General features: G+C 41.1%; 41 protein-coding genes and 1 tRNA gene (1 of these 42 cut by a window edge). 15 read left to right on the top strand and 27 right to left on the bottom strand.

Translation table 11 applies throughout. From position 1 onward, the window contains the following. Positions 1–11 precede the first annotated feature (11 nt). On the top strand, positions 12–1,916 hold the full coding sequence (locus LH29_RS18950; protein ID WP_449389516.1) for a T9SS type B sorting domain-containing protein: 1,905 nt from the start codon (positions 12–14) through the stop codon (positions 1,914–1,916). 39 nt (positions 1,917–1,955) lie between these two features. Beyond that, positions 1,956–2,906, top strand: coding sequence for a PorP/SprF family type IX secretion system membrane protein (locus LH29_RS18945; protein WP_198152504.1), 951 nt, complete (start codon positions 1,956–1,958; stop codon positions 2,904–2,906). 403 nt (positions 2,907–3,309) lie between these two features. Here LH29_RS18945 and LH29_RS18940 read toward each other — a convergent pair whose 3' ends face one another. The 3 genes from LH29_RS18940 to LH29_RS18930 are packed head-to-tail and all read right to left on the bottom strand — an operon-like array spanning position 3,310 to position 4,717. After that, positions 3,310–3,504 (bottom strand): (2Fe-2S)-binding protein, encoded by a 195-nt coding sequence (locus tag LH29_RS18940; protein ID WP_198152503.1) that lies wholly within the window; start codon positions 3,502–3,504, stop codon positions 3,310–3,312. A gap of 20 nt (positions 3,505–3,524) precedes the next feature. Continuing rightward, positions 3,525–3,935 (bottom strand): secondary thiamine-phosphate synthase enzyme YjbQ, encoded by a 411-nt coding sequence (locus tag LH29_RS18935; protein WP_045032740.1) that lies wholly within the window; start codon positions 3,933–3,935, stop codon positions 3,525–3,527. Continuing rightward, positions 3,935–4,717, bottom strand: a complete 783-nt coding sequence (locus tag LH29_RS18930; RefSeq protein WP_045032739.1) for an HD domain-containing protein — start codon at positions 4,715–4,717, stop codon at positions 3,935–3,937. Before LH29_RS18930 ends, LH29_RS18935 begins: the two co-directional genes overlap by 1 nt. Before the next feature lie 261 nt (positions 4,718–4,978). Here LH29_RS18930 and LH29_RS18925 point away from each other — a divergent pair. Continuing rightward, positions 4,979–5,053, top strand: a tRNA-Arg gene (locus tag LH29_RS18925). A gap of 112 nt (positions 5,054–5,165) precedes the next feature. Here the strand turns inward: LH29_RS18925 and LH29_RS18920 are convergent. The 5 genes from LH29_RS18920 to LH29_RS18900 form a co-directional block, all read right to left on the bottom strand. Further along, entirely contained in the window at positions 5,166–5,498 is a 333-nt protein-coding gene (locus tag LH29_RS18920; RefSeq protein ID WP_045032736.1) for a hypothetical protein, read from the bottom strand. Continuing rightward, positions 5,495–5,755 (bottom strand): hypothetical protein, encoded by a 261-nt coding sequence (locus LH29_RS18915; RefSeq protein WP_045032734.1) that lies wholly within the window; start codon positions 5,753–5,755, stop codon positions 5,495–5,497. The genes LH29_RS18920 and LH29_RS18915 overlap by 4 nt, the downstream gene beginning before the upstream one ends. Before the next feature lie 721 nt (positions 5,756–6,476). Continuing rightward, positions 6,477–8,063, bottom strand: a complete 1,587-nt coding sequence (lnt, locus tag LH29_RS18910; RefSeq protein WP_157493759.1) for an apolipoprotein N-acyltransferase — start codon at positions 8,061–8,063, stop codon at positions 6,477–6,479. Between the two features lie 13 nt (positions 8,064–8,076). Then, positions 8,077–8,985 carry a bifunctional metallophosphatase/5'-nucleotidase gene (locus LH29_RS18905; protein ID WP_045032732.1) on the bottom strand — a complete coding sequence of 303 codons (909 nt, stop codon included), beginning with the start codon at positions 8,983–8,985 and terminating at the stop codon, positions 8,077–8,079. Next, complete coding sequence (locus tag LH29_RS18900) at positions 8,985–9,743, bottom strand: 5'-nucleotidase C-terminal domain-containing protein (RefSeq protein ID WP_052671084.1); 759 nt, start codon at positions 9,741–9,743, stop codon at positions 8,985–8,987. The genes LH29_RS18905 and LH29_RS18900 overlap by 1 nt, the downstream gene beginning before the upstream one ends. A 75-nt stretch (positions 9,744–9,818) precedes the next feature. Between LH29_RS18900 and LH29_RS18895 the strand changes: the two genes are divergently transcribed. The 3 genes from LH29_RS18895 (at position 9,819) to LH29_RS18885 (ending at position 12,928) form a co-directional block, all read left to right on the top strand. After that, entirely contained in the window at positions 9,819–10,871 is a 1,053-nt protein-coding gene (locus LH29_RS18895; protein WP_045032835.1) for an N-acetylmuramoyl-L-alanine amidase family protein, read from the top strand. 129 nt (positions 10,872–11,000) lie between these two features. Beyond that, entirely contained in the window at positions 11,001–12,437 is a 1,437-nt protein-coding gene (locus tag LH29_RS18890; RefSeq protein ID WP_045032730.1) for a sulfatase-like hydrolase/transferase, read from the top strand. Between the two features lie 119 nt (positions 12,438–12,556). Then, entirely contained in the window at positions 12,557–12,928 is a 372-nt protein-coding gene (locus LH29_RS18885; protein ID WP_045032728.1) for a thiol-disulfide oxidoreductase DCC family protein, read from the top strand. 340 nt (positions 12,929–13,268) lie between these two features. Here the strand turns inward: LH29_RS18885 and LH29_RS18880 are convergent, their stop codons facing one another. The 8 genes from LH29_RS18880 to LH29_RS18845 all read right to left on the bottom strand — a co-directional run bounded on the left by LH29_RS18880 (position 13,269) and on the right by LH29_RS18845 (position 18,752). Continuing rightward, positions 13,269–13,808 carry a DUF4924 family protein gene (locus tag LH29_RS18880; protein WP_045032726.1) on the bottom strand — a complete coding sequence of 180 codons (540 nt, stop codon included), beginning with the start codon at positions 13,806–13,808 and terminating at the stop codon, positions 13,269–13,271. Between the two features lie 83 nt (positions 13,809–13,891). After that, on the bottom strand, positions 13,892–14,269 hold the full coding sequence (locus LH29_RS18875) for an RNA-binding S4 domain-containing protein (protein ID WP_045032724.1): 378 nt from the start codon (positions 14,267–14,269) through the stop codon (positions 13,892–13,894). Next, a complete protein-coding gene (gene pth, locus LH29_RS18870) occupies positions 14,270–14,833 on the bottom strand; it encodes an aminoacyl-tRNA hydrolase (RefSeq protein WP_045032722.1) in 564 nt (187 codons plus the stop codon). Positions 14,834–14,899: 66 nt separating this feature from the next. After that, on the bottom strand, positions 14,900–15,535 hold the full coding sequence (locus LH29_RS18865) for a 50S ribosomal protein L25/general stress protein Ctc (protein ID WP_045032720.1): 636 nt from the start codon (positions 15,533–15,535) through the stop codon (positions 14,900–14,902). A 117-nt stretch (positions 15,536–15,652) separates the two neighbouring features. Then, the gene (locus tag LH29_RS18860; RefSeq protein ID WP_232302863.1) at positions 15,653–16,588 is read right to left on the bottom strand and encodes a ribose-phosphate pyrophosphokinase; all 936 of its coding nucleotides are present in this window, start codon (positions 16,586–16,588) and stop codon (positions 15,653–15,655) included. Between the two features lie 201 nt (positions 16,589–16,789). Further along, the gene (yihA, locus tag LH29_RS18855) at positions 16,790–17,386 is read right to left on the bottom strand and encodes a ribosome biogenesis GTP-binding protein YihA/YsxC (RefSeq protein ID WP_045032716.1); all 597 of its coding nucleotides are present in this window, start codon (positions 17,384–17,386) and stop codon (positions 16,790–16,792) included. A 46-nt stretch (positions 17,387–17,432) separates the two neighbouring features. Then, on the bottom strand, positions 17,433–18,416 hold the full coding sequence (locus LH29_RS18850; protein ID WP_045032714.1) for a type I phosphomannose isomerase catalytic subunit: 984 nt from the start codon (positions 18,414–18,416) through the stop codon (positions 17,433–17,435). A gap of 36 nt (positions 18,417–18,452) precedes the next feature. Next, positions 18,453–18,752, bottom strand: a complete 300-nt coding sequence (locus LH29_RS18845) for a Dabb family protein (protein ID WP_045032712.1) — start codon at positions 18,750–18,752, stop codon at positions 18,453–18,455. Positions 18,753–18,857: 105 nt separating this feature from the next. Between LH29_RS18845 and udk the strand changes: the two genes are divergently transcribed. Both udk and LH29_RS18835 read left to right on the top strand, forming a co-directional pair. Beyond that, positions 18,858–19,472 (top strand): uridine kinase, encoded by a 615-nt coding sequence (gene udk, locus LH29_RS18840; RefSeq protein WP_045032711.1) that lies wholly within the window; start codon positions 18,858–18,860, stop codon positions 19,470–19,472. Next, positions 19,472–20,194 carry a 3'-5' exonuclease gene (locus LH29_RS18835; protein WP_045032708.1) on the top strand — a complete coding sequence of 241 codons (723 nt, stop codon included), beginning with the start codon at positions 19,472–19,474 and terminating at the stop codon, positions 20,192–20,194. Before udk ends, LH29_RS18835 begins: the two co-directional genes overlap by 1 nt. A 410-nt stretch (positions 20,195–20,604) precedes the next feature. Here the strand turns inward: LH29_RS18835 and smpB are convergent, their stop codons facing one another. From smpB to LH29_RS18815, 4 genes are all read right to left on the bottom strand, one after another. Further along, positions 20,605–21,066 carry an SsrA-binding protein SmpB gene (gene smpB / locus LH29_RS18830; RefSeq protein WP_045032706.1) on the bottom strand — a complete coding sequence of 154 codons (462 nt, stop codon included), beginning with the start codon at positions 21,064–21,066 and terminating at the stop codon, positions 20,605–20,607. Positions 21,067–21,082: 16 nt separating this feature from the next. Then, complete coding sequence (locus LH29_RS24065) at positions 21,083–21,646, bottom strand: Yip1 family protein (RefSeq protein ID WP_052671083.1); 564 nt, start codon at positions 21,644–21,646, stop codon at positions 21,083–21,085. 123 nt (positions 21,647–21,769) lie between these two features. After that, complete coding sequence (uvrB, locus tag LH29_RS18820) at positions 21,770–23,800, bottom strand: excinuclease ABC subunit UvrB (RefSeq protein ID WP_045032704.1); 2,031 nt, start codon at positions 23,798–23,800, stop codon at positions 21,770–21,772. 127 nt (positions 23,801–23,927) lie between these two features. Continuing rightward, the gene (locus LH29_RS18815) at positions 23,928–24,527 is read right to left on the bottom strand and encodes an HAD family hydrolase (RefSeq protein ID WP_045032702.1); all 600 of its coding nucleotides are present in this window, start codon (positions 24,525–24,527) and stop codon (positions 23,928–23,930) included. A gap of 109 nt (positions 24,528–24,636) precedes the next feature. Between LH29_RS18815 and LH29_RS18810 the strand changes: the two genes are divergently transcribed. Together LH29_RS18810 and LH29_RS18805 are read left to right on the top strand one after the other, a co-directional pair. Further along, on the top strand, positions 24,637–25,056 hold the full coding sequence (locus LH29_RS18810) for a hypothetical protein (RefSeq protein ID WP_045032700.1): 420 nt from the start codon (positions 24,637–24,639) through the stop codon (positions 25,054–25,056). A 163-nt stretch (positions 25,057–25,219) separates the two neighbouring features. Next, positions 25,220–26,512 carry an aminotransferase class I/II-fold pyridoxal phosphate-dependent enzyme gene (locus LH29_RS18805; RefSeq protein WP_045032698.1) on the top strand — a complete coding sequence of 431 codons (1,293 nt, stop codon included), beginning with the start codon at positions 25,220–25,222 and terminating at the stop codon, positions 26,510–26,512. A 214-nt stretch (positions 26,513–26,726) separates the two neighbouring features. Here LH29_RS18805 and LH29_RS24060 read toward each other — a convergent pair whose 3' ends face one another. Both LH29_RS24060 and LH29_RS25040 read right to left on the bottom strand, forming a co-directional pair. After that, positions 26,727–27,350: a cysteine hydrolase family protein gene (locus LH29_RS24060; RefSeq protein WP_198152501.1), complete on the bottom strand. Its 624-nt coding sequence runs from the start codon at positions 27,348–27,350 to the stop codon at positions 26,727–26,729. 11 nt (positions 27,351–27,361) lie between these two features. Then, a complete protein-coding gene (locus LH29_RS25040) occupies positions 27,362–27,484 on the bottom strand; it encodes a hypothetical protein (RefSeq protein ID WP_262485567.1) in 123 nt (40 codons plus the stop codon). Positions 27,485–27,538: 54 nt separating this feature from the next. Here LH29_RS25040 and LH29_RS18795 point away from each other — a divergent pair, with 54 nt between their 5' ends. Beyond that, positions 27,539–30,352 carry a M16 family metallopeptidase gene (locus LH29_RS18795; protein ID WP_045032696.1) on the top strand — a complete coding sequence of 938 codons (2,814 nt, stop codon included), beginning with the start codon at positions 27,539–27,541 and terminating at the stop codon, positions 30,350–30,352. 970 nt (positions 30,353–31,322) lie between these two features. Here the strand turns inward: LH29_RS18795 and LH29_RS18790 are convergent. From LH29_RS18790 to LH29_RS18770, 5 genes are all read right to left on the bottom strand, one after another. Then, positions 31,323–31,775, bottom strand: a complete 453-nt coding sequence (locus LH29_RS18790; RefSeq protein ID WP_157493758.1) for a protein-disulfide reductase DsbD domain-containing protein — start codon at positions 31,773–31,775, stop codon at positions 31,323–31,325. 5 nt (positions 31,776–31,780) lie between these two features. Beyond that, entirely contained in the window at positions 31,781–33,709 is a 1,929-nt protein-coding gene (locus tag LH29_RS18785; protein ID WP_045032831.1) for a protein-disulfide reductase DsbD family protein, read from the bottom strand. Between the two features lie 182 nt (positions 33,710–33,891). Continuing rightward, a complete protein-coding gene (locus LH29_RS24970; RefSeq protein ID WP_052671081.1) occupies positions 33,892–34,977 on the bottom strand; it encodes a helix-turn-helix domain-containing protein in 1,086 nt (361 codons plus the stop codon). A 61-nt stretch (positions 34,978–35,038) separates the two neighbouring features. Further along, positions 35,039–36,589, bottom strand: a complete 1,551-nt coding sequence (locus LH29_RS18775; protein WP_045032692.1) for an Rne/Rng family ribonuclease — start codon at positions 36,587–36,589, stop codon at positions 35,039–35,041. Positions 36,590–36,803: 214 nt separating this feature from the next. Continuing rightward, on the bottom strand, positions 36,804–37,091 hold the full coding sequence (locus LH29_RS18770; RefSeq protein ID WP_045032691.1) for an HU family DNA-binding protein: 288 nt from the start codon (positions 37,089–37,091) through the stop codon (positions 36,804–36,806). Positions 37,092–37,228: 137 nt separating this feature from the next. Between LH29_RS18770 and mutY the strand changes: the two genes are divergently transcribed. The 4 genes from mutY to gldD all read left to right on the top strand — a co-directional run. Then, on the top strand, positions 37,229–38,278 hold the full coding sequence (gene mutY, locus LH29_RS18765; RefSeq protein WP_045032690.1) for an A/G-specific adenine glycosylase: 1,050 nt from the start codon (positions 37,229–37,231) through the stop codon (positions 38,276–38,278). 68 nt (positions 38,279–38,346) lie between these two features. Beyond that, positions 38,347–38,796 carry a single-stranded DNA-binding protein gene (locus LH29_RS18760; RefSeq protein ID WP_045032689.1) on the top strand — a complete coding sequence of 150 codons (450 nt, stop codon included), beginning with the start codon at positions 38,347–38,349 and terminating at the stop codon, positions 38,794–38,796. Between the two features lie 15 nt (positions 38,797–38,811). Then, on the top strand, positions 38,812–40,134 hold the full coding sequence (gene gldE / locus LH29_RS18755; RefSeq protein WP_045032688.1) for a gliding motility-associated protein GldE: 1,323 nt from the start codon (positions 38,812–38,814) through the stop codon (positions 40,132–40,134). A 25-nt stretch (positions 40,135–40,159) separates the two neighbouring features. After that, a protein-coding gene (gldD, locus tag LH29_RS18750; RefSeq protein WP_045032687.1) for a gliding motility lipoprotein GldD crosses the window boundary here: on the top strand, positions 40,160–40,589 show its 5' portion. 152 nt of this gene lie beyond the right edge of the window; the window shows 430 of its 582 coding nt (coding positions 1–430); its start codon is at positions 40,160–40,162; its stop codon lies off the right edge, out of view.

The following is a 40,589-nucleotide window of genomic DNA, read 5'->3' as shown; positions in this document are numbered from 1 at the left end:
TTTTTGAAGAAATAAAAACAGACGAAATATGTGCAAACAGCTATACATTAATCCGTACCTGGACTGCTACTGATGACTGTGGTAATGAAACTTCATTTACACAAACAGTAACTGTTTCGGACAATACAGCTCCAACTTTCAACGAAACATTACCAACAGTAGAAATTACTGCTGAGTGTGATGCAATTGTTGAGGCTGTTGTGCTGACTGCTTCTGACAATTGCGATACTGACGTACCTGTTGTTTTTGAAGAAATAAAAACTGACGAAATTTGTGCAAACAGCTATACATTAATCCGTACCTGGACTGCTACTGACGACTGTGGTAATGAAACTTCATTTACACAAACAGTAACTGTTTCTGACAACACAGCTCCAGAAGTTACCTGCAACGACATTACTGTTCAGTTAGATGCAAATGGTGTTGCAACAATATCTGTTGATGATATCAACGCTGGTACAACTGATGCTTGTAGTGGTATCGACACCATGTTTATCAGTCAGGAAACATTCTTCTGTGGTAACGTTGGTGAAAACGTAGTTACATTAACTGCAATCGATGAATGTGGAAACGAAGCGACATGCACGGCTATTGTAACTGTAGAAGAAGGTGAAGCTGATTGTGGAATTAATCCGCTGAGAGCATCTGCTGATATTCTTGAAGTTGTAATCTGCCCGGGTAATAATATATTATGGAACCCGAATATTCTCAGCAATGATGAAGGTATTGGCAGTAGTGGAGTTACTATTACTATAGATAGCATACCATCAACTCTTACCATTGACCTTGAGTCGGGTGATCTAAATTTCTTTACAGATAATTACGAGGACTTCTTACTTGAAATTCCTTACACTATCTGTTCAAATGCAGATCCTGAAAATTGCTCATCAGCAACCATAACCATTATTATCAATCTTGATACAGACTGTGATGGTGTTCCAAACTATATAGATATTGATGATGATAATGATGGTCTATTGGATATTCACGAATTAGATCCGACTAAATCAGCATCAGTTGAGGATGCAGATATAGATACTGATGGAGATGGTATTGTTGACCGCCTTGACCTCGACTCTGATGGAGATGGAGTTGTAGATAACGTTGAGTGGCAGCAAACAATTAACGAAGCTGTTGACCATGAAGATTATGTTGGCCTAGATTACTATGAACCGCTTGGGTCTGATTCTGACGGCGACGGATGGGATGACCGTTACGATGATAATGGAGAGAACATTTATTATGAAGCTTTTGATATGGACCTTGATGGTATTCCTGACCACTTGGATTCGGATACCGATGGTGACGGCATAGAAGATATTATTGATGGAAACGATGCTAACTTTGATGGTATCGCGGATGTTCTGCCTACTGGCCTGGATTCGGACAAAGATGGTATAGACGATGCCTACGACACTTTCGACAACTGGTTTGTCAAGAAAGATAAATACCGAAATACTGTTAGTAGTAATGCTGCTTTACAGGATAAAGATGCTGATCTTGTAAGGGACTGGAGAGATCCTGTTGACGATACACCAGTACCTGAGCAGTTTGCATGTGGAGAACCTATCATTCCAAATGGTTTCTCTCCTAACCAGGATGGTTACAATGATTATTTCAAAGTAATGATCTATTGTACAGGCGATCAGGGTGGCAGTGAAGAAAGAGTACTTGGAGACGATTTCGATAATGCCAGAATAGAAATCTTCAACAGATGGGGCAACCTGGTTTACGAGCAGGAACGCTACGGAAACGAAGAATACTGGGGAGATGTTGATGCATGGTGGGACGGCAGATCGATGCACGATATGCAAGTAGGTAACGATCAGTTGCCAACAGCAACCTACTACTTCATCCTGTACTTTAACGATGGAAGTAAAGAACCTATTACTGGATTCGTATTCCTAAATAATTAATTGATTAATTAATGAATGTCCAATCTGAAAAAATTTAAAATGATGAAAGCAAAATTAAATATAATCAAAGGTTTAGGGATTCTGGCAATAGTAGTAGCAGCATTTACATCATCTGCCCAACAGGATCCGATGTTTACGCAATACATGTTCAATACACAAACCATAAACCCGGCTTATGCCGGAACATGGGAATCGGTGGGTTTTATGGCTCTTGGACGCCATCAGTGGACCGGTTGGGACGGAGCACCTACAACTTATACCTTCTCAGTACAGGCTCCGCTAAAAAACGAACGCGTTGCACTGGGATTAAATGTACTTAACGATAAAACCGGTTTAGAAAAACGTTTTTATGTTTTTGCCGATTACTCCTACCTGGTTCCTGTAAGCGAGAAAACAAATTTGAGACTGGGGCTAAAAGGTGGTTTTACCAATTACTCGAACAATTTGGCAGATTACACTATTCTAGACCCGGGTGATCCAAATTTCGCAGGTGAAATAAAAAATGCATTCAAACCAAACTTTGGTGTAGGTGCCTTTTTATACAGCAAAAGAGCCTATGTAGGTCTTTCAGTTCCGAAATTAGTGAGTACTACCTTCGAGAATGATATGGAAAGCTTTTCGGTTGAAGGAGAATTACGTCACTATTTCCTGATTGCCGGTGCCGTTTTTGATATGGGTGAAAATGTAAAATTCAAACCAACCATGTTTACCAAAGCATCGTTTACATCTGAAACAGGTACTCCGCTTCAGTTCGACCTAACAGGAAACTTCCTTATTAAAGAGAAATTCTGGCTCGGAGCGATGTATCGTACCGGATCTTCGTACGGTTTTATTGCCCAATGGATATTTGACCAAAAACTACGTGTTGGTTATGCCATTGACTTTACTACCAACAATATGAAACATTACAGCAATGGAACACACGAAGTAATGATTTCTTACGAACTAAGATTTAAGAAAGAAGAAGTGGTATCGCCAAGATACTTCTAGAAAAATATTTTGATGTTGTGTTTAAAACCCGAGTCGCAGCTTTCTTTGTTGTGGCTTGGGTTTTGTTTTTTATGCCATTGACTTTACTACCAACAATATGAAGCATTACAGCAATGGAACACACGAAGTAATGATTTCTTACGAACTAAGATTTAAGAAAGAAGAAGTGGTATCGCCAAGATACTTCTAGAAAAATATTTTGATGTTGTGTTTAAAACCCGAGTTGCAGCTTTCCTTGTTGTGGCTTGGGTTTTGTTTTTTTATTTCATTGACTTTACTACCAACGATATGAAGCATTACAGCAATGGAACACACGAAGTAATGATTTCTTACGAACTAAGATTTAAGAAAGAAGAAGTGGTACCGCCAAGATACTTCTAGAAAAAATATTTTGATGTTGTGTTTAGAACCCGAGTCGCAGCTTTCCTTGTTGTGGCTTGGGTTTTGTTTTTAAATGCGCTTCAACCAAACCATCAATAACAGGCAAACAACGACCACAAGACGTTCCGGCACGTGTTAACGACTGAATCTGAGCCGTAGAATCGGCTCCTTTTTCCAGCAGTTTTTTAATCTCTGCTTCATCAACAAAATTACACATACATACCAGCCTGTTTGCCATTATCTTTCAGAATCGATTAAGGTTATAACAATATTCCGGGAATTTCGGGGTCCGTCGAATTCGCATAAAAAAATATTTTGCCAGGTAGATAAGCCCATTTTGCCGTTAACGATCGGAATGGTTTCGCCTGGCCCTACCAAACCGGCTTTCAGGTGCGAGTCGCCATTATTATCCTGTGCATCGTGTTCCCACGCTCCGGCGGGTATCAGTTTCTTCATCAGGCTAACCACATCATTTTGCACCGAATTATCCCAGTTTTCCTGAATCATAATTCCTGCTGTTGCCCCCTGTACATAAACGTTTACCAAACCACAATTTATTCCGGCCATCTTCACTACTTCCTCCACATCAGGAGTAATGTCAACCAGAATATTATGCTGTGGTGTTGATACCGTTATGATTTTCTGCATCAGGCAATAAGTTTGTTTTCTACAAATACTTTTACTTTTCGGTAGATTTCAATTACCATATCGTTTTTGGGCATCGAGTTATAAATTTTCTCGAGGTAACGCTTTTCCATCATTAACTCGAACGACGGCCTGTAGTTTAAATCGTACACCCACGAAAGCTGCATAACTTTAATATCAAGTTCGTTGTTAATGCTTTCTTTAGCCACCGGGGCTCCGTTTAATATTTGTTTCGACACATCTTTCGATACCGTACCTCCTTTAGGCATTTCCCAGGTTAAAGTATGATTTGGCGTTGCCTTTGGATTGGAATAATAATCGGTTATTACACGAAGGATATCCAACTTATCGGCATCGCGGATGAGTTTGGCAAAAAGCCTTTCTTTATCCGATAAATCTTTTGTAAGGCCCAGCTTATTGTGTTGCTTAATTGCCAGTAACATCAGTTCTACCTGCCCCTCATCCAAATCATTAAAAAAGTCGCCTTGCCGTAAAACCTCAATTCCCAGTTCGGCATGATCAACTGATTTGGCATCATTAAAAGTGTTGTATTCTTTGAGCTGCCTAAACCTTCCGATGTCGTGAAACAATCCGATTAAATAGGCCAGTTGAGCTTCCGTTTCGTTGAGCTCCATATTTTTAGCCAGTAGTAAAGCAAGATCAGCAACTCGTAGTGAATGGTTTTTCTTTATCTCGAAATTCGTAAGCTGATCTTCGCTAAGTCCTGTAAAAGAGTCAACGTAATCGTTAAACTTCTTTATGGCCAGTCCTGTTCTCTCCTCCATAGTCATAGCTTTATGCCGACAAATGTAGCGATATAAAAAAATGTGCGATGATTGAAGAGGGCGATTTTATCAACATTTATTGGTAAGCTAATACCGATTTGAAATTAAACAGAGCCTTTGGTTCGCTCACTCCCAAAGCCTCTCCAATTTTCTATCGGCATTAACCATTGTAATTTAAAGGCTCACTTTGAAATACAATTGGTATAACTTGCAAATGGACGGTGCACATTCGGGAATTTTGTTACTTTTGCAGCCAATACTGGTCCCATAGTTCAATGGATAGAATACAAGATTCCGGTTCTTGCGATCTGGGTTCGAATCCCGGTGGGATCACCAAAACAAAAAAGCTCTGTAATCGAAATAATTACAGAGCTTTTTGTTTATTGATTGCTGTTTTACATTACAGTTAAACCATAATAAACCTCAAAATAAAAACAGATCTCAGATTTTAGTGATCAACAGCTGTCAGCTGAATTTTATCCAACCATATTTTTTCGTTCACAGGAACCTGGCTTAAATCAAATACCAATCGAAATCTTCCTGGCTGCATTATCTTTTTGGTTTGAAAACTATACTTTTCGGTTTGCCTTTTCACAACGAATTCAATTTCTGAACTCCCCCCCTTTTTACCGATGGGCTCGAAGGATACCTGTTGTTTTGCATTACAGGTGGCCTTTGACTTAAATGTAACCTCATACTGCGTATTGTCCCCATTTGGGAAAGTCCAAATCAACGATGCTTCACTACCCGATTCAATAATTTCTATTTCGTCAGAATTCACCCCGGATATTTTGAAGTCTGGTTAATCGAGAAGATGGCCTTTTCATTTGGGCTATGAATATCCCAGTCTCCAAAATTGAAACTCCTCGCAGCAGAGCTGACGAGGAATCCTATTCCGTTAAGGACTTTTTTATTGTTTTGTTCGCTTACCCCGAGGCAAAGCCATCGGGGAATGCGCTCACCGGAATTCAAATCAAATTCACCATTTATCATTCGTTTGTAAGCTCTTGAACGTTCTCCATAGTCCCTGGTATCCATTGGAAAAATTGTAGGATAGTATTTGTATTCAACCAATCTGATTCAGAGATTTTAAAAGATAATATTGTCTTCGGAACTTTTATGAGATTCCGAATTGAATGAATTGAACCAAATCCTATAGCCCCAACGGTGTACAACAAATAAAGATATTCCGAGATTTCGAATTGTCATTATCCTGTTTTTTCTCCACCGAGACAGAGTTCTTTTAGCCGTTCGAAAGATCCGCTCCATTAGCAAAAATGATAGTTCAAAAACGCCATTTTCTAACGAAATAAAGTGTTATTTTCTATATTTTCTTATCAAAGGCGGCCCGAAATACCAATTACATATCATAAATATCTAACTGGTAAAGCAACACATATAATACGATGAAAATTTCATAAAAATCGTTACTATTTAATAAACTAACCAACAATACATTACCTTTTCGTTCATTAAAATTAACCTCCAAAATTTGCATATACCAAAGCTTACACCTACATTTGAGTTATACAAAACGAGTTCATTGAGAGAGAAAAAATATTTTCCGCATTGATCTATAAATTGGTAAACTCAACAGAAAAAATTAAACCGAGTAAGCTCTTTATGGTTGTAAAAGCAGGCCTTGTAGTCCCGATTTATCGGGATGAGTCTTCGGACCGGTGGAAGTTTGATCAACCGGGCGCTCAAATCCTGTTATACAGGGGTTTTCACAATGGATTAGTGCGGAATTTTTTTGTCCTTACGCGAACTTTCTCACAAACACCAGCAATACCATTAATACACTAATAAACACCGAAGTACGGGCGATAAAATCGCCATGTTTTACATAGAAAGTAAGTGTTTCGTTTTTGTTAACCGATCCGGCAATAGCGGCTTCCTTCCACCAGTTTGTTGCCTGCAAAACATCGCCACGCTGATTGATAAAACACGAGGTTCCGGTATTTGCCGACCGTGCAATACTTCGCCGCGTTTCCACTGCCCGCAATTGCGAAAACAACAGGTGCTGTTTATAACCACGTGAGTTTTTCCACCAGCCGTCATTGGTGATTACAAAAATTACTTCGGCTCCTTTTTTTATGTAATCAGTCACATAATCTCCAAAAACCGATTCGAAACAAATTACCGGGGCTATCACCGCTTTTTTGCTTACCAGGTTTGAAGCTTCTTTTTGTCTCCCCAGCGAGCCGGAAGCACCTCCCAGATCAATATAATTGTTCTTCAAAAAGGAGAAATACTTTTGAAAAGGAACCTTCTCTACGCCCGCAACCAATTTCGATTTATGGTAGGTCTGCAGCTCTCCGGCTGTGGTGAAAAGCATCGCAGTATTATACCGGTCGTAAGTTATACCGTTGTTGTGCTGTGCCGAATAGGTAATATCGTCCTCGTTTTCGTACACTTTAAATGATGACACACCAAAAACCATATCCGCCTTCTCATACCGTTGAAGAAAACTATCGAGACGAATCAAAAAAGCATTCGATTCAAAAGTAGCTTCATTCCAAAGTGTTTGATGTTCAAATAAGGTTTCAGGGCCAACAATAAAATCGGTACTGTAGCTGGTTACTTTGGCTGCCAAACGAAGAAAATCATCCAGTTTTTGTGTTTCTGCTTCCATATCGAACCTCTCGTTATACGGATCGACGTTGGGCTGGACTATTGCAATGTTTATTGGATTTTCTGCCTCAATGTAAGAGGAATACATCCGAAAAGAAATGATTAAGGGAACGACCAACAAAACCAGTAAAACGGTTGAACTGGTAATCGTTTTTTTCAGTGGGCTTTTTAGCTGAACGTTCCTCAAAAACTGAAAAAGAAAGAGATTCAATAGAAGTATCCATAACGACCCGCCAAAAGTTCCGGTGTATTCGTACCACTGAATGATTTTCACATTATTCGCTAACACACTCCCCAGCTGCAGGCAGGGCCATTCAATGTCCCATTGAAACTGCAAAAACTCCAGCGAAATCCAGAAAACTACCAGCGAAATATAGCCAAGCGGAGACGACATTTCTCTTCGGATGGAATGAGCCCCCCACCAAACCAGCGACATCAAAAAAGCATTAAAGATCATGGCAGCCCCCACTCCCGCCAGCGAAACTTTCATCATCCACCACGAAGCCAAAACATTCCAAATGAGCGCGGCAAGAAAAACATGTCCCCACAGCGAAACCGGAGGAAATCCTTCTTTGTACTTTAAAAAGAAATTCTCGAGATAAAGCAGCGGGATAAGCGCAATAAAAAGCACCCACCCAGGAAATCCGAGCCAGGGCAGACTTAACAATACACCGGTACCAGCTGAAAGTAATAGCCTGTGAAAACGTGTCATAGGCAGTTGATAATTATAGCAGATCGGAATAAACTGCTTTTTTATTCCTCTTTGATTTTTCGAAAACAAAATCAACCTTTCCAACCACAAGACCACCCCACCAGGCTTGATTTACAATTACAGGTTGCCCGAGTTTGTTCTTTTCTTCCAGCGGTTTTTCAAGATACGAATGCGTGTGTCCGCCAATAATTAAATCGGTGAATGAAGTTTCGGCCGCAAGGTCCAAGTCGCTTACCTTCTTATCGCGGTAACGTAACCCTAAATGCGACAGACAAATTACCAAATCACACTTCTTGTCATTTTTAAGGAAACTTTCCATTTTCTGTGCAACAACCAGCGGATCATTATAAACTGTATCGCCGTAATTCTTCTTTCCAACAAGATTCTCCAGTTCGATGCCCACTCCATAAATTCCGATTTTTACTCCGTCGCGCTTAAAAATTTTATACTCCGGGAAACTTCCTGATAAAATGGTATCAGAGAAATCGTAATTCGAAGAAATGATCGGGAACTCGGCATTGGGCAGCGGATTTTTAATCCCCTGCAAACCATTATCAAATTCGTGGTTACCAATGGTACTGGCATCGTAACCGGCCTCGCTCATTACCTTTAACATCAACTCACCTTTAAAGTAGTTAAAGTAGGGCGTTCCCTGGAACATATCACCCGCGTCGAGCAACAAAGTATTCGGATTTTTTTGTCGCTGCAAAGTGGCCAGTTTGGCAATACGTGCCAAACCACCTTTGTTGGCATAACGTTCGTTTGTGCCGGTAAATGGCTCGATATGACAATGAATATCGTTGGTATGCAATATCGAAATCGTAATGAAATCTTCGTGAGCAAATAATTCGTAAGGTACCGTTCCTAAAGTAATTCCGGCTGTTCCGGCGGCAACGCTTCTTATAAATCGTCTTCTATCCATTATCTAATCCTCCCATCCAGTTTTGGGTTAACCTGCTGATTGTTATCAGCCAGTTCTTCCAGGTAATCAATTATTACGTCACGTATTTTTTCACCGGTGTTTACAAACTGCTCATTTTCGGCTAACATTTCAAGTCCGTCGCCACCGGCTGCCACATAATCGTTGGTTACCAACCAGTAACTTTTATCAGCATTAATCTCCTCGCCACCTATTTTCACCTCTGTAGCTTTATCACCGGCAATAACCATTTGTACGCCGCCAACACTACCTCCTCCATGATCGGCAATATAATCGAGAAAGGCCTGCATTTTGTCGCCTTTTAATTCCAGCAAAACCAGTTCATTTTCGAAAGGCATTAACTCAAAAATATTTCCAACGGTAATTTCCCCTTTTGGAAGTGCTGACCGGATACCACCGTAGTTAAAAAACGAAACAGCTGGCTTTAAATTCAGTTGCTGGCTATTGGCTACAACTGCGCCCTGTTCGAGCAATAAGTCGGCCAAAAAGTTGGTCAGTAAACTTTCGGGTTTGTCTTTAACCAGTTCATTTTCAGAGATGGCCAGCACCCGGTTCATATCTTTTTCAAGTATATTTTTATATGGAGTATAAAGCTCTACAATAGTACTATCCATTGTTCCAACCTCTTCTGAGACAGAAACATTCTCGATTTCATAACTTTTTTGAACAAACTGTGTTGTACACGAAAAAGTGAATAACAGGCAAGTTATTAACAACAGGTAGCTGATAGTTTGTCGCATAAATAAATCAGATTTTTTTCCGTTAATTCTATTTTAGCATTAATGTTGTTCAAAGGAAACAAAATAGTAGTGAACATGTTCGGGTTAAACTTACATATAAAATCAGTTACCAAAATAACTTTCGTGTTATTTTTGGCGATAATTCTGCTTCCCTTTAACAGCCTTTCGCAAAGCAAGGAAGTTGTTGCACTAAAAGGCGATGGAATTTACCGTTTGCTAACCAGGCACGGCTTATCATCAGCCGAGTATATGGATGACTTTATTACTTTAAACAAAAGCAATCTGGGGCGAAATAATACCCTGCTTGCCGGAGTAAAATACAAACTTCCTGACACAGCAAAACTGCAGGCAACGCCTGCATCAAGTTCCACTCCATCAAAAGGAACCGGAAAAATGGTGCATTACGATATTTTTGGCAGCGAATATGCCGATATTGAGATCTTAAGTAACAATTTAAAAGGGGCAGTTTATTACCTGGTTGGAGGCCATGGAGGCCCTGACCCCGGCGCTGTTGGAAAATACAATGGGAATCTGGTATGTGAAGATGAATATGCTTATGATGTTACTTTGCGACTGGCTCGCCGTCTTATAGAAGAAGGCGCAACAGTTTATATGATTACCCGCGATAAAAACGACGGAATTCGAGATGCTGTTACTCTGAAAGCTGACAAGGATGAAGTTTGTTATCCCAATCTCACTATCCCTCTAAATCATACCCGTCGATTGCGTCAACGTACTGATGCGGTTAATCAGCTTTATAAAAAACACAAAGGTTCTTTTCAAAGGATGATTGCGGTACATATTGATTCCAGGGGACGAAGCGAAAATATCGATATCTTTTTCTATCACGACAAACGCAGTGAAACCGGTGAAAAAGCATGTAAAATTCTTCGTGACACGATTGAAAAGAAATACCACGAAGTTCAGCCCAATCGAGGTTACACCGGCACAGTATCAACCCGACCTTTGTATGTGGTTAAAAATACCTGGCCAACTGCCATTTTTATTGAACTGGGCAATATGAACCATGAGCGCGATGTAAAACGTTTGGTTATACCCGACAACCGCCAGGCTGTGGCCAACTGGTTAGCCCTGGGATTGATAAAAGATTTTTCTACAAATAAATAAAATGTTAATCGCGAGTGACCGAACCTGGCTGATGGGGCTGGGTCACTAATCACTTAACCTGAATACCCTTCTTCTGATCTCCGTAGATTCCCAAATATTTTTAAATTTATAGCAGCAAACTAATCAACAATGAAAAACCTAATTCTTGCTGTTACTGCAGTTTTGTTTTTATTTGTCTCCTGTATCGAGACTCAACAAGAGAATAAAAAGCCCAATATCCTGTTTATTTTTGCCGACGACCAAACTTACGAAGGCATTTCTGTACTGGGCATTCCCGAAGTGATTTCTCCCAACCTTGATAAACTTGCCCATTCGGGTGTAACTTTTACCCATGCCTATAACATGGGAGGCTGGAACGGAGCCATTTGTGTGGCCAGCCGTTGTATGCTGAACACAGGACGATTTATATGGCGCGCCAAAGAGTCGGAAAAAGATTACCCCGAAATGAAAGCCAACAACCAGTTCTGGAGTCTTTTAATGCAGAATGCGGGTTACGACACTTATATGACCGGAAAGTGGCACGTAAAAATGGCAGCCGACAGTATTTTTCAGCATGTGCGTCATGTGCGCCCCGGAATGCCGCCATCGGTACCCGAAGCTTACAACAGGCCTCAAATGCCGGAAGATACTACCTGGTTACCCTGGCACAAAAAATATGGCGGATATTGGAGCGGAGGTAAACACTGGAGCGAAGTAGTGGCCGACAACGCCATCGATTACCTGAACATGGCCAAACAAAGCGAAAATCCGTTTTTTATGTACCTGGCTTTTAATGCACCGCACGATCCGCGCCAGTCGCCAAAACGATTTGTGGATATGTATCCGTTGGAAAATGTTTCAGTGCCTGAAAATTACCTGGAGCTGTACCCTTACAAAGACAGTATCGGTTGTGGCCCCGACCTGCGCGATGAGCGATTGGCACCTTTTCCCCGCACCGAATATTCCATCAAGGTTCATCGCCAGGAGTACTATGCAATTATTACCCACATGGATGAACAGATAGGCCGTATTATCACTCACCTGAAGGAAACCGGTCTGGACAAAAACACCTACATACTTTTTAGTGCTGACCATGGACTTTCAGTTGGGCACCACGGGCTGATTGGAAAACAAAATATGTACGACCACAGCATGCGTGTTCCGTTAATTGTTGTGGGGCCGGATATTCCTGAAAACGAAAAACGCGACATGCAGGTCTATCTCCAGGATATAATGGCTACCTCGCTTGATTTGGTCGGTGTTGACAAACCCGGGTACGTGGAGTTTAACAGTTTAATTCCGCTGATCGATAAAAGTGCCAATCAAAGTTCATATCCGGAAATATACGGAGCCTACACAGAATTGCAGCGTATGGTTCGCAGCGATGATTACAAACTAATTGTTTACCCGAAAGCAAAAAAAATACTGCTTTTTGACCTGAACAACGATCCGCTGGAAATGAATGACCTGGCTGAGAATGCCGCCTTCAAAGAAGTTAAAGAAGAACTCATTGTAAAACTTAAAAAACAGATGGAAATGATGGATGATCCACTGGATTTGCATCCTTATTTCCCGGAATTATTTTAGAAATACCTGACTCCTTATTTCAATGTATCGTCACTCGCCTTATGCACTTCTAAACATGCTTTGGAAAAGCAGGAACCTTGCTTTTTCAAACTCTCGGGCAACTTGTTTGTTCAACTCAAGTGAAGCAAGATCAAAAAATAATTCTTTTTGACGGGATTTGTAAGCTCTGTAATTCCGCCGTGGATTTCATTATAGAAAAAGCGCAGGAGAACGATTTTAAGCTTCTGGCGCTACAATCGGAAGAAGGGCAACAAATTTTAAAGGAGTTTGATTTGCCGCTTGAAATTAACGCCGTAGTGCTTATTCAAAACGATAAGATATTTTCTGAATCGGATGCAGTACTTGAAATCTGTAAACACCTAAAAGCTCCGTGGAATTGGCTAACTGCGTTTAAGCTACTACCTAAAAGCTGGCGCGATAGTTTGTATCGTTTTGTGGCCAATAATCGCTACAAATGGTTTGGCAAAAGAACCAGTTGCCGTACTTTTTAATGGATAAACCCCTTCCCTGCATTTAATATTACCCTGCGAGTATATAATATCGTAGTGCGAGCTACTAATATTTACGTGCGAGCTATTTTTAATATAGTGCGAGCTATAAATATAGATGTGCGAGTAAGAATTATTGCCATGCGAGTATAGCTCGCACCTGTTTATTAGTAGCTCGCATGTGTTTTTTTGTTGCTCGCATTCCATTATCTAATGCTCGCACGCCTTTATTAATTACTCGCAAGGCATTTTTACCTGCTCGCAGCACTATTTTTATAGCAGGAGTATCTGAAAATAGAAAGGGATTGGTTACTGTGTTTCGGGGAATTGAAGTAAAGATTATTTAGAAATCAAAATCACCGTTTTCGAAATCGCGGTATAGTTTCGATAAATCGCCCAACCATTTGCTAATACGTTTTATGGCCTCCAGGGTATCAATCGAAATATCTTTTTGTTGCATTTTAAGCAGCAGAAAACCGTAAACAGCGGTAATTCCCAGGTCTACATCATTTTTGGCTTCCGGGTTTTTCTCTTTCAACTCCGATACCAGCCCCGCAACAGTTTTGTAGGTTTGCACGTACATACCGTCTTTCGAGGTTTCCATCAGCTTTAAATGAAAATCGTTTACATCCGAAACCAGGTTGTCAAGAAACTGAAAATGCCCTTTCTCCCTGATTTGTTCTTTATCCATCATCAGCACCAAATTGGCATACCAATCAGTTATGGCAGCTTTGGTTTTATCATCGGCTTTGTAATTGGCTACCAAACGTTCCTCGATAAGCTCCATGTCCAGTTTAAAAGCCCTGATCATGTCTTCAATTTGATACAAATACAAGATGTATTCGGCAATATTCTCTTTTCGTTTTTGTTTTGCTACAAGCATAATTTTTGTTTTTTGTTTCGAGCTGCGAGCCGCGAGTTACGAGTATCCAGTATCCAGAATCAATCCTTCATCCCTTCAATCCCTTACCACTCAAAAAAGTCATCCAAATCACGGCGGTCTTTTTTGGTTGGTCGTCCGGTGCCTTTTTCGCGAACACTCCAGCGCATGTTTTTTTGCATCTCGAGCAATTCGATTTCCTCGGGTGGCGTTACATCCTCAGCAAAATCAGTAACCAGTTTGGCTCCCATTCTTTTTCCGGTAAGCGCCAGCACTTTAAAACTTTTGGTAATTGGCGATTTCCGCACCTTTACGATCTCTCCTACATGTACTTCGCGCGAGGCTTTTATTACTGAATCACCAATTGTTACATGGCCTTTTTTACAGGCTTCGGTAGCCTGACTGCGGGTTTTAAAAATCCGCACGGCCCACAACCATTTATCTATGCGAACTCCTTCAGCCATTTATCGCTTGTTATGGAAATTCATTGTGCGCTCGACACCAAGTGTTCCAAAGCTTTTTATTATTTCAATTGAATCGTCTATTTTAAACGGCAATTCTTTTTGCTCTTCTTTCGACCACTCGCCCAACACATAGTTTACCTGGTGCCCTTTATGGAAATCGTCGCCAATGCCAAAACGCAAACGGGCATAATCGTTTCGTCCCAGCACCTGGTTAATGTTTTCGAGCCCGTTGTGCCCTCCAGCCCCGCCTTTAGCGCGTACTCTTAGGGTACCAAATGGCAATGCCAGGTCGTCAACCAGCACCAGCATGTTTTTTATATCGATCTTCTCTTTTTGTAACCAGTAATTTACTGCCCGCCCACTCAGGTTCATGTAAGTGGTTGGCTTTAACAAAATAAACGTTCGGCCTTTGAACTTATATTCAGCCACAAAACCGTAACGATTATCGTTAAAACTAATATTGGACGCCTCAGCGAGTGCGTCCAATATTTGAAAGCCAATATTATGGCGAGTATTTTTATATTCTGGTCCTATATTACCGAGTCCGGCAATTAAGTATTTCATCTGTTTTTCGTTTTATTTCAGATGAATCGCCTTGACTAAACAAGACGCATTTCACATGAATATAATTTATTCTTCAGATGCTTCTGAAGTTTCAGCACCTTCTGCTGCTGCTTCTTCTTCCTCATCGTCGTCAACCATTGCACCGGCAGCCGATCTTGCAGCTCTTGTAATACCAACACCAACGATTACGTTCGATTTAGGATCTAACAGCTCGATTCCCGGAATATTCAGGTCAGCCACTTTAATACTTTGGCCGATATCAAGTTTTGTTACATCAATATTGATTGTATCAGGTAAGTTCGCAGCCAAAGCTCTTACGCTCAAACGACGAAGTGTGCTGTTTAATTTACCACCTTTTCTTAAACCTTTAGCAAAACCTTCAATTTTTACAGGAATGTTGATTTTTACTGGTTTATCATCTTTGATTTCAAGGAAATCAACGTGAAGTACCAACTCCTCAACCGGGTGCCACTGAATGTCTTGCATAATTGCTTTATATACAGTACCATCAATGTCTAGGTCGATAAGGTATACGCTTGGTGTATAAACTAATTGTCTTAACTCGGCAAAAGAAACTGCGAAGTGAATTGGCTGCTCGCCACCGTACAATACTGCAGGAGCTTTCTCTTCAACGCGAAGTTTTTTTGCGTCTTTCTTTCCAAGAGAACTTCTTAATTCTCCTTTAATTACTACTGATTTCATTTTAAATAATTTACGTTAATAAATATGGTACTCAGTCCTCCCTTCCTGTGGGTCGGGCAAACAGCATGCACATCATTAATGCGTCTGCTTATGGAAAAAGCGGTGCAAAAATAGAAATTATTTATAATATAACGAACTTATTGACTGATTTTTATAAACCCTGCGAATGGCTTCACCAAAAGCCTCGGCAGTTGTGATATATTTAATTTTATCGCAGCCTGTTTTTGGTTTAATCGAATCGGTAAAATATACTTCTTCCAACTCCGATTTTTCAATTCTTTCCAGGGCCGGTCCCGACAATACTCCGTGTGCCGCAAAAGCTCGAACACTTCTTGCACCTTTTTTCTTCATCAGGTTGGCAGCTTTGGTAATTGTTCCTGCAGTATCAATCATGTCGTCAACAATAATTACGTCTTTGTTTTCAACATCACCAATAACGGTCATGTTACCCACCTCGTTAGGACGTGCACGTGTTTTGTGACAAATAACGATACCGGTGTTTAACATTTTTGCATAGGTATTGGCACGCTTTGTACCACCCACATCCGGCGACGCGATAACGACATTATCCAGTCCCATTTTTTCGATAAACGGAACAAAAAGCGTTGATGCGTATAAATGATCTACCGGTACATCAAAAAATCCCTGAATCTGGTCGGCATGCAAATCCATAGTAATCAGCCTGTCGATTCCGGAAACGGTAAGCAGGTCGGCAACCAGTTTCGCACCGATAGAAACCCTTGGTTTGTCTTTACGGTCCTGACGCGCATAACCAAAATATGGTATTACGGCAATTACTTTGTAGGCGCTTGCACGTTTTGCGGCATCAACCATTAACAAAAGCTCCAACAGGTTATCGGCAGTTGGTGGTGTCGACTGCACGATAAAAATATGCGAGCCACGAATCGTCTCTTCGTAACAGGGTTCAAATTCGCCGTCGGCAAAAACCGGGCACGACGAATGTCCCAGATCAACGTCCAGACTATCGCAAATTTTTTCAGTTAAATGCCGGGTTGCTCGTCCGGTAAAAATTTTAAGTGGGTGAGTTTTCATCTCCATTTATTTAATGATTTTTTGTTTCAACAAATTGTGTTGGAGTAGATATGGCGAGCCGGTAAGACCACATTTCAGAAGTAAAATTCAGCAATACTCTATGTTTCGCCATCTTGATTTCTTTAATAGTAAAGATTTTGCAAAGTTAACAACTTTACATGTTTCTAAAATAATTGTTAGCTCATTTAGTTCAACGAAAGTCTAGTGGGCTTTATTCACCTCGTCTATCATTCGCAGAATTTCGTCTTTTCCAATGCCCTTTTCAGCCGAAGAAACAAAATACCCGGGCATTGTTTCCCAAATTTGAAACATCTTTTCTTCGTATGCTTTCAAATTGTCTTCCAGCTCCTTAGGCTTCAACTTATCGGTTTTGGTAAAAACTATATTGAAAGGAATTTCGCTAATGCCCAGCCATTCCATAAATTCAAGATCAACTTTTTGTGCCTCGTGGCGCGAGTCGATCAAAACAAACAGGCAATACAGGTTTTCCCTTTTCAGGATATAATTTTTGAGCATTTTCTCCCATTTCAAGCGCTCGGCTTTTGGCACTTGCGCGTAACCGTAACCGGGCAAATCAACCAGGTACCATTCTTTGTTGATAAGGAAATGATTGATCAGGCGGGTTTTTCCGGGTTTGCCCGAAATTTTTGCCAACGATCTTTTATTCGTAAGCATATTTATCAGCGATGACTTGCCCACATTCGACCGGCCTATAAAAGCATACTCCGGCCGATCGGGTGCCGGACATTTGTCGACTGCAGTATTGCTCATCACAAACTGAGCTTCTTTTATCTCCATAAAAGGTGCGTTTTTAGAATGATTTCTTAAGGTAAGAAATATTCTGCTATTTGATATAAACCTCGAGGATTTTTACTGATTCGCTTTTGGGTTTCAGTTGCACCGACTCAAGGCTGGCCGGCAAAAGAACGGTCTCTCCCATCGATACTGTTTCTGATCCTTCTTCCGTAACGATTTCAAAATCACCTTCCATAGTCATGTAAATAACAAACGAATCAAGCTGGTTGTAATCTTTATCCTGCTCTTTATCAAATTCGATAATATTGGTAGTGAAATACGGGCAGCTTACAATTTCTACCGCTTTGTTCTTCTCTGTCTTGTAATCTGTTTTATACTGGCTCGAATACGAAAAATCGATGGCATCCAATGCCAGATCAGTATGTAATTCGCGCTCGTTTCCGTTGTCGTCTTTACGGTTGTAATCGAAAATACGGTAAGTAACATCCGATGTTTGCTGAATTTCGGCCACCAAACAGCCTTTTCCAATAGCATGAACACGGCCTGCCGGAATAAAGAAAACATCGCCAACCTGTGCCTCATCGTAATGCAGTAAATCGGTTAATTTACCCGAGTTGAAATATTCAAGGTACTTTTCGCGATCAACTACCTGGTTAAATCCGGAGTTGATAAGTGCGCCTTTTTCTGTACCGGCCACATACCACATTTCAGTTTTTCCGAAGGCATTGTGTCTTTCTTTCGACAGTTTATCATCGGGGTGAACCTGAATAGACAGATCGTCCTGTGCATCGATAAATTTTATAAGTAGCGGAAATTCATTTCCAAACTTTTCATAAACCTTGTCGCCTACCAAATCGCCCATGTATATTTCAATCAACTCGTTCAGGTCGTTGCCGGCCAAAAAGCCATTGCTTACCACCGAAATGTTTCCATCAACCCCCGAGAGCTCCCAGCTTTCGCCACAGTTGGGCATGTCGCCAAAATCTTTATTCAGGATGGTTTTCATTCGGTTTCCACCCCAGATTTTTTCATGAAAGATCGGGTTGAATTTTATCGGATACAGATTACTCATAATTCGTACGGATTATCTTTTAAATACTATAATAAATTAAAAGTTGAAGTCAACAGCAGCACGTGCCTCTGTGGTTTCGCCTACACGTTTTACCACTTTTAAATGCTCGGGATGCACACGATATACATCCAGGTCTTCAACACTTTCGAAATGCGAAATCAAGGCCAAATCGTAACTTTTCGAGTCTAACTCGTAATTTTCACCTACTTCAATATGCTTTAATTCGGCAATTTTATCTTTTAAACCCAATAGCATTGCTTTTAGTTCGGCAATTACTTCCGTTTTTTCTTCGGCCGGATAATCCTTCAATTTAAAAAGAACGACGTGATTAATCATTGCTGTCTATTTTTTGTAACTTGTACTTTTATGGCTGCGAAAATAGTGTTTTCTTAGCGTTTAATTTTAATCTTCAATTATCATTTAACAATTAAATTGGACAGTATGCTGGTAATTGGCATTGCAGGCGGCACCGGATCGGGTAAAACCACGGTTGTAAAAAAAATTAGCGAGAAGTTCTGCGATAACGAAGTAGCTATACTTTCGCACGACTCGTATTACTACGACAACAGCGATCTTTCGCTGGAAGAACGCAGGCAGAAAAACTTCGACCACCCCGATTCCATTGAGTTTGATTTAATGATTGACCATGTAAAAAAACTAAAACAAGGGTTATCTATTGAAGAGCCGGTGTATTCATTTATCAGCTGCACCAGGCAGGCAGAAACAAATATTGTTAAACCAAAACAAGTACTGATAATTGAAGGAATTTTGTGTCTTACAAATGCTGCATTACGCGATTTAATGGATATAAAGGTTTATGTTGATTGTGACTCGGATGTTCGGCTGGCACGCGTAATACAACGAGATATACAAGAGCGCGGCAGAGACGTGGAACAGGTGCTTAAACGCTACAAAAAAACGGTTCGCCCAAGTCATATTCAGTTTATCGAACCAACAAAACGTTACGCCGATATTATTGTACCACAGGGAGGCAAAAACAAAATTGCCATACAGATTTTAACCAACCACATACTACAAACTTTAAACAAAAGCTGATGCTTAAAAACTTAAACATCGAAGAAATTCTTTTTCTCGACATTGAGACTGTACCGCTGGCACCGGAATATACCGTGCTAAACGAAAAATGGCAACAACTTTGGGAGCGCAAAATGCAGTTCCAGATCAACGATGGCAAACTACCGCACGAGTTATATGAGCGTGCCGGAATTTATGCCGAGTTTGGTAAAATTGCCTGTATTTCGGCCGGTTACGTTGTTCAGAAAAAAGGTGAACCTTATTTTCGTGTGAAATCGTTTTATGATGAGGACGAGAAAAAGCTGATCCAGAATTTCTTTAATGCGCTGGATAGTTTTGCACGCGCCGGAAAACGCCGACTTTGTGCGCACAACGGCCAGGAATTCGATTTCCCCTACATTTCGCGAAGAGCTTTGGTAAACAATTTAACCCTTCCGAAAGTGCTCGACATTGCCGGTGCCAAACCCTGGGAGGTAAAAGATATTTTGATCGACACCCTGCAACTCTGGAAATTTGGCGACTATAAACATTACACCTCTTTATCGCTGCTGTGCGAGCTTTTTAATATTCCAACACCAAAAGACGACATCGACGGTAGTCAGGTTGCTAAAGTTTATTGGGAAGAAAAAGATATTGACCGCATTGTAAAATACTGCGAAAAAGACACCATGGCCGTTGCCAACCTGTTGCTAAAATACAAAGGCGATATGATTATTCCTTTTGAGAATTTGGAAAGTGTTTAGGAATGAGTTACTGAGGGATTGAGTAACTGAGGGATTGAAGGAGTGATTCTGGATACTGGATGCTGGATAGTCAACGATACTTGATTTCACACACTCGTAGCTAGTGGCTAGTGGCTCGCAGCTGAATACTTGATCCTGGATTCTCGATTCTCGATGCAACTCCGTGACTTCTCTGCGAATCTCTGTGGTTTACTTCTCTTGATAAAAGATTGACAAACTGATAAATTGTTGAATTGAAAGTGTACAGTGTGCTGGATGCTTGATCTTGAATTTCGGATACTTGAAGATACTCGTAACTCACGTCTCGCAGCTAGATACTTGTAACTTGCAGCTGCTCTTCTCAACTTTTGCTACCGACGCTACGGTCGGGATTTCGCTACGCTCAACTTTCTGCTTTTGCCTTGAGCCTGCTAAAACTTCATTGCCCGATCGATATCGCGTTTGGCATCTTTGCTTTTTAATGTTTCACGCTTATCGTATGTTTTTTTACCACGAGCCAGTGCAATTTCGAGTTTTGCCAGGCCACGGTCGTTAACAAACAGTTTTGTAGGCACAATGGTAAGTCCCGATTCTTTTACCTTTTTATCGAGCTTCTCAATTTCCTTTTTATTCAGCAATAACTTTCTGTCGCGTTTGGCAATATGATTATTGACGGTACCCAGCTCGTATTCGGCAATATGCAGATTAATCACATACATTTCGCCCCGGATAAGCGTACAGTAGGCATCGGTGAGATTAACTTTCCCGTTGCGGATAGATTTAATCTCGGTTCCAACCAACTTAAGTCCGGCCACAAAACGCTCGATAAGCTCATAATTAAACGAGGCTTTACGGTTCTTTATGCTAATATTTTGTTGTGGCTTATGTGACATATTTCCGGTGATTAAATTAAAAAATCAGTAGCACTTTCGACAAGAAAACGCTTAAAAAACTAAATATAAAGAAGTTAACCACAATTGTGATTATTATGTAGCTCTGTTCCTTATTTTCAGGGAAAGTTAGCAACTCTTTTGCTCCAATCCAAAACAGGTAAAAGCTGTAAATTCCAAAAATATCAACCACGTATAAAAACGGGAACAGACCGGTAATTACCGAAACCAAAAGCATCGGTGTCATGGAATAGACAACCAGTTTACGTGCCAGATCTATATTCTTTTCTCCTCCGAAAGTCTTCATCAGCTCTTTGGTAAAAAACACACTGATAAAGTATTGCAAAACAAAAAGTAAAATTTCGCGCGCTGCCTTTAACAAGGGGAACTGAATAAAAAAGTCGGTGCGTTTGAAAAACTCGCCAATAAAAACAGAAACTGCCCCTGCCAATGCTATTGGCAACAGGTAAGTCAGCCAAAGTTGTTTACTGTCGGCCGTTTCTTTTTGCTCCACCCAAAACCCATTCGGATTTACAAGGATCAGCTTAACGTCACTTATCAATTTTGAAAATGAAAACTCCATTTATCACAATTTTGCGGCAAAAATACACTTTTTTAAAGAACAGACTATTTATGCGGCCCCGGATCACTTTTTCGTCGCGTTAAATTAGCTTAACCGCACATTATTGCCGTCAGCCAAACCTGTCTATTTTTTCTTTCCCTGCTTACGCTCCTGAATCAAGGCCTGTAAAGCAAACATCTCGTCGCGCAAACGGGCTGCTTCAATAAAATCAAGATCCTTAGCTGATGCCTGCATTTGCTTTTTCGTTTTCTCAACCGCTTTTTCCAGCCCTTCAACACTCATATACTGAACAACAGGGTCGGCAGCAATATCAGGCTGTCCCATTCCGCCTTCGTATTCCTGAGTTTTGTCGCTCCGGTATTGGTAACCAATAATTTCGCGTGTTGGTTTTACAATTGCTTTCGGTACAATATTGTTTTCTTCGTTGTACTTCAACTGTTTTTCGCGGCGGTAGTTGGTCGAGTCGATGGTCTTTTGCATGGAAGCAGTAATCTTGTCAGCATACATAATTACCATGCCGTTCAGGTTACGCGCTGCACGTCCTGCGGTCTGTGTCAGCGATCGTTCGGAGCGTAAAAAGCCTTCCTTATCCGCATCCAAAATGGCAACCAACGACACTTCCGGCAAGTCCAGTCCTTCCCGCAGCAGGTTAATTCCTACCAGCACATCAAACTCCCCTTTTCGCAGTTGCTCCATTATTTCAATGCGTTCCATGGTATCCACATCGGAGTGAATGTATCGGGTTTTTACGCCCATATTCACCAGGTATTTCGAAAGTTCTTCCGCCATCCTTTTGGTAAGGGTGGTAACCAGTACGCGCTCGTTTTTATCGATACGGAGATGAATTTCGTGCAGCAAATCATCAATCTGATTGGTACTTGGCCGCACATCGATTATCGGATCCAATAAACCGGTAGGGCGAATGATCTGCTCAACCACAACACCTTCGCATTTGGCCAGCTCATAGTCGGCAGGCGTAGCACTTACATATACCACCTGATTGACCAGGGTTTCAAACTCTTCAAATTTCAGCGGGCGGTTATCAATGGCAGCGGGCAAACGAAATCCGTATTCCACAAGGTTTGTTTTCCGTGAATTATCGCCTCCATACATGGCGCGTATTTGCGGAATGGTAACGTGGCTTTCGTCAATTACCACCAGAAAATCATCGGGGAAATAATCCATCAAACAGAACGGTCTGGTTCCCGGTGCTCGCCCGTCGAAATAACGTGAATAGTTTTCCACTCCGGGGCAATAACCCAGTTCACGCATCATTTCCATGTCATATTCGGTACGCTCTAAAATACGTTTGGCTTCCAGCGGTTTTCCTATTTCTTTAAAAAACGCTACCTGCTTTACCAAATCATCCTGAATTTGATGAATGGCCGATTTCATGCGGTCTTTTGTGGTAACAAAAATATTGGCCGGGTAAATTACAATCTCATCCAGCGTTTCGATTGTTAGTCCGTCTTCAGGATCAAAACTTGCCAGTTCTTCAATCTCATCGCCCCAGAAAGTTATGCGGTAAGCCACATCGGCATAAGCAGGAAAAATATCAACGGTATCACCTTTTACCCTGAAATTTCCCCGTTTAAATTCCACTTCGCTCCGGCTATACAACGCTTCAACAAAATTGTACAACAAGGCATTTCGCGAAACTTCGTCGCCAACTTTTACCTTTGTTACGTTAGCATGAAAATCCTCCGGATTTCCAATTCCGTATAAACACGAAACCGACGAAACCACTACTACATCGCGCCTTCCTGACAGCAAAGCTGAAGTTGCACTCAGTCGTAATTTTTCAATATCCTCATTAATCGAAAGGTCTTTTTCAATGTAAGTATCGGTGGTTGGCAAATAAGCTTCGGGCTGGTAATAGTCGTAATACGAAACAAAATACTCCACAGCGTTATTTGGGAAAAACTGTTTCATCTCGCTGTACAACTGAGCGGCCAGCGTTTTATTATGGCTCAGCAACAACGTGGGGCGCTGCACCTCTTTTATAACATTGGCCATTGTAAAGGTCTTTCCCGAGCCGGTTACCCCAAGCAGGGTTTGAAAACGCTCTCCGTTCTCTATTCCTTCAACAAGTTGTTTTATCGCCTCGGGCTGATCTCCGGTAGGTTTATAATCTGATACTACATTAAAATCCATTCGACTTTTTAAGTATTATTCCCTTCAAATTTAGTCGTAAATAAACGACCTGCATATTCTTTCTCCCGATTTTTTGCACACAATTAATCTGGCTGAAGGTTAACTACCTCAGATTAATCCCGATATGTTATGCTTTAAAAACATCGTAATAATCGGTTACCAGTGTGGCCATCATTCCGGCGGCACGCGCGGCTTTCATTCCCGGCTCTCCGTCCTCAAAAACCTGGCAGTCTTCGGGTTTTACGCCCATCTGTTCGGCACAACGTAAAAATGTCTCAGGGTGCGGTTTTGGGTTTTGCACATCGTTGGCAGAAACCAGTATTTCAATGTAATCTTTTAAGCCAATAATCTCAAGCGTTTTCCAGGAGAGACGGGTATAACCGCCGGTTCCAACAGCAATTGGCAACTTCCCGTGGTATTGTTTTACCAGATCGATTACCGGATCAATTGGTTTAATTTTGTCCATCATACGTTCGTATTCTGCCTCCTTTTCATTCCCCACTTCCTCAGGATTCAGCGACGCCCCATAAACCTCGTTAATTTTAACAATGGTTTCCACCACCGGAACACCTGCCAGTGCCAAAAACATTTTTGCAGAATAATCAATACCATACTTTTTAAGGATCTTCTGGTAAGCAACAAAGTGCACAGGCATGGTATCGGCCAGTGTGCCGTCTAAATCGAATATTAAACCTTTGGCTTTCGGATCTATTTCTAATTTTTGCATTGTTTTTCAATTATTTCAGGCGAAAATAAGGTTTTACAACTTGTAAGCACAAAAGGCTTTTTACATTTAAGAAAAATTTTAAACTTTGTTTCCGGTAATTTAATAATCAATGACAGAAGTATTTCTTTACACCTTTCCTCAGTGGATCATTTTCGCCGCATTGTTTGGCATAATTTACGGTTGGGTTGAAAACAAAAAAGCGTTCCGTTTAGTTGGCCTTGCAGCGTTTATCGCTTTGGGCTTGTTTTCGGTATATGTTTTTCTGGGCGACTACCTTGCACCCGGACAGTTTTTAACTCCCGAAGAGATAATGCACGAAGAATTAAACGACGAAATTATTAATGAAGCGCCCATTGAAGCACAGCTTTTGCCGGCATACCTCAGTTTTATTGGTTCAGCGGTATTGGCACTGGTAGCTATGGTACTCGACTGGCTGAATAAAAAACAATATCGTTTATTCACGGTACTTGCCGGTTTGGTGGCTTTACTTGGCTTTTTTATCGTAGTTGGAGCCGTGCGGTCGGTTTAGATTGAAGCTACTTTTTCGGCATATCCCAAACATTCCTCAAGCCTGTACTTTCAATATGTTAGCTATTTATCAAAAATGAATTTGACTTGTTAAAAAAACTTCGCTTTTCATTAAGGGTTTTCCTATCTTGCACCAAAATTATAACAGACAAATATTATTGATTATGAATCCACAGGCTGCTGAACTTAACAGCGTAATTCAAGCAAAAAGCACACCCGTTTTTGAACTGCTTTCTGAAAGAGGCAAGAATATTTTCTTCCCTAAAAAAGGAATTCTGGGACAAACCGCTGAAGCTAAAGGAACAAAGATTAATGCAACCATTGGAGCCGCAATTGAGGACGACGGAACACCTATGCGACTGGAAGCTGTGGCTTCAAAGATCAATATGGATCCATCGCTGGTATTTCCTTATGCCCCAAGTTTTGGTCGTCCTGATATCAGGGCAAAATGGAAGAGCATGATCTACGAGAAAAACCCGTCACTCGATGGAGTTGAACTGAGTTTACCGGTAGTTACCAATGCTCTTACGCATGGTATCAGCATGGCAGGTTATATGTTTGCCGATGCAGAAGATGAAATTATTGTTCCCGATCTTTTCTGGGGTAACTATAATCTAACCCTTACCAATGCTTACGGTTGTTCGTTGGGCAAATTCAACCTTTTTAAAGATGGAGGTTTTGACCTTGAATCGTTTGAGGCCAAATTAAACGAAGGCGGAATCGGTAAAAAAATCGTTATTCTGAATTTCCCGAATAACCCATCGGGTTATACACCAACTGTTGAAGAGCAGGATGCCATTGTGGACATCATAAAAAAAGCTGCTGAAGCGGGTAACAAAATCGTTACCATTACCGACGATGCTTACTTCGGACTGGTTTACGAAGAAGGAATTGCTACCGAAAGTATTTTCGCACCATTGAGCCAGTTACACGAAAATGTGTTGGCTGTAAAAGTTGATGGCGCTACAAAAGAAGATTACGTTTGGGGTTTCCGTGTTGGATTTATCACCTACGGAATTAAAGGTGGCGACGCTGAATTATACAGTGCGCTGGAAGCAAAAACTGCAGGTGCCATTCGTGGAAACATTTCGAATGCAGCCAATATCTCACAATCGTTACTGCTTTCAGCTTTCGAAAGCGAAGAATACGCACAACAAAAAGAAGCAAAATACCACATCATGCAAAAACGTTACGATGCGGTAAAAGAAGCTTTAACCGACGAAAAATACAAAGAGTGTTTTGAAGCTATTCCATACAACTCGGGCTACTTTATGTGTGTTCAGTTGGCAGAAGGTTTGGTTGGAGAAGAAGTTCGCCAGTTGCTGATTAAAAAATACGGAATCGGATTAATTGCCTTGGGTAACGTATTACGTGTTGCCTTCTCGGCAGTAGCCGCTTCTGACGTAAAAGAAATGTTCGACGGTATTTACCACGCTTGTAAAGACTGTAAGAAATAAAAATATTGTACGCAGTTTTAATTGACTGTTAAAGAGCCGTTTTTTCAAAAAGCGGCTCTTTTTTTATGCCATTTCGAAAAACACTTCTTGCTATGGGTTTTGAACCGCTTAGCGCTTAAAAGCTCACAATCTAATTTTGCACGCAGATATCACAGATTTTCGCAGATCGAAAACATCAGTGCCATCGGCTAAATCCGCGTTATCTGCGTTCGTTTTAAATCACACTTTCCAAATCTTCAAAGGCCATCATTTCAACGCCCAGCTTTTCCCACGCCTCAAAAGGCAAAGGAATGTTGGGTAGTTCTTTTATCGCGTCCTGCAAAACAATAACACGCTTCACCCTTTTCGACAGGCCAACAACTGCATCGTTTACACAAACATTGGTGGTTACACCATAAACCACAACAGTTTCAGGTGACAGAATTTGAAGAATATTGTCAGTATAAGGATTTCCGGCAAACACATCAAAAGCATCTTTCCGGATAAGTATATTTCGTGCTGATCTAACCGCATCAAAAGTATCATAGTCTTTATCCCAGTCAAACTCCACTGCATTTTCAGGTTGCGTTTCGGTAACGTATTCCGCTCCCGGAGTGTTGGCCATACAATGCTGAGGGAAGGTATTTACAAAGTCCGGTTCATCAGAAAGTTCTTCCGATTCCGGATAATGGTAATCGGCCGTATTCACTACCCGTATATTTTTCTCCTTTGCAAAATCAGTGATTTGTTGCCACAGCGGTTTTATCTTTTCGGCCCCTTTTACATATAATTTACCTTCGGGTTCCACAAAATCCACCTGCGTGTCAACGTTCCAAAATATAAGTTTCTCGTTTCCCATTTCGCTCTTGTTTAAATTCGGCGTTCGTTCCATTCATCGGTGTCGCCGGTTATATCCTCTAAAATTACAAAAACAAAAAAAATAATTACTATTTTCATCCTTTCTGTAATTTCAGATGTTAATACTATACTCACAGAGTAATACTTAAAATCAAACACAGTTCAACAACGAACTACAAAAAAGAAAATATGAAGAAATTTGTTTTATCGATGCTGGCATTTTTAGTAATCGCCCCGTTTTTTGTGTCGGCACAAGACATGCTCAAACAAGCAGTTCCGGTTGATCCCGCCATCAGAACAGGAAAACTGGATAACGGAATGACTTATTTTATCCGTCATAACGAGGAGCCCAAAGAGCGGGTAAGTTTTTACATGATACAAAATGTTGGTGCCCTGCTTGAAAACGATAACCAAAATGGTCTGGCGCACTTTCTCGAGCACATGGCCTTTAACGGCACCGAGCACTATCCGGGAAAAGGCTTTCTGGATTACCTCGAAAAAAACGGCGTGGCTTTTGGCCGAAACATCAACGCATACACCGCTTTTAACGAAACGGTATACAACCTGAGCGATGTACCTGCTACCCGCGAAGGACTTATTGATTCGTGCCTTTTGGTACTTAACGACTGGTCGAATTACCTGTTGCTAACCGAAGAAGAAATTGATTTGGAACGCGGTGTTATTTCCGAAGAGTGGAGAACACGACGTAATGCAAGTTTTAGAATGCGCAGCCAGTGGTTTCCTGTGGTTTTTGAAGGTTCGAAATGGGCCGAGCGCGATATAATTGGCGACCTCGACATTATTAAAAATTTCGAGCCCGAAACTTTACGCAGTTTCTACCACGACTGGTACCGTACCGATTTGCAGGCGATTGCCATTGTTGGCGATATCGACGTTGACCAGGTTGAAGCAAAAGTAAAAGAGCTGTTCTCGAAAATACCGGCTGTTGAAAATCCACAACCACGCCCGCAATTTGAAATTCCGGAGCACGATGAAACAAAGTTTGTTTTGGCAACCGACGAAGAAGCTACAAACTCAAGTATTTCAATCTATATTAAACACAAAGCCACTCCGCGCGAAGACAAAAACATTGGTTACCTGCGCGAAGATTATATTGTCACTCTTCTGAATCAAATGAGCGGCGAACGAATTTCGGAGCTGCTTCAAAAAGGAAATCCTCCTTTTATTTCAGGAGGTGTTCAGGTTGGAGGTTTTGTGAGAGGCTACGATGCAGCATTTATTTCGGCCACAGCAAACCCCAATAAAGAAGATGAAGGACTGAAAGCGATTTACACCGAAGCGCAACGTATCGTCCGTCATGGATTTACCGAGGGCGAACTGAACCGTGCCAAAGTAAACCTGCTTACCTCGATGGAAAGTGCCTACAAACAACGCGACAAAATCAGTAACGATCAATATGTAAGCGGCATTCAAAACTACTTTCTGGAAGGCGAACCGCTTACCGACGCCGAATTCGACTGGCAATTTGGTCAGGCAATTCTGGAAACCATCACGCTGGCCGATGTAAATAAAATGGCTACTGATATGTTCGTTGACAAAAACCGTGTAATCGTAATCACGGGGCCAAACAGCGACGTAAAACACCTTACCCAGGACGAAGCTTTTGCGATTTTGGCCGAGGTTGAAAATTCGACTATCGATCCGTATGAAGATACAGCTGAAGCCGCATCGTTGGTTGAAGGTGAATTACGGGGTGCTGAAGTTGTTTCAACAAAAAAGCTGGAAGACCTTGACGCTGTAGAATGGAAACTGAGCAATAATGCCACCGTGGTGTTTAAACATGCCGACTACGAAAAAGATGAAGTATCACTGCGTGCTTACAGTCCGGGAGGAAACTCATTGCTGGGTACCGACGATCTTCAGGCTGCCACAATGCTTCCTCAGTTCATCGGATCGTTTGGTGTTGGCGATTTCGACGCCATTGCTTTACGCAAAGTATTAACCGGAAAAACCGCCTCTGTGGCAACCAGTTTGGGCGATGTTACCGAAGGATTTAATGGCGGCAGTACTCCAAAGGATTTTGAAACAATGATGCAGTTGCTTTACCTGCAATTCAATAATCCTCGTTTTGATGAAGAAGCTTACGAAGCGTTAAAAAGCCGCTACGTAGCCTACTTGCAAAACATGGCCAATAATCCGCAGAAGATTATGAGCGATTCGATGTCATTAATCGCAACCGGATATAACGAGCGTACAAAACTGATGTCGGCAACAATGTTTGACGAGATCACTTTCGCTCAAATGGAAGAGCTGTACCAGGACCGTTTTAAAGACGTCGGAGACTTCACCTTTTTTATTGTTGGAAACATCGACGAAGAAGTGGCAAAGGAAATGGCCGTTAAATACATTGGATCCTTAAAAGACCTTCCGGGCGAAGAAAAGTGGGTTGACCACAAAGTTAGAATGCCGGATGGCATCACCGAAAAGAAAATTGAAGTACCCTTACAAACTGAAAAAGGAACGGTTTATATTCTTATCCGTAAAGAGTTGGGCTATTCACCCGTAAGTAATGTTGAGCTGAATGTTTTAAAAGCAATTCTGCAATTGCGTTACACCGAAGAAGTGCGCGAAAAAGAAGGCGGAACTTATGGTGTTGGCGTTGGTTCATCATCGAATCAATACCCGTACGAGCGGAAAACTTTACAAATCAATTTTGATACCGATCCTGAAAAAGCTGATCATCTGAAATCGATCATCTTCCGCGAAATAGAAAAGATCGTTGCTGACGGCCCTACTCAGGAAGACCTGGACAAGGTTATTCTGAACCTGAAAAAAGAGCGGGCACAAGCCAAAGAGCATAACAATTACTGGATGAATGCGCTTTATAACAAATACTACCACGGCTTTAATCCTGATGCAGAAGAAAACTTCGATGAAATTCTGGATGGCCTAACAACTGAACAAATTCAGAAATTCACAAAAGAATTTTATACCGATGCGGATGTTGTAGATGTGGTATTCCTACCGAAAAAGGCAGAATAAAAAAGTCATTTCAACGATAAAAGAAAGTCCATGGTTTTTGAATCATGGACTTTTTTATTGAAAAGTCCTCATTTTTATGAGTGTTGCCGTTTGAATTTCGTCCGGAAGAACCGCCTGGCTTCGTTCATTTTTTCTTCGCCGGACGATTGAAATCAAATTATCCTGCCCCAGGGCGACGTAATTCGCTGAATTACTCTGCCCCGGGCTAAAGCAAAATGCACTTTCAGTGCTTTTTCTTTTTTAAAACAACAACCGATTGAATATTACAGGGCTGAAAGTCCGTAATAATTCAGCCCCGGGCAAACGAACCGCCGGATGGCGGAAAGTGTCGTCCGGGGTTAATGATAAGCATTAAAAAAGGCGCAAATGCAAAAACAGATTGAAAATGAAACGTGTCATGCCCTCATATAGAGGTCCTTTCTTGAAAATTAAGCGTAAAATATTTGTGTATAAAGGGTAGCTTCACAGAAGGGAGAGACAGGAGAGAGGTTAGATAAATATTCAAGTAAAAATTGCCAAATATATCTTCGAAAAGTTTAAAGCAAAAAACATTTCCGAGGCTTAAAAGTGTGCTTAAATGCCGGCCGGCAAGATTTCATGCGTTAAACTTTAGTTCAAACCTTGCGCAGCAAGTTTTTAGCCTTTAAACTTACTTTTAAACGCAGGCCGGAAAGTTTTTGAAGCGTAAACTTTTGTATAAACGCCGGCCGGGAAGAATTTGGCTCGTAAACTTTAGTTTAATGCTTGCCCGGCTGGTTCTTTCTTTAAATTTTGAGGGCTAAAGCCCAAGAGTAGTGCCATTATACTTAAGCCCGGCATTAATACCAGGGTTAGTCAACCGCCAAACACTCCGGGCTTTAGCCCTTAATCATAAAGGTTTTTTCCTTTATCCAGGCACAAAAAAGCCGGAAACTTACGTTCCCGGCTTTAGTGCAGTTTTTACTTTCAACTATCTGAATAGCGAGCGATTTTACTCGATCACAAACTCAAATTCTTCATCGGTTGGAGGAGTGCACATTTCGTCGTTGCAACTCATCCATTGGATATAACCGGCAACTTTAGCAGGCTTTTCTGTTACCCACACTTTGTGCGAAAGAACAGCCTTGTCTTTAAAATAAGTTACCTCCATATCAAAAATCTTGTCGTGCATGGTATGCGACGGTGTAACCTCAACGGCTTTTCCAAACTCTTTACAGTTCTCCAGCGTCTCGAAATTAAACGAGGTTTTTACCGGTCCGCCATCTTCCATGTTTACCCCGTATAGTTTAAAACCCATATCGATTTTTGCCGTAGCAACAATCTCATACTGATTACCACCTTTTAATGGCTTAATTTCTACGTCCCACTTCACAGGCACAATCATTTGCGCCTGAGCAAAGGCTGTAATGGCAATAAATCCCAGTGCAAAAATTAGCTTCTTCATCTGTTTTATTTTTTGAATTTTGTTAATCCTTCGTTTAGCCACTCAATAAAATCATCCGGATCCGGATCATAACTGTATCCCTCTCCTATCTGATTTTCGTTTTCATCCAATACCACGTAATAAGGCTGTGTATTTCTGTTAAATCTCGATATCTGGAAATCGGTCCATTTATTTCCAACCGATCTCACTTTTCGTCCGGTTGTTTCCGAAACATATTGTTCCTCTTCCGGTAATTTTGTTTTCAAATCAACATACAGCGAAACAACCACATAATCTTCCAGGAACAGGTTTTTTACTTCCTGTTTTACCCAAACGTTGTCCTCCATTTTCCGGCAATTGGTACAACCTTTTCCGGTAAAATCGATCAACAACGGTTTTCCGGTTTCGCGGGCGTGCGCTAACGCTTTATCGTAATCGTCGAATAACGGGATTCCGTGCGGGCCAATGTGCATTCCCGATGCCATTGTTCCCGATGAATGACCGGTAGCAACTGCTCCGGCAGGCTGCGTACGTCCTACTCCCAGTGGCGATTCGGCATAATCAACCGGCGGCGGGAAACCACTGATCAGTTTTACGGGTGCCCCCCACAATCCGGGAATCATATAAATTACAAAAGCAAATACCATGGTTCCCAACACAAAGCGCGATACCGGCAAATTTGTAGTTGGCGAATCGTGCGGCAGTTTTATTTTTCCCCACAGGTACAGCGCCAATCCTAAGAAAATGGCAATCCAGATGGCGATGTAAACTTCGCGCTCCAGAATGTGCAGGTCAAGAACCATATCGGCAATCGACAGGAATTTGAATGCAAAAGCGAACTCAAGGAAACCCAACACTACTTTCACTGAATTTAACCAGCCACCTGATTTTGGCAGCGAGTTCAACCACCCAGGGAAAGCGGCAAACAAGGCAAAAGGAATTGCCAGTGCCAGCGAGAATCCTAACATTCCAACCACCGGTGCCATACCACCGCTTCGTGCAGCTTCAACAATCAGTGCCCCAACAATCGGTCCGGTGCATGAGAAGGAAACCAGTGCCAAAGCAAAGGCCATGAAGAAAATGCCCAGCAAACCACCTTTGTCGGCTTTTTTATCCACTGCATTTACCCAGCTGCTGGGCAATACAATTTCGAAAGCTCCCATAAACGAGAAGGCAAAAACAAAAAGCAACAGGGCAAAAAACAGGTTAAACCACGGGTTTGTTGAAAGGCTGTTCAGACTCTCGGCACCAAACACGGCAGTTACCACTGTTCCGAGAATTACATAAATAAGTATGATTGATATTCCGTACCAAATTCCGTTTCGGATTCCTTTGGCTTTGGTTTTACTTTGTTTGGTAAAAAAGCTTACCGTCATCGGTATCATCGGGAAAACACAGGGCGTTAACAAAGCGGCAAAACCGCCTAAAAATGCCAGGAAGAAAATACTCCAGTAGTTTCTGTTACTGCTGTCGTCCGTTGTTTCGGCAGCTGCAGTTTGTTGTGCTCCTCCGGTTAATTCAAACGAAAATTCTGCTTCCATCGGTGGCGTACAGGTTTCGTCGTTACAACTCATATACTCCACGTAACCTGCAACAGTTCCGATTCCTGATACTTTTACTTTCTGCGTAAAAGTTACTTCCTCTTCAAACCAACGCAAATCCATCTGAAAGGAGTTGTCGAATTCTTCCGTAACGGCTTTATCCGGAGTTGGTTCTCCTACTAATTCAGCATTTTCTACATTCTCGAAATAAAAGCTGGTTTTTATCGGACCGCCCTCCGGCAAATCGGTTGAATACATGTGCCAACCATCTTCCATTGTGGCGGTGAAAACCAACTCAAACTCGTTGTCAGAAATTTTGTTTTGAGAAAAATTCCATTTTACCGGCTCAACAATTTGTGAAAAGCCCAGTAAAGCTGTTGTAAGTAAAAAGACCGTAAACAGTATGCGTTTCATTCTTTTTGTAGTTTTATAAATAAACTTTGATATTCCTTCTAAATTGTGTTCTGTACTTTGATCGCTCATCACACCAATGGTGTTTTAACGAATAGCACAAATTTATGATAGAAAACAACAAAACGCCTTATGCTGTTTAACAAAAGAAGTATAGACTGGGTTTGAAATAGGGTCTAGACCCCCTAATCGTGGCTTTTAACAGAGTTGTGAAAGTCGACAGCTTCTTTACGCGTTGACACGCCCAACTGCCTGTATATATTGTTAATATGGGTTTTTACGGTACTCAATTCTACGAAAAGTTCCTGGGCAATTTCTTTATTGGTCTTTCCGTCAGCTAAAAGCCCCAATATTTCCTGTTGCTTTAGGGTTAGGGCTTCATAAAGCGGTTTCTGATTGTTGGCCGGATCGTTTTCCCGGTTTCTCATTTTCTTTAATTGCCGGTACGCTGCAATCAAAACGATTATAAGAATCAGAATAATTATCGCTTCAATCAGCATTAACCAGTCTTTCCATTTGGGTTGCACACCCGGCATTTCACAAACGAACTCACGAAAGCCAATCAATTCATCCAACAATTCGGAATACGCTTCGGTGTATGGTGTTACCGGAAGTTCATCTTCCAGCCGTTTTTGAAAGTTAAAATAGAAATCGCTGTTCCGCAAAAAATCGGTCTCTTTATCTTCGATATGATACAGCGCATAAATGCCAACATAAGGATTATTGGCATCGGCTACAACCGAATGGATAAAGGTTTCCAACTCCTGCGACAGGAAGGTACTTTGTGCTTTTGGCAACTGACCACTCAACTCGCTGCTTTGTTCCTGAAACTTTTCGTCAAAATCAAAAATTGCTTTTGTATCATCGCTCCCATTTAAGGCTGTTACTTGCAGCGAATTATTCCGGGTTGTGGCATTCAGCACAATTTCCGATTGCCGGTTTAGCAGCAAATGAAAATAGTTTTTGTTTTGGGTTGAACTAAACTCTACCGAGGCATTATCGCCCTGCACCAGATAGAGGCGGTAAAAACGTTCGTCGTCGGGTACCGACTGCGTATTGATTTCGAAACTACCATCGGGATTTATAAAAGTTTCGGCTATAATAAAATCGGGCGAGGCTACAAAAATATCGTTGGGTGAATTTAGCAAAGCCAGAAAAACCTTGGGTTGCCACTGCTCCGATAAATCGATCGTACCTTTTATTTCGAGTGCACTCGAGGAACTTGCAATAAAAAGAAAAAGAATGATATAGACCAGTTTTTTTAACGCCATCAGAATTACTTTGCTTACTGCGAAAATAAAAAAAGCCGCTCAATAATGAACGGCTTTCCTTTTATAAAATAATTTCTTCTTCATTCTCATCAAAAAAATGATATTCCAGATAGGAATATGAATTTACAGCTTCAACGCTTACCCATTTCAGGTACTTGAAAAACCACTTATTTTGGCGGCTTTTCCAGCCTTTTGTAAGATAAGCAGCTGTATAAGGATGAACTTTCAGATTTAGTTTCTTCTTGTTCAGTTCCTTTAGCGCGTAGTTTACTTTACCGTCGATATCGTCGGCAAATAACACAGTAGGCACAACTTTTCCACTTCCTTTACAAGTTGGACAGCTTTCGGCAGTCTCAACTTTTTCTTCCGGACGAACTCTTTGCCTGGTAATTTGCATCAGGCAAAACTTACTTAGTGGAAGAATGTTGTGCTTGGTCCGGTCGTCGGCCATAACCTCCTTCATGTGATCGTTCACTTTCTGGCGATTGGCCGCGACATGCATGTCGATGAAATCAATTACAATGATTCCTCCCATGTCTCGCAACCGTAATTGTCTTGCTATTTCGTCGCAGGCTGCCAGGTTTACTTCCAGGGCATTTTTTTCCTGGTCGTTCCCGGCCCTTGCGCGATTCCCGCTGTTTACATCAATAACATGAAACGCTTCGGTGTGTTCTACGATTAAATAGGCACCATCTTTAAATGATACGGTTTTTCCGAACGAGGCTTTAATTTGTTTATCGATGCCGTAGTGTTCGAAAATTGGCTGACGTCCTTTGTAGTATTTAACTATCTTTCTTTTGTCGGCCTGAATGCTACCTATGTAATCGGCAATTTCTGACGCTACCGATTGGTCGTTTACAATAATGCTGTTGAAGTCGGGATGATAAATATCGCGCAACAGGGCTGTTGTTCTGTCAATCTCGCCGATTATCAGCGATGGAGCCTGTGCTCTGTTCAGCTTTTGAAAGGTGGTTTCCCACTTTTCAACCAAACGTCGAAGCTCTTTGTCGAGTTCTGCTACTTTTTTTCCTTCTGCTACAGTGCGGATTATTACTCCATATTTGCGGGGTTTAATACTCTGGATCAGTTTTTTCAACCTGTTTTTTTCTTCGGTTGACCTGATTTTTTGCGACACTGATATTTTGTCGCTAAATGGCATTAAAACTAAATTCCTCCCTGCAATGGAGATTTCGGATGTTAACCGCGGGCCTTTTGTATTAATTGGTTCTTTTGCAACCTGAACCAAAATTTTCTGACCAACTTTTAGCAGCTCGTTTACTTTACCTTCTTTATTAATGTCGGGTTCGGAGTGAATCCTTGAGATTGAAGAAATTTTGTTTTTTCGTGATGAGGCAATTCGCAGGAATTTATTCAGCGTGGCGAATTGTGGCCCCATGTCGAGGTAATGTAAAAAAGCATCTTTACTGTAGCCTACATCGATAAAAGCAGCATTTAAACTGGGCATAATTTTTTTCACTTTGCCGAGGTATATGTCTCCGACAGCGAATTTTGCCCCGCTTCTCTCTCTTGATAGTTCTGCAAGCTTCTTCTTTTCCTGTAAGGCAATAACAATTTCGGATGGAGTTACATCAATTATTAAATCGCTACTCACAACCTTTTAATCATCTACTTCTATTGGTTAATACTAATCGTTATAACAGACTAAACCTAAAGCATTAGCATGCTTTAGGTTTAATCACTAACTATAAGAAATTAATTCACTAAAATCTTATTTTTTCTTTTTGTGCCTGTTTTTACGCAATCTTTTTTTGCGCTTATGAGTGGCCATCTTGTGTCTTTTTCTCTTTTTACCGCTTGGCATAACTCTATGATTTTACTTGATTTTTAACTTCTGATACAAATGTTTTCGCTGGTTTAAACGAAGGAATATTGTGAGCAGGAATGATAATGGTTGTGTTTTTAGAAATATTACGGGCAGTTTTTTCTGCTCTTTTCTTAACAACAAAACTACCAAAACCTCTTAAATAAACATTTTTGCCATCAACCAGTGAATCTTTTACAGTTTCCATAAAAGCTTCCACTGTTTTCTGAACAGTTACCTTTTCAATTCCCGTTTCTTTCGAAATTTCATTTACAATATCTGCCTTAGTCATCTCTTAAAATATTTAATTTTCAATATATTAATCGTTTTTATTCGAGGATGCAAAAATAAAAAATATTATAAAACCGGAAAGCATTTCAAATAAATTATTTTTGTTTTTCTGTAAGATTTTTAACCAGTTAGCATAGAATGGACAATTTTCATACCAACATTTACAATTGGTACCATATAAATAAGCGTGATTTACCGTGGCGAAAAGACCGTGATCCGTACAAGATTTGGCTCTCGGAAATTATACTTCAGCAAACAAGGGTTGAGCAAGGCAAAAACTACTTTTACCGCTTTGCAGAAGCTTATCCAACGGTAAATGACCTGGCCAGTGCCCACGAAGACGAGGTGCTAAAACTCTGGCAGGGACTGGGTTACTATTCGCGAGCCCGCAACCTGCATGCTTCGGCAAAAATTATTGCATTGCAGTACAACGGAACTTTCCCAAACGATTACAAAAACATTTTAGCATTAAAAGGAGTTGGGCCATATACAGCAGCAGCTATTGCTTCCATTGCGTTCGACCTTCCATTCCCTGCGGTTGATGGTAATATATATAGGGTACTGTCGAGATATTACGGAATTGAGACACCGATTGACTCGTCGGCAGGCAAAAAAGAGTTTCAACAGCTGGCTGAAGAATTGATTCGCGGGCAAAATCCGGGCATGCACAACCAGGCGCTTATGGAATTCGGCGCTTTGCAGTGTGTTCCGAAATCGCCAAAATGCGAAACCTGCCCGCTTTCTGATTCCTGTTTCGCGTTGAAGAATGGCCTTGTTAACCAACTTCCGGTAAAAGAAAAAAAGACGAAACAGCGGCACCGCTATTTTTATTATTATATCTATGATATGGGCGATTCAATTTTGCTGGATAAAAGATCGGGCAGCGATATCTGGCAAAACCTGTATCAATTGCCGCTGATGGAGTACGAAAAAGCACTTTCAGATTCGGAGCTGTTAAAAGCAGATCTTCCGGTTAAATCGTCGCAACTAAATATTAAATATATAAGCGGGCAAAAAAAGCATGTTTTGAGCCACCAGATTATTCATGCAAAATTGATATATCTTGAAGTTCAGGGCAATTTTAATAATCCGTCGCCTCTAATTCGGGTAAATAAAAAAGATATTTCTAAATTTGCTGTATCCCGACTGGTTGAACAGTTTTTACACGAGGCCGGATTGGGAATATAATTAAAAAACCGGTTTATAATTGCAGCGTAGTAACAACCTGAAAATGTTAACCATATAAATTTTAGATTATGTCAGTAAATAAAGTAATTCTTATCGGAAACGTTGGTAAAGATCCTGAAGTTCGTCACCTTGATTCGGGTGTTGCAGTAGCTAATTTCCCTTTGGCAACATCAGAAAGTTATAACTCGAAAAGTGGTGAGCGTGTTACTACAACCGAGTGGCACAATATTGTATTGTGGAGAGGCCTGGCCGAAGTGGCTGAAAAATATGTTACCAAAGGCCGTCAGCTGTATATTGAGGGACGAATAAGAACCCGCTCGTACGACGACAAAGACGGGAACAAACGTTACGTTACAGAGATTTATGGCGACCAGATGACAATGCTTGGTAACCGCGCTGACAACATGGGTTCGCCAGACCAGGGCGGTGCAATGCAAAACTCCGGTTCAGCATCCACTCCGCAGGTTTCGCAACCCGACATTGAAGAACCGGAGGGAGACGAGGATCTTCCATTCTAACCAAAACTTTTAAATTTGGAAACAGAACCGCTTTTAAGTTTAGCCGCTATCGGCTCCTGGCAAATTCAATTACACCCTATCAGTCCCGGAATAATAGTTTCAATTATTATCGTATTGTTTCTACTATTTACTTCGGCACTGATAAGTGGATCCGAGGTGGCTTACTTTTCATTGTCGGCCAGCGATAAACACAAACTAAGACACAAAGGCAAAAACAACGAGCGCGTATTGCACAACCTCGAAAGCCCGGAAAAACTTCTGGCTACCATACTGGTAACAAACAACTTTGTAAACATTGGCATTGTAATATTAACGGCCTTTATTTCAAACAATTTAGTATCGTTTGTTAATGCACCAACACTGCAATTTGTTTTCCAGGTGGTGCTCATTACGTTTTTCCTCTTGCTTTTTGGCGAAATCTTTCCGAAAGTTTATGCAACACACTTTGCTTTGCGTTTTGCGCGCTTTATGGCATTGCCCTTGCAAACGCTCGAAAAGTTATTTCGCCCCATAAATGCGATATTGATCTACTCTACCGGATTTGTAAACCGCCGCCTGCAAAAACACAAAAAGAACATCTCGATGGATGAGATTTCGCAGGCACTTGAATTGACATCCGACCAGGAACTTTCAGACGAAAAAGATATACTGGAAGGAATTGTAAAATTCGGCAACAAAAGTGTGGAGGAAATTATGACTCCACGTGTTGACGTGGTTTCCATCGATATAAAAGCAAATTTCGAGGAGGTTCTTGAAATTATAAACGACTCGGGCTACTCGCGAATTCCGGTTTACATCGATTCGTTCGACGAAATCAGCGGGTTACTTTATATTAAAGATATACTTCAACACAGCCATAAAAACAAAACGTTTAAATGGCAGACATTAATCCGTCCACCGTTTTATGTGCCCGATACCAAAAAAATCAGTTCACTTTTGGAAGAATTTCAGAAAACCAAAGTGCACATTGCCATTGTGGTTGACGAGTACGGAGGAACTTCAGGTATTGTGTCGCTCGAAGATATTCTGGAGGAGATTGTTGGCGATATTGCCGATGAGTTTGATGACGAAGAAAGTTTCTTCACCCAGCTTTCGGAAAACTCTTACCTGTTCGACGCCAAGATTTTACTGGGTGATTTTTACCGGGTTGTAAATTGCGACGATACCATTTTTGACGAAGTAAAAGGTGATGCCGATACGCTTGCCGGCCTTATTCTTGAAATAAAAGGCGAGATCCCTTCGTTAAAAGAGCAGGTAAAATGCAAAACGTTCACGTTTACCATTGAAGAGGTTGATAACCGCCGGATTAAACAAATCAAGGTAGTTATTAACAAGTAGTAAACGTGACTAAATTTTTGGGAAGATGAGATTCGCATATACACTATTTTTATTGTTGTTTTTGGTGGCTTGTAAAGAAGATTACACGCCTAAACCGCGGGGATATTACCGCATTGATTTTCCTGAAAAAAGCTACAAAGATCTGAACCGGACATTTCCGTACGATTTTGAAATACCGGAATATGCAAGGATTGAAAAAGACTCCAGAAACCGCAACGAACCTTACTGGATAAATGTTGCGGTGCCCGAAAACAAAGTGGAAATACACATTTCGTATTACGAGCTGAACAGCCCAAAAGACGACTACAAACTTTTGGCCGAGTTAATGGAAGAAACACGTACGCTGGCCTATAAACATTCAATAAAAGCCGACGCCATTGACGAGCGTTTGTTTATGAATCCTACCCAAAAGGTTTACGGAACCATTTATTCCATTGAAGGAAATGCCGCGTCGC

This window comes from Draconibacterium sediminis (genome assembly GCF_000949475.1).
GTDB classification, from domain to species: Bacteria; Bacteroidota; Bacteroidia; order Bacteroidales; family Prolixibacteraceae; genus Draconibacterium; species Draconibacterium sediminis.
The sequence above is the reverse complement of the archived record's forward strand: the minus strand, read 5'-3'. Positions and strand labels throughout refer to the sequence as shown.

What these genes read in the sequence shown, in the direction of transcription:
- LH29_RS18940 (WP_198152503.1), bottom strand. Translation starts at nt 3,504, where the DNA reads ATGTGTAATTTTGTTGATGAAGCAGAGATTAAAAAACTGCTGGAAAAA.
- LH29_RS18880 (WP_045032726.1), bottom strand. Translation starts at nt 13,808, where the DNA reads ATGCTTGTAGCAAAACAAAAACGAAAAGAGAATATTGCCGAATACATC.
- LH29_RS18875 (WP_045032724.1), bottom strand. Translation starts at nt 14,269, where the DNA reads ATGGCTGAAGGAGTTCGCATAGATAAATGGTTGTGGGCCGTGCGGATT.
- uvrB (WP_045032704.1), bottom strand. Translation starts at nt 23,800, where the DNA reads ATGGATTTTAATGTAGTATCAGATTATAAACCTACCGGAGATCAGCCC.
- LH29_RS24970 (WP_052671081.1), bottom strand. Translation starts at nt 34,977, where the DNA reads ATGGCGTTAAAAAAACTGGTCTATATCATTCTTTTTCTTTTTATTGCA.
- LH29_RS24065 (WP_052671083.1), bottom strand. Translation starts at nt 21,646, where the DNA reads ATGGAGTTTTCATTTTCAAAATTGATAAGTGACGTTAAGCTGATCCTT.
- LH29_RS18915 (WP_045032734.1), bottom strand. Translation starts at nt 5,755, where the DNA reads ATGGATACCAGGGACTATGGAGAACGTTCAAGAGCTTACAAACGAATG.
- udk (WP_045032711.1), top strand. Translation starts at nt 18,858, where the DNA reads ATGCTGGTAATTGGCATTGCAGGCGGCACCGGATCGGGTAAAACCACG.
- LH29_RS18845 (WP_045032712.1), bottom strand. Translation starts at nt 18,752, where the DNA reads ATGATTAATCACGTCGTTCTTTTTAAATTGAAGGATTATCCGGCCGAA.
- LH29_RS18815 (WP_045032702.1), bottom strand. Translation starts at nt 24,527, where the DNA reads ATGCAAAAATTAGAAATAGATCCGAAAGCCAAAGGTTTAATATTCGAT.
- LH29_RS18785 (WP_045032831.1), bottom strand. Translation starts at nt 33,709, where the DNA reads ATGAAACGCATACTGTTTACGGTCTTTTTACTTACAACAGCTTTACTG.
- LH29_RS18900 (WP_052671084.1), bottom strand. Translation starts at nt 9,743, where the DNA reads ATGCGACAAACTATCAGCTACCTGTTGTTAATAACTTGCCTGTTATTC.
- LH29_RS18895 (WP_045032835.1), top strand. Translation starts at nt 9,819, where the DNA reads ATGTTCGGGTTAAACTTACATATAAAATCAGTTACCAAAATAACTTTC.
- lnt (WP_157493759.1), bottom strand. Translation starts at nt 8,063, where the DNA reads ATGACACGTTTTCACAGGCTATTACTTTCAGCTGGTACCGGTGTATTG.
- LH29_RS18770 (WP_045032691.1), bottom strand. Translation starts at nt 37,091, where the DNA reads ATGACTAAGGCAGATATTGTAAATGAAATTTCGAAAGAAACGGGAATT.
- pth (WP_045032722.1), bottom strand. Translation starts at nt 14,833, where the DNA reads ATGAAATACTTAATTGCCGGACTCGGTAATATAGGACCAGAATATAAA.
- LH29_RS18865 (WP_045032720.1), bottom strand. Translation starts at nt 15,535, where the DNA reads ATGAAATCAGTAGTAATTAAAGGAGAATTAAGAAGTTCTCTTGGAAAG.
- LH29_RS18860 (WP_232302863.1), bottom strand. Translation starts at nt 16,588, where the DNA reads ATGAAAACTCACCCACTTAAAATTTTTACCGGACGAGCAACCCGGCAT.
- LH29_RS18945 (WP_198152504.1), top strand. Translation starts at nt 1,956, where the DNA reads ATGATGAAAGCAAAATTAAATATAATCAAAGGTTTAGGGATTCTGGCA.
- mutY (WP_045032690.1), top strand. Translation starts at nt 37,229, where the DNA reads ATGGACAATTTTCATACCAACATTTACAATTGGTACCATATAAATAAG.
- LH29_RS24060 (WP_198152501.1), bottom strand. Translation starts at nt 27,350, where the DNA reads ATGGGAAACGAGAAACTTATATTTTGGAACGTTGACACGCAGGTGGAT.
- LH29_RS18930 (WP_045032739.1), bottom strand. Translation starts at nt 4,717, where the DNA reads ATGGAGGAGAGAACAGGACTGGCCATAAAGAAGTTTAACGATTACGTT.
- LH29_RS18795 (WP_045032696.1), top strand. Translation starts at nt 27,539, where the DNA reads ATGAAGAAATTTGTTTTATCGATGCTGGCATTTTTAGTAATCGCCCCG.
- LH29_RS18805 (WP_045032698.1), top strand. Translation starts at nt 25,220, where the DNA reads ATGAATCCACAGGCTGCTGAACTTAACAGCGTAATTCAAGCAAAAAGC.
- LH29_RS18905 (WP_045032732.1), bottom strand. Translation starts at nt 8,985, where the DNA reads ATGGATAGAAGACGATTTATAAGAAGCGTTGCCGCCGGAACAGCCGGA.
- LH29_RS18790 (WP_157493758.1), bottom strand. Translation starts at nt 31,775, where the DNA reads ATGAAGAAGCTAATTTTTGCACTGGGATTTATTGCCATTACAGCCTTT.
- smpB (WP_045032706.1), bottom strand. Translation starts at nt 21,066, where the DNA reads ATGTCACATAAGCCACAACAAAATATTAGCATAAAGAACCGTAAAGCC.
- LH29_RS18760 (WP_045032689.1), top strand. Translation starts at nt 38,347, where the DNA reads ATGTCAGTAAATAAAGTAATTCTTATCGGAAACGTTGGTAAAGATCCT.
- LH29_RS18850 (WP_045032714.1), bottom strand. Translation starts at nt 18,416, where the DNA reads ATGAGTAATCTGTATCCGATAAAATTCAACCCGATCTTTCATGAAAAA.
- LH29_RS18835 (WP_045032708.1), top strand. Translation starts at nt 19,472, where the DNA reads ATGCTTAAAAACTTAAACATCGAAGAAATTCTTTTTCTCGACATTGAG.
- LH29_RS18935 (WP_045032740.1), bottom strand. Translation starts at nt 3,935, where the DNA reads ATGCAGAAAATCATAACGGTATCAACACCACAGCATAATATTCTGGTT.
- LH29_RS18810 (WP_045032700.1), top strand. Translation starts at nt 24,637, where the DNA reads ATGACAGAAGTATTTCTTTACACCTTTCCTCAGTGGATCATTTTCGCC.
- yihA (WP_045032716.1), bottom strand. Translation starts at nt 17,386, where the DNA reads ATGGAGATAAAAGAAGCTCAGTTTGTGATGAGCAATACTGCAGTCGAC.
- LH29_RS18890 (WP_045032730.1), top strand. Translation starts at nt 11,001, where the DNA reads ATGAAAAACCTAATTCTTGCTGTTACTGCAGTTTTGTTTTTATTTGTC.